At 40.3% G+C, this 45,971-nt stretch carries 33 protein-coding genes and 1 pseudogene; 13 read left to right on the plus strand and 21 right to left on the minus strand.

Annotated elements, in window-relative coordinates:
- Positions 1–81: 81 nt before the first annotated feature.
- On the minus strand, positions 82–897 hold the full coding sequence (kdsA, locus tag B2400_RS11195; RefSeq protein WP_286651116.1) for a 3-deoxy-8-phosphooctulonate synthase: 816 nt from the start codon (positions 895–897) through the stop codon (positions 82–84).
- A 9-nt stretch (positions 898–906) separates the two neighbouring features.
- Positions 907–3,096: a DNA helicase RecQ gene (recQ, locus tag B2400_RS11200; protein ID WP_149525951.1), complete on the minus strand. Its 2,190-nt coding sequence runs from the start codon at positions 3,094–3,096 to the stop codon at positions 907–909.
- 104 nt (positions 3,097–3,200) lie between these two features.
- Between recQ and B2400_RS11205 the strand changes: the two genes are divergently transcribed.
- From B2400_RS11205 to B2400_RS11220, 4 genes are all read left to right on the plus strand, one after another.
- Positions 3,201–4,166, plus strand: coding sequence for a KpsF/GutQ family sugar-phosphate isomerase (locus tag B2400_RS11205; protein WP_293933386.1), 966 nt, complete (start codon positions 3,201–3,203; stop codon positions 4,164–4,166).
- A gap of 177 nt (positions 4,167–4,343) precedes the next feature.
- Positions 4,344–4,661 (plus strand): DUF1573 domain-containing protein, encoded by a 318-nt coding sequence (locus B2400_RS11210; RefSeq protein ID WP_349681683.1) that lies wholly within the window; start codon positions 4,344–4,346, stop codon positions 4,659–4,661.
- Positions 4,662–4,782: 121 nt separating this feature from the next.
- Entirely contained in the window at positions 4,783–5,973 is a 1,191-nt protein-coding gene (locus B2400_RS11215; protein WP_286651118.1) for a pyridoxal phosphate-dependent aminotransferase, read from the plus strand.
- A 518-nt stretch (positions 5,974–6,491) separates the two neighbouring features.
- The gene (locus B2400_RS11220) at positions 6,492–6,785 is read left to right on the plus strand and encodes a hypothetical protein (RefSeq protein ID WP_286651119.1); all 294 of its coding nucleotides are present in this window, start codon (positions 6,492–6,494) and stop codon (positions 6,783–6,785) included.
- A 34-nt stretch (positions 6,786–6,819) separates the two neighbouring features.
- On the opposite strand, the gene cmk is transcribed toward B2400_RS11220, so the two are convergent.
- The 5 genes from cmk to yihA all read right to left on the minus strand — a co-directional run bounded on the left by cmk (position 6,820) and on the right by yihA (position 11,870).
- Positions 6,820–7,503: a (d)CMP kinase gene (gene cmk, locus B2400_RS11225; protein WP_286651120.1), complete on the minus strand. Its 684-nt coding sequence runs from the start codon at positions 7,501–7,503 to the stop codon at positions 6,820–6,822.
- The gene (locus B2400_RS11230) at positions 7,503–7,916 is read right to left on the minus strand and encodes a hypothetical protein (RefSeq protein WP_149525945.1); all 414 of its coding nucleotides are present in this window, start codon (positions 7,914–7,916) and stop codon (positions 7,503–7,505) included. The genes cmk and B2400_RS11230 overlap by 1 nt, the downstream gene beginning before the upstream one ends.
- A gap of 3 nt (positions 7,917–7,919) precedes the next feature.
- Positions 7,920–10,307 carry a type I DNA topoisomerase gene (gene topA / locus B2400_RS11235; protein ID WP_286651121.1) on the minus strand — a complete coding sequence of 796 codons (2,388 nt, stop codon included), beginning with the start codon at positions 10,305–10,307 and terminating at the stop codon, positions 7,920–7,922.
- Positions 10,308–10,403: 96 nt separating this feature from the next.
- Entirely contained in the window at positions 10,404–11,255 is an 852-nt protein-coding gene (locus tag B2400_RS11240; protein ID WP_286651122.1) for a UbiA-like polyprenyltransferase, read from the minus strand.
- A gap of 3 nt (positions 11,256–11,258) precedes the next feature.
- Positions 11,259–11,870, minus strand: coding sequence for a ribosome biogenesis GTP-binding protein YihA/YsxC (gene yihA / locus B2400_RS11245; protein ID WP_293933392.1), 612 nt, complete (start codon positions 11,868–11,870; stop codon positions 11,259–11,261).
- 107 nt (positions 11,871–11,977) lie between these two features.
- Here yihA and B2400_RS11250 point away from each other — a divergent pair, with 107 nt between their 5' ends.
- The 3 genes from B2400_RS11250 to nhaA all read left to right on the plus strand — a co-directional run bounded on the left by B2400_RS11250 (position 11,978) and on the right by nhaA (position 15,591).
- A complete protein-coding gene (locus B2400_RS11250) occupies positions 11,978–12,886 on the plus strand; it encodes an ABC transporter ATP-binding protein (protein WP_286651124.1) in 909 nt (302 codons plus the stop codon).
- A 15-nt stretch (positions 12,887–12,901) separates the two neighbouring features.
- Complete coding sequence (locus B2400_RS11255; RefSeq protein WP_293933394.1) at positions 12,902–14,218, plus strand: ABC transporter permease; 1,317 nt, start codon at positions 12,902–12,904, stop codon at positions 14,216–14,218.
- Positions 14,219–14,418: 200 nt separating this feature from the next.
- Positions 14,419–15,591, plus strand: coding sequence for a Na+/H+ antiporter NhaA (nhaA, locus tag B2400_RS11260; RefSeq protein ID WP_286651126.1), 1,173 nt, complete (start codon positions 14,419–14,421; stop codon positions 15,589–15,591).
- A 488-nt stretch (positions 15,592–16,079) separates the two neighbouring features.
- Here the strand turns inward: nhaA and B2400_RS11265 are convergent, their stop codons facing one another.
- Positions 16,080–16,427 (minus strand): hypothetical protein, encoded by a 348-nt coding sequence (locus tag B2400_RS11265; RefSeq protein WP_293933396.1) that lies wholly within the window; start codon positions 16,425–16,427, stop codon positions 16,080–16,082.
- 624 nt (positions 16,428–17,051) lie between these two features.
- On the opposite strand from B2400_RS11265, the gene B2400_RS11270 reads away from it, so the two are divergent.
- From B2400_RS11270 to B2400_RS11285, 4 genes are all read left to right on the plus strand, one after another.
- Positions 17,052–18,164, plus strand: coding sequence for a helix-turn-helix domain-containing protein (locus B2400_RS11270; protein ID WP_293933399.1), 1,113 nt, complete (start codon positions 17,052–17,054; stop codon positions 18,162–18,164).
- Between the two features lie 147 nt (positions 18,165–18,311).
- A complete protein-coding gene (locus B2400_RS11275) occupies positions 18,312–21,176 on the plus strand; it encodes a TonB-dependent receptor (RefSeq protein WP_293933402.1) in 2,865 nt (954 codons plus the stop codon).
- 10 nt (positions 21,177–21,186) lie between these two features.
- Positions 21,187–22,260, plus strand: coding sequence for a tyrosine-protein phosphatase (locus B2400_RS11280; RefSeq protein ID WP_293933404.1), 1,074 nt, complete (start codon positions 21,187–21,189; stop codon positions 22,258–22,260).
- Between the two features lie 441 nt (positions 22,261–22,701).
- The gene (locus B2400_RS11285; protein WP_293933406.1) at positions 22,702–24,846 is read left to right on the plus strand and encodes a right-handed parallel beta-helix repeat-containing protein; all 2,145 of its coding nucleotides are present in this window, start codon (positions 22,702–22,704) and stop codon (positions 24,844–24,846) included.
- A gap of 21 nt (positions 24,847–24,867) precedes the next feature.
- Here B2400_RS11285 and B2400_RS11290 read toward each other — a convergent pair whose 3' ends face one another.
- Positions 24,868–26,139 (minus strand): acetylxylan esterase, encoded by a 1,272-nt coding sequence (locus B2400_RS11290; RefSeq protein WP_286652285.1) that lies wholly within the window; start codon positions 26,137–26,139, stop codon positions 24,868–24,870.
- Positions 26,140–26,226: 87 nt separating this feature from the next.
- Here B2400_RS11290 and B2400_RS11295 point away from each other — a divergent pair, with 87 nt between their 5' ends.
- On the plus strand, positions 26,227–27,525 hold the full coding sequence (locus B2400_RS11295; protein ID WP_286652284.1) for a DUF389 domain-containing protein: 1,299 nt from the start codon (positions 26,227–26,229) through the stop codon (positions 27,523–27,525).
- Positions 27,526–27,625: 100 nt separating this feature from the next.
- Positions 27,626–28,459 (plus strand): universal stress protein, encoded by an 834-nt coding sequence (locus tag B2400_RS11300; protein ID WP_293933409.1) that lies wholly within the window; start codon positions 27,626–27,628, stop codon positions 28,457–28,459.
- A gap of 52 nt (positions 28,460–28,511) precedes the next feature.
- On the opposite strand, the gene B2400_RS11305 is transcribed toward B2400_RS11300, so the two are convergent.
- From B2400_RS11305 to B2400_RS11360, 12 genes and pseudogenes are all read right to left on the minus strand, one after another.
- Positions 28,512–30,839, minus strand: a complete 2,328-nt coding sequence (locus tag B2400_RS11305; RefSeq protein ID WP_293933412.1) for a hypothetical protein — start codon at positions 30,837–30,839, stop codon at positions 28,512–28,514.
- A 5-nt stretch (positions 30,840–30,844) separates the two neighbouring features.
- Positions 30,845–32,206 (minus strand): acetylxylan esterase, encoded by a 1,362-nt coding sequence (locus tag B2400_RS11310; protein ID WP_293933415.1) that lies wholly within the window; start codon positions 32,204–32,206, stop codon positions 30,845–30,847.
- Entirely contained in the window at positions 32,206–33,150 is a 945-nt protein-coding gene (locus B2400_RS11315; protein WP_286652280.1) for a DUF5017 domain-containing protein, read from the minus strand. Before B2400_RS11315 ends, B2400_RS11310 begins: the two co-directional genes overlap by 1 nt.
- Before the next feature lie 14 nt (positions 33,151–33,164).
- On the minus strand, positions 33,165–34,769 hold the full coding sequence (locus B2400_RS11320) for a RagB/SusD family nutrient uptake outer membrane protein (RefSeq protein WP_293933418.1): 1,605 nt from the start codon (positions 34,767–34,769) through the stop codon (positions 33,165–33,167).
- Between the two features lie 12 nt (positions 34,770–34,781).
- The gene (locus B2400_RS11325; RefSeq protein WP_293933421.1) at positions 34,782–37,934 is read right to left on the minus strand and encodes a SusC/RagA family TonB-linked outer membrane protein; all 3,153 of its coding nucleotides are present in this window, start codon (positions 37,932–37,934) and stop codon (positions 34,782–34,784) included.
- A 296-nt stretch (positions 37,935–38,230) separates the two neighbouring features.
- Positions 38,231–38,575, minus strand: coding sequence for an arsenate reductase (glutaredoxin) (gene arsC / locus B2400_RS11330; protein ID WP_286652277.1), 345 nt, complete (start codon positions 38,573–38,575; stop codon positions 38,231–38,233).
- 134 nt (positions 38,576–38,709) lie between these two features.
- Positions 38,710–40,047 (minus strand): TolC family protein, encoded by a 1,338-nt coding sequence (locus B2400_RS11335; RefSeq protein ID WP_293933423.1) that lies wholly within the window; start codon positions 40,045–40,047, stop codon positions 38,710–38,712.
- A gap of 3 nt (positions 40,048–40,050) precedes the next feature.
- Positions 40,051–41,361 (minus strand): HlyD family efflux transporter periplasmic adaptor subunit, encoded by a 1,311-nt coding sequence (locus tag B2400_RS11340; RefSeq protein ID WP_293933425.1) that lies wholly within the window; start codon positions 41,359–41,361, stop codon positions 40,051–40,053.
- A pseudogene (locus B2400_RS11345) lies at positions 41,351–43,552 on the minus strand (peptidase domain-containing ABC transporter). Before B2400_RS11345 ends, B2400_RS11340 begins: the two are co-directional and overlap by 11 nt.
- Position 43,553: 1 nt before the next feature.
- A complete protein-coding gene (gene gwsS / locus B2400_RS11350; protein ID WP_293933427.1) occupies positions 43,554–44,645 on the minus strand; it encodes a grasp-with-spasm system SPASM domain peptide maturase in 1,092 nt (363 codons plus the stop codon).
- 171 nt (positions 44,646–44,816) lie between these two features.
- Positions 44,817–44,996 carry a hypothetical protein gene (locus B2400_RS11355; protein WP_293933429.1) on the minus strand — a complete coding sequence of 60 codons (180 nt, stop codon included), beginning with the start codon at positions 44,994–44,996 and terminating at the stop codon, positions 44,817–44,819.
- Between the two features lie 21 nt (positions 44,997–45,017).
- Positions 45,018–45,779 (minus strand): hypothetical protein, encoded by a 762-nt coding sequence (locus tag B2400_RS11360; RefSeq protein ID WP_293933430.1) that lies wholly within the window; start codon positions 45,777–45,779, stop codon positions 45,018–45,020.
- Positions 45,780–45,971 lie beyond the last annotated feature (192 nt).

Here is a 45,971-nt window from a genome sequence, read left to right on the forward strand (position 1 = left end):
CAATAACTTTCAGAAAAAAAGAGCGTAGTCAGAATAGCCCGCTACGCTCTAATGTCTAATATCTAAAATCTAATATCTAGATTAAATTATTGCTTGTCTCACGCGGATCAGCTTCTCCATTAATCCTTCTAATAGATCGAGGTGCAACATATTTGCGCCGTCGGATTTCGCGTTTGCAGGATCTGGGTGCGTTTCGATGAATAGTCCATCGGCACCTACAGCGATAGCTGCTTTGGCGATAGTTTCGATTAGTTCCGGTTTGCCGCCGGTTACTCCTGATGACTGATTAGGTTGTTGTAGAGAATGCGTACAATCCATTACCGTTGGGACATTGAAATTGCGCATAGTAGGAATTCCCCGAAAATCGACGATCAAGTCTTGGTATCCGAAGGTATTGCCACGATCGGTTAAGAATACTTTGTCATTTCCGGAATCTTTAACCTTATCTACAGCAAACTTCATAGATTCCGCAGCGAGGAACTGTCCTTTTTTGATGTTCACCACCTTACCGGTTTGTGCCGCTGCAACTAAAAGCTCCGTTTGACGGCATAAGAAAGCTGGAATCTGTAGTACATCTACGTATGCGGCAGCCATTGCGGCTTCGTGGCTTTCATGAATATCTGTGACTGTAGGAACACCGAAGGTCTTTCCTACTTTTTCAAGAATTTTTAAAGCTTTTTCATCGCCGATACCGGTAAATGAGTCCACTCTTGAGCGGTTTGCTTTGCGATATGAGCCTTTGAAGATATAAGGGATATTGAATTTATCTGTAATCGTAACGATACGTTCAGCAATGCGAAGGGCGATATCCTCACCTTCGATTGCACATGGGCCTGCCATTAAAAAGAAAGCATCAGAGTCGCCATTCTTAATATTTGGCAAATAAGTATTGATCATATTGTATTATTAATTTCCTAGTTCTGATATAAATTTGATGCGCATGAGTTGAATATCCTCAAAAGAATAATCCTCCTCTCCTAGTTCATTCAATGCGCTATCGATGCTATCGTTCTCTGCAGATTTGAAGTAATCATAAACCTCATCCTGACGGTCTGGATCGATCATCTCATCGACAAAGTATCCGATATTGAGTTTCGTACCGGAGTTGACAATAGATTCGACCTCTTTCAGCATATCCTCATAGCTAATGCCTTTGGATGATGCAATATCCTCCAAACTGATCTTTCTATCGATATTCTGAATGATAGAAACCTTCAATGCGGACTTATTAGCCGTGCTCTTGATCACCAAGTCCTGAGGTCTGTCGATATCGTTGTCTTCTACATATTTCTTGATCAACTCAACGAAAGGAGCACCAAACTTCATTGCTTTCCCAGATCCTACGCCCTGAATTTTCTTCAGCTCTTCCGTAGAAATAGGATAATGAGTACACATTTCGTCTAACGAAGGGTCTTGAAAGATAACAAAAGGCGGAAGAGACTTCTGCTTCGCAATCTTCTTGCGAAGATCCTTCAGCATCTTCAATAATTCGGCATCCAGCGTGCTAATATGTCCAGCAGCGTCATCCGAGCTATCTCCGCTCGCTTTTTCCATCGGACGATTGATGATGTACTTAATCGGGTAAGGGTTGCTTATATATTTTTTGCCGGCCTCTGTCAATTGAAGGAGTCCGTAGTGATCGATATCTTTTTTGATAAAGCCCGAAAACTCCGCTTGGCGGATTAGCGAATTCCAATAATTCACCCCAAGTTCTTTACCGGATCCGAATAGAGGATGTGTATCATGCTTATAAGAAGAAATAGGCTGATTGTTCTGACCAATCATGACATTGATGATATGCTGATCATCAAATTTGTCGCCTTGCTCTTTAATGAAGTTCAAGACCTGCAATAGAGATGCCTCGGCTTCAAAATAAGTTTTCTGCGAACGGCAGTTATCACACATGTTGTTACATCCTGTTTCGTCGAATTTCTCGCCGAAATAGTGTAAAATCTGCTTTCTGCGACAAACTGCGGATTCCGAATAGTCGATCACTTCCTTTAGGATCTGAGTACCAATCTCCTTTTCAGAGACCGGTTTGTCTTTCATGAACTTCGTCAATTTCTCGACGTCCTTTTCCGAATAGAATGCCAAACAAAAGCCATCGCCTCCATCACGTCCAGCGCGTCCTGTTTCCTGATAATAGCCTTCCATAGACTTTGGAATATCATGGTGGATTACATAACGAACGTCTGGTTTGTCGATTCCCATACCGAAGGCTATCGTTGCTACAATAACCTCGATATCTTCCATCAGGAACTTGTCCTGTGTCTCAGCTCGCGTTTTTGCATCCAGTCCCGCATGGTACGGTAGAGCTTTGATGCCGTTGATATTCAACACCTCAGCAATCTCCTCTACCTTCTTACGACTTAGACAATAGACGATTCCGGCCTTACCGGTATTATTCTTTATGAAGCGAACGATTTCCTTAATGACGTCTTGTTTCGGACGAACCTCATAGTAGAGATTCGTTCTGTTGAACGAAGACTTAAATAAGTGAGCATCATTCATCTGTAAGTTCTTGCGAATATCAGATTGCACCTTAGGTGTTGCAGTGGCTGTCAGCGCGATAATAGGGATGTTGTCTCCTACCTCATTGATGACTTGTCGGATTTTACGATACTCCGGACGGAAATCATGTCCCCACTCCGAAATACAATGCGCTTCATCGACAGCGACGAAGGACACGGTAATACTCCGTAGAAATGCAACATTGTCCTCCTTGGCTAAGGATTCCGGTGCAACATATAACAATTTGGTCTTACCATCTGTTACATCCTGTTTTACACGTAGAATCTCATTCTTAGTTAATGAGGAGTTCAGAAAGTGTGCAATGCTGTCTCGACCACCGAAGGCTCTCAGCTGGTCTACTTGATTTTTCATAAGGGCAATCAATGGGGAGATAACAATAGCTGTTCCCTCGCTCATTAATGCTGGTAGTTGATAGCAGATGGACTTGCCACCGCCTGTCGGCATAATAACAAAGGTATCTTTCTTGTTTAGCACATTTGTGATAATGGCTTCTTGATCTCCTTTGAAATTATCAAACCCAAAAAAATCCTGTAAATTGTCAAATAGTGATTTTTCTATTTCCATTCACCTAGCGATGTTAAATTAGATGACTTTACAACATTAGGAATACGCCCTAAATAGTGTATTTTTGTGATGTAAATTGAAGAATAAAAATAAGTAAATTTTACGTGAAAAACAATACAGATATCAAAAAGGTTGCCGTGAACACCTTTGAGTTAGAGGCGAAAAATATCCTTGCATTATCAGAAAGAATTGATGATGATTTTGTTAAGGTAGTTGAGTCAATTCTTAGTTTAAATGGCCGAGTAATCATTACAGGAATTGGCAAGAGCGCGATTATTGCACAAAAGATTGTCGCAACACTGAATTCGACCGGAACACCGTCTATTTTCATGCATGCTGCCGATGCCATACATGGAGATTTAGGAATAATTCAAAAAGAGGATTTGATCATTGCGATCTCCAAAAGTGGTAATACTCCAGAGATTAAAGTGCTTGTGCCATTCTTGAAACAGACAAATAATAAGCTTGTCGCGATCGTTGGAAATCGGAACTCCTTCCTTGCTGAACAAGCTGATTTTATCTTGGATACAACGATTACGCGTGAGGCTTGCCCGAATAACCTGGCCCCTACTACAAGTACGACGGTTCAGCTTGCCATGGGTGATGCAATCGCTGTAGCTTTGCAAACGGAAAGACAATTCTCTGATCGCGATTTCGCAAAATACCATCCGGGCGGCGCCTTAGGAAAGCAGCTTTACTTACGCGTTGGTGACTTATCCGATCATAATGGCCTGCCAATCGTAGAGCCTACGAAAGACATCCGCAATGTGATCATATCTATCACCAAGTTCCGTTTGGGCGCAACCGTTGTGTTGCATGATGATAAAATATTGGGAATTATTACCGATGGTGATATTCGCCGTATGCTTGAAAAGCATGAGGATATCTCAAAGTTATCGGCTAAAGATATCATGAGCTTAAGCCCCAAGACAATCGATAGGAACGAATTGGCAGTAAACGGTTTACATACCATGCGACAGTTCAGCATCTCTCAATTAGTCGTGACGAACGAAGGAAAATACGCTGGAATTATCCATATTCAGGATATTCTGAAAGAAGGTATCATTTAAACTTTTTGTAATATTATTGTTGATTTAAGCAAATAAGCATGCTATAGACTCGTTTTTTATAAAATTGGTCTTAGATTTGAGTATTACAAGTAAATAAAAACAACTAAACAAATTGAAGCAATGAAAAAAATTACAAGTATATGTGCGGTGGTAATTGCGTTTATTAGTTTAACAGCAATGACATTATTGACAGCTGAATTTAAGTTCGAAAAAGAAACGCATGACTTTGGAAAAATTCCAGCAGGCAAACCTGTTTCTTTCGAATACAAGTTCAATAATGCTGGCGATGAACCAATCATTATTGCTGACGTTCAACCTACTTGTGGATGTTCAGTAGCAGAGTTTACAAAAAGTCCGGTAAAACCTGGAGAAGCAGGAACAATTAAAGTAACGTTCAATGCTGAAACCAAGGGACCATTTACGAAGTCTTTCATAGTGAAATCAAATACAAAGACTCCCGTTAAGACTTTAACGATAAAAGGTATAGTAGAATAAAACAATATCTAGAATATTATTTAGCGAAGCCATTCTTTAAACAGAATGGCTTTGTTATTTATAGCCTTTCCTTCGAAGATTATTCGTAAATTTGACGCAGTCAAAACGAAAACAAATTATAATGCCAACAATCTCTCAAAAGGGCATACAAATGCCTGCATCACCCATTAGAAAGCTTACCCCATTTGCCGATCAGGCTAAAAGAGATGGAAAAAAGATCTATCATCTAAATATCGGTCAGCCAGATATCGAAACTCCTGAAGTGATGTTAAACGCCTTGAAGAACATTGACTTCAAAGTATGGGCGTATACTGCTTCTGAAGGGACTTTATCCTATCGCACGAAGTTGGCTGAATATTATAACAAACTTAATTATAACATCACCCCTAGCGATATCTTGGTTACTAACGGTGGTTCTGAAGCAATCACAATTGCGATGCAAGCTTGCTTAAACCCGGGTGAAGAGGTTATCATCCCAGAACCATTCTATGCAAACTATAATGGTTTTGCGTGCTCTGCAGATATCATCGTAAAGCCGATTATGTCTTATATTGACAATGGATTCGCATTGCCATCTATTGCTGAGTTTGAGAAAGTAATTACCGAAAAAACAAAGGCTATTGCAATCTGTAATCCAAATAACCCAACTGGATACCTTTATTCACGTGAAGAATTGGAAGCATTACGCGAGTTATGTTTGAAATATGACCTTTACCTATTCTCGGATGAGGCATATCGTGAATTCTGTTATGACGGTCGCGAGTTCTTGTCACCAATGCACTTGGAAGGTTTGGAACAGAATGTTGTTGTCTTTGATACCGTTTCTAAACGTTATTCAGCATGCGGTGCTCGTATCGGATGTATCATCACTAAAAACAAAGAGCTGTATCAAACATGTCTAAAGTTTGCTCAGGCACGCTTAAGTCCGTCCTTAGAAGGTCAAATTGCTGGCGAAGCTGCTGTAGATACTCCGGATAGCTATTTCGAAGCAGTATCGAAAGAATATACTGCGAGAAGAGATGTATTAGTAAATGGACTGAACAATATCGACGGTGTATTCTGTCCTAATCCAGGTGGTGCTTTTTACGTTGTTGCTAAACTACCAATCGACAATGCGGATAAGTTCTGCCAATGGATGTTGGAGAAATTCGATTATAACAATGAGACTGTTATGATGGCACCTGCCACCGGTTTCTATTCTACACCTGGCGCCGGCCAGAACGAAGTTCGACTTGCTTACGTATTAAATCAAGATGATCTAAAAAAAGCATTGGTTTGTCTGGAAGAAGGCTTGAAAGCATATAATGCATAAGAATTAGATATAAGATATTAGACATTAGATTTAAGACCCTGAAAGGGGTCTTTTTTTGTGCTATACATAGAGATAATGGTATCTAGTTTTTCCAAGTTAGTAAAGAGATGTAGTAAATAAGAACAGACAAGCAGATCGAGGAATTGTAATGGACTTTGCAAAGATCCTGTTAATCTTATAATCCTTCCTTTCTTGGTTCAAACAACTTCCCTTCCTGTTTAAACAGAAGGCTCAAATCGACTAACGTCTTACATCTTTCGCAACTGCAAAGTGAATATTCTCTTTTTGATCCAATACTTTATTACTGGCTTTTGCATGATCCACATAGGGGAAATCCTTTCTCGCTGCATTACAACTTTCCTTTACCCATCTTTATCTTGCTCTGATTATACATACAGCATAAACATAACCAATCCGATACCGTCACTTTCAATTCTTAAAAAACGTTAAAACGAAAGTTCTTAAAACAAAATCCCTTACGGCACGTTTATATATTATAAACTAATGAAGTAGAATTTATGGATAAATTGAAGAAATTTGACTTAATGGAGAAAATATCCAGGGAATTGGAAGACATTAGAAATAGTCAACAAGCGGTTTTGGAAAAGATTGCGAAAGTAGAGATCGACAATATTGAATTAGGCGATAAGACTATTGAGAAGAAGATCCCTGAAATTTATCAGCGAACTGCTGATAACTCCGAGGCTATCCGAGAGATATTGGAAGCATTTCAAACTAAAACCGAAGATTTTGGTGAGAAAAACAATATTGACAAGCTTCGTGAACAAAACGAAATTGACAATATGAAATAGAAAAAAAGCTGGCTTAATCATAAGCCAGCTTTTTTTATGCTGTTTGCATTCGTTTGTTGACCAAGTCAACAACGAAAGCCAATTGTTCTTCCTGATTTAACTCGCTGTTATCTAATACAACAGCATCATCAGCCTGTCTAAGTGGGCTTTCCTCTCTTGTGCTGTCAATATGATCACGATGGGATAAATTCTCTTTTACTTCTTCCATCGTGATGACCTCTCCCTTTGCTGTCAATTCTGCAAATCTTCGTTCTGCACGAACTTGAGGGCTCGCTGTCATAAAGACTTTCAGATCGGCATTAGGAAATACGGTCGTTCCGATATCGCGTCCGTCCATCACAATATTGCGCTTTGCTCCCAAGGCTTGCTGCTGTTTGACCATCGCATGGCGAACGGCTTTAATTGCGCTAACCTCACTTACATATTCTGAAACCTCCATGGTTCGAATTGCATCCGATACATCTTCACCATTAAGTAGCACTTGCGTTTTATCAACTAAAGGAACTAAATCAATATGGATGTTTTCTATTGCTGTTTGGATAGCGATATCATCGCTAAGGCTAACATTATTGCGTTGGAAATAAAGCGTTACAGCGCGGTACATTGCACCACTATCAACAAACACAAAGTTCAATTTCTTCGCTAAAGCTTTTGCAACGGTACTTTTACCACATGATGAGAATCCATCAATTGCAATCACGAAGTTGCCATTTTTCATTAGTTTGTTCCTCCGATCATTACGCCAGGCTTATTAACCAATGGAATCTTTATCAGATTCTCATCGACAATACTGTCCGGCAGGAAAATATATTTTTTATCATAGATAACACCATCGATATAATAGCTCAGCCAATACTCATTGGTTAATCCAAAAACCTGTATGTCTATAGCTTCAATCTTTTGCGATGAGTGAGCATCCATATCACCGATAAAGTGACGTAAGGTTGTCGTAATCACCTTTCTGCCATCCTTTTCACCATAGCCTTTAGAAGATACCAAAACGTTTTGAATGGCTTTATCCTTCTCATTGATCAGATACACATTCCAAACCTTTGATCCAGGTGCTTCAGACTCTAATACCACAGCAATCGAGATATCTTCAACGATGTTTAAAGGTAAGTCTTTTTTCATGGCTTACTTCTTTTTAGCTTTCGCTGCTGGCTTAGCAGCTTTCGCCGTTTTAGTGGTTTTAGTCGCTCGGGTCGTTTTCTTTGCAGACCCGCCTTTGCTATCTTCTTCAGCCCACTTCAACACATCCTCGTAAGTAATCTTTTCTACTTCTGTTCCTTTCGGAATCTTTAAGTTCTGCTTACCGAAACGCACGAAAGGTCCCCATCTACCGTTCTCAATCTTTGCTTCAGGATTTTCATCGAAAACTCTGATAATCTTGTCTTTATCTTTCTGACGTTTCTCTTTAATAATCTCTACAGCCTGCTCTTCCGTCACGTCTAGCGGATCTACGCCTTTAGGCAAAGAATAGAAGCTACTGTTGTGGCGAATATAAGGTCCAAAACGGCCGATTGCCACCGTCATTTCCTTCTCTTCAAACTCTCCAACCTTCTTAGGAAGATTAAATAAGTCCATCGCTTCTTCGAACGTAATCGTCTCGATCATCTGGCCTTTGCGCAAAGAAGCAAAACGAGGCTTCTCTTCATCATCGGCAGAACCAATCTGCACTAGCGGACCGAATCGGCCGACACGTACTGATACAGGCTTACCAGAAGTAGGATCAACACCAAGCTCACGTTCATGCGTTGCTCTGTCTGCATTTTCAAGCGTATCTTGAACTTCTGTATGGAAAGGACCATAGAAATTTGACAGCATATCTGTCCATTCCTTATATCCTTGAGCAATTTCGTCAAACTCTTTCTCTACCGTAGCAGTGAAATTGTAATCGACAATATCATTAAAATGTTGAACTAAGAAATCATTTACCAGCACACCGATATCGGTTGGAAATAATTTACTGCGCTCAGCACCTGTAATTTCTGTTTTCTTGGTACTCGAAACTTGACCGTTCTCTAAACTAATCACTTCATACACACGCTCCTTACCATCACGGTCTTCTTTGACGACGTATCCTCTATTCTGAATAGTCGAAATAGTTGGCGCGTAGGTAGAAGGACGTCCGATTCCCAGTTCTTCCAGTTTCTTCACCAAAGAAGCCTCGGTGAAGCGAGCGGAAGGACGAGAGAAACGCTCTGTCGCTTGCATATTCTTCAATTGCAAGTCCTGACCAGTTGTTAATGGAGGTAGTAATTTGTTTTCAGAATCGCCATCATCTAATCCATCCTGATCGTCGTCGGTCGATTCCATGTACACTTTCAAGAAGCCATCAAACTTCAATACCTCACCGGTAGCAACGAAGTCTTCTTTACGAGTAGACACATCGATCTTAGCTGTTGTCTTCTCGAACTCTGCTTCGCTCATTTGCGAAGCAATTGATCTTTTCCAGATCAATTCATAAAGACGTCGCTCAGAATTGTCGCCGTCAATCGAGTGTTCATTAAAATATGTAGGACGAATTGCCTCGTGCGCCTCTTGAGCACCCGCGCTCTTCGTACGGTATTGTCGTTGTTTATGGTACTGGTCGCCGTATGCACTTACAATCTCCGCTCTAGCGGCCTGTAATGCCGTATCAGAGAGATTCACAGAGTCGGTACGCATATAGGTAATACGCCCAGCCTCATATAATCGTTGTGCAACCTGCATGGTGCGAGCCACCGAGAAACCAAGCTTTCTACTCGCTTCCTGTTGTAAAGTAGACGTTGTAAAAGGCGCTGCAGGCGTTCTTTTCGAAGGTTTTGTCTCCAAGCTACCTACGGTAAAGCTGGCCTCAACGCAATCTTTTAAAAACTTCTCCGCGTCTGCCGACGTTTGGAAACGCTGTGGTAATTCCGCTTTGAATTGCTCACGGGCTTTCCCTGTATTAAAAATCGCAACTACTTTATAAGATGCTTCTGCTTCAAATCTATTAATCTCGCGCTCGCGCTCAACGATCAATCGAACAGCAACAGATTGAACGCGACCGGCTGACAAGGAAGGTTTCACTTTTCTCCATAATACCGGTGAAAGCTCAAAACCCACTAATCTATCCAATACACGTCGTGCTTGCTGTGCATTTACTAAGTTGAAATCTATTTTTCTAGGCGTCTCTATCGCTTTTAAAATGGCAGGCTTTGTAATCTCATGAAAAACAATACGTTTCGTATTCTCATCCTTAAGACCTAAAGTTTCATATAAGTGCCATGAAATAGCCTCCCCCTCGCGGTCCTCATCGGACGCTAACCATACTGTTTCTGCAGATTTCGCTAACTTTTTCAATTCACTGACAATCGCCTTCTTATCGGCAGGTACTTCGTACTTCTGCTTAAAGTTGTTTTCCGTATCAATTGCATCATCAGTCTTTACCAGATCTCTGATATGACCATAGCTGGACTTCACAAGAAAATCCTTCCCTAAATACCCTTCAATTGTTTTTGCTTTTGCCGGAGACTCGACTATCAATAGATTTTTCGCCATTTAATTTTAATAGATTTCATGCAAAGAAAATGATTTCAAAATGGAATGCAAATTAAATTTTATGTGCATTTCCTAAAAAGTGAGCAATATCATGCCTTATATAAAGGCGATATCCAGTAAGTAAAAGACCATAAAAACCACTGAGGCAATACCATTAGTGGTCATAAAAGCACGGTCTACCCTACTTAAATCTGTCGGGCTCACAATTCGATGTTGGTAGATCAATAAACTACCATAAAAAAGTAATCCTATATAATAGAACCAGCCTGTAGGCATAAAGAATACAGGCAGACTAACGAATATAAAAGACAAAACGTGTAGGACTTCCGAAATGCGCAATGCTTTCGGACCTCCAAAATTTGCCGGAATTGAATTCAGTCCATTCGCGCGATCGAATTCTTCATCTTGTAACGCGTAGATGATATCAAAGCCACTGACCCAAGTCAAAACAGCCAAACCGTAAAAGATAGGAACAATACTGAACGCTCCGGTCACGGCTAAATAGGCCCCGACAGGTGCCAAACCCAATCCTAGCCCCAATACCAAATGGCATAATGGTGATATGCGTTTCATGTATGAATAGAACAACACGACGAACAAAGCCACAGGCGCCAATACCAAACATATAGCATTGATAAAGTAGCAGGCAACCATAAAGACAATACAATTGATAATGGTAAAAGTCAATGCTTGCTTTGGCGAAATTCTTCCCGCAGGAATGTCACGGACAGCTGTACGTGGATTTAAAGCGTCGATATCACGGTCTAAGTATCTATTAAAGGCCATTGCGGCATTTCTTGCAGTGACCATACAGACCAGCATTAAAACAAATAACTTCCAATCGAATTGGAAGCCTGTTGTTTTTATTGCCAAGAAAAATCCGATTATAGCGAAAGGTAGTGCAAAAATACTGTGTGCAAATAGCACCAACGACATATACTTCTTCATGGATTACTCGATCGGCGCTTCAAATTGTTGGTTAATAGCATCAATGTTCTCTAACACTTGTTCGCAGCCTAATTTCGTTTCAGACGATGTCAGGAAATGAATTGGTAGCTCCTCAAACCATTTCTTCAGCGCTCTACGGAACTTCGCTATATTCTGGTCAGACTTAACGCCCGACTGCTTGTCCGCTTTGGTAAAGATCATTTGGAAAGGTATTCCCTGCTCGCCTAACCAACAAACAAAATCTAAGTCAATTTTCTGAGGTTCTAATCTGCTGTCAATCAGAACAAATACACATTGCAAGTTAACGCGATTGATTAGGTAATCGCGAATAAATTTCTCCCAAGTACTTCTATTCTTTTTAGATGTCTGTGCGAAACCATAACCAGGTAAATCCACCAAATACCAAGTTTTGTTAATCAAGAAATGGTTGATTAATTGTGTTTTACCAGGCTTTTGAGAAGTCTTAGCCAAGCCCTTTCTACCCGTCATCGCATTGATTAGCGAGGACTTACCCACATTAGAGCGGCCTATAAAGGCATATTCAGGTAGATTGGCAACAGGCAGCTTGTCAATTTCCGTATTGCTGCAAATAAATTCTGCGTCTTTTACGATCATGGCACAAAGGTACGATTTCTAAAAACTTTTTCCTCTTTTCTCAATTTTTAAGATTTTGTTTCATGTTAACGGCATTTTAATTAATTTAACCACAAAAAACCGAACTTATGCTAGATATTCGTAACATCGTCAAGCAGTATGCAAATCATCGTGCTTTAGACGATGTGTCCATATTTATTCCTAAAGGCAAGATATTTGGGCTGTTAGGCCCAAATGGCGCCGGGAAAACATCCCTAATCCGTATCATCAATCAAATTACTGCTCCCGACGCTGGTGAGATATATTTTGATGGCGAACTGCTATCTCCAAAGCATGTAGAACGTATTGGTTATTTGCCGGAAGAACGTGGCCTTTACAAGAAGATGCAAATTGGAGATCAGATGATCTACCTGGCACAATTAAAAGGTTTATCGAAAAACGAGGCCAAGCAACGCCTAAAGTACTGGTTCGAAAAGCTACAGATAGAATCCTGGTGGGACAAAAAGGTTGAAGACCTCAGTAAAGGGATGCAACAGAAAGTACAGTTTGTAGCAACCGTACTCCACGAACCCGACTTAATCATCTTGGACGAGCCATTCTCCGGATTCGACCCGGTTAATGCACAGATCATTCAAGATGAAATATTAGAATTAAATAAAAAGGGCGCTACAATCATCTATTCTACTCACCGCATGGAGTCTGTAGAAGCTCTATGCGATAATATCGCCCTCATTCACAAGTCGCGTAAAATATTAGATGGCTCTGTTCGGGAAATCAAGAATGAGTATAGAAATCAAACCTATACTATTTCCTACGCTTCCCTCAGCAATGATCCTATTCATCAAGAAGAATTATATCAAGTCCTTAACCACGAACAACAGGACGAAGAACAAAAGTTAACGATACAGATTGCCGATAATCGCAGTCTGAATGATGTATTGACTGTTCTTATTCCTAAAGTCGAGATACGTCAGATCTTCGAAATCATCCCATCGATGAATGATATATTTATTACTCGAGTTAAACAACACAACTAACATAGATCGCTATATATGAACAAGATATTATTAATCGTGCAAAGGGAATATTTAAGTCGAGTAAAAAAGAAATCCTTCTTGCTTACCACTTTCCTTGTTCCCTTATTTTTCATAGGTCTCTATGTTGGAACCTTTTTATTAACGCAAAAGAGCTTTGAAGACTCGAAGGCCCTCGTTTATGTACTGGATCAAACAGACTCTGTACAACAACAGTTAACGACAAACGAGCGCATCACCTATGCGAAATCCAATACCGAACTGCAAGAACAGCTAAAAGAGGTAAAGGAAAAGGGCGATAAAACTAGTTTATTGATTATTCCAGAAGATTTCTTCCAAACACGAAAGATAGAGTTCCTATCCTCAGGAAAGCCTAATATTAAGATTCAATCGGAAATCGAGAATGAGCTAGAGAAGATTTTGTTGGCGCATGCTTACAAAGAACTCAATATTGATGCAGATAAAATTAAGAACATCAATACGCAGGTTTCCACCTCCGCGAAGGAGATCACCGAATCGGGCGATACAAAGGACAGTGATACCCGAATTGCAATGGGTATTGCCATGGGTTTATCCATTTTGATTTATTTATCCCTATTCCTTTATGGAGCACAAGTGATGCGCGGAATTATTGAAGAGAAGTCTAGCCGTATTGTCGAAGTCATCATTTCATCGGTGAAACCATTTCAATTGATGATGGGTAAGATTATCGGCATTGGATTAGTAGGAATCACGCAATTCGTACTATGGATTGTCCTATCCTTTACGCTTTTCACCGTAGCCACCAATACATTGATCAACAAGGAAGATCTGCAAAATCAAATGCTCGAGCAAGCGAATGTAGATAATGCAGAGCTCTCAAGCTCAAGCGCTTTGGCGTTGGATATACAGACGGCATTGGACGGCGTGAATGTCGCGGAACTATTGATCTGCTTCTTCCTGTTTTTCCTTTTAGGCTATATGCTATACAGCGCTCTATTTGCGGCTGTAGGTTCAGCTGTCGATTCTGAGACCGAAGCGAATCAGTTCACTATGCCGATTACGATGCCTTTGCTACTCGCCTACTTATTATCCTTTGGCGTATTGATCAATGATCCGCACGGCAGTATTGCAACCTGGCTGAGTTTTATCCCATTAACTTCTCCGATTGCGATGTTGGTCAGAATTCCTTTTGGCGTTCCAACCTGGCAAATCATCGTCTCCTTCTTACTCTTGGTAGGCGGATTTTTGGTTACCACATGGGCAGCAGCAAGAATCTATCGTGTCGGAATCCTGATGTACGGTAAAAAAGCAAGCTTTAAAGAACTTATCAAATGGTTCAATTATAAAGATTAAGAATTAAATCAAGACATTAAGGCTAGGCCGTTAAATCGCATTAAAATGAGCAGTTTAACGGCCTAGCTTCATTCTGAGCGGTAAATTTAAGACAGGTTTGTTACCCTAATCATGTGGGTTTTTACCAAGCAATCCCTTTCTTTTTTATATATTTACCCCTTTATTTTTCACATTCCATACGAACTATTATTCAAAAAATAATGGCAAATCTGATTAATCTAACGGTTTTCAAAAGGTTCCTTTCGTCGAACTATGCTGGAGGTATCCTCCTATTTTCATGTGTTATCATTTCCTTGATTATTGCGAACTCCCCATTTGCCGAAGGGTTTAATCAATTTTTCCAACAGGTCATTGGCTACGAAAGTGAAAGCATACAATTAAAATACTCGGTCAAACTATGGATCGATGACGGTTTAATGGCGATCTTCTTCCTTTTGGTGGGTCTGGAGATCAAACGCGAGCTTGTCGAAGGCGAGCTTTCATCGCCAAAGAAAGCCGCTTTGCCTATTGTGGCTGCAATCGGCGGTGCCCTGGTACCTGCAGGGATCTACATCGCATTAAACATTAGCGAGCCTACTCATCATGGTTGGGGTATCCCTATGGCTACCGATATTGCCTTCGCATTGGCGATTATCACCCTTCTAGGTAAGAAGGTTCCAGCGAGCTTAAAAATATTCTTAGCTGCCTTAGCGATTGTAGACGATTTATTGGCCATCCTTGTAATCGCCATCTTCTACTCTTCCGACATGCACCTTACCTACCTGATGTATGCCGGCGGAATCATGTTGCTTCTTATTGCCTTTAACCGCTTCGGCGTTAAAAATATTTGGGCCTATTTAATTCCTGGCGTTTTCATCTGGTATTTTGTTCACCATTCCGGAATCCACGCCACAATTGCGGGTGTATTGGTCGCTATGACACTTCCAACAACGCCTGACGCTACGGAATCTCCATTAGAGAAACTGGAACATGCCCTCGTAAATCCAGTAAACTTCTTCATTATCCCTTTATTTGCGTTAGCAAATACCAATATTACGCTACATGAAGAAATGATAAGCGGACTGACCTCTCCACTCGGATTAGGTATTATACTAGGCTTATTCCTTGGAAAAACCATCGGAATCTTCCTGACCTCCTATATCTGCGTAAAGACAAAGCTAGCTAACCTTCCGGAAGAAGCAGGCTGGAAACATATGATCGGTGTAGGGATGCTAGGCGGTATCGGATTTACCATGTCAATCTTCATCTCCATGCTCTCCTTCAAAGATCCGCTATTCATCGAAGAAGCTAAATTTGCAGTCCTTATCGGATCGTTGATCTCTGGACTTTGTGGATATTTCTTCCTAAGCTCCTTGGCGAAGAAGGCTGCTTAGATTTTAGATTTTAGACATAAGATATTAGAGTATGGCGGCTAGAGATGGTCGCCATATTTTTTTTAGATATTAGACATTAGACATAAGATATTAGAGTATAGCGGCTAGAAATGGTCGCCATATTATTTTTAGATATTAGACATTAGACATAAGATTTTAGAGTATAGCGGCTAGAGATGGTCGCCATATTTATTTTTTAGTGAAGTTTGTTTTGAACCAGGAAAAAAAGGATTTAAGGATTGGCAGGATCCTGTATATCCTTGAATCCTTCCTTTCCTGGTTCGAAGACATTACATCCTGCTAATCCTTGCATTCTTCCTTTCCTGGTCCAAGACAAGCCATCCTGATTATCCTTGCATCCTTCCTTTCCTAGTTCAAGACAAACCATCCTGCCAATCCTAAAATCCTTCCTTTCCTGGTTCAAGGACAGAAATCCTTCCCCTCTCGTTCACGCCATACTCTAATATCTCATATCTAATATCTCATATCTAATACGCAAATTTTCTTGTACAGCTATTATATACTTCTTTAATAGCAGTTACTTGCCTATTGAAGTCTTCAATAGCGATTTTTTCTCCTTCACAGGTGTAGCCTTCGGCTGGAGCTACAGTATTGCAGCTTGGGCACATGGTCATAGGAAAATAGATTTCCTTACCCTGATAGAGTCCACGATAAAGATTAACCTCCATTTCCCCTTTTTTGCTACAGCCTAATTGCTTATCGTAGCGCTGCTTCATTTGTTTATAGCATTCTGGGGCATTGGGGTCATCTTGCTGTTTATCGCACGAGGTCAGGAAAATGATACTGCTGAATAGGATCGCGATCAAAATTTTCATGTGGAGTATTATTGGTTGTTAATAGGACGCGCAGCATTCTGAATACGCTACATGTAAAGATAAAATGATCAGGCAGTTTGTCTTGAACCAGGAAAGGAAGGATAAGAGGATAAACAGGATCCTGCCAATCCTTGCATCCTTCCTTTCCTGGTTCAAAGACAGTGCATTTTTTCTTTCAACATGATCTTGCAACCCTTAAATCCTTTCTTTCCTGGTTCAAAACAAATTGCCCTTTCTTAAACCAAAGGTCCAAACAAACCATCCTGCCAATCCTATAAACCTTCCTTCTCTGATTCAGAAAATTGCTTCCGAATCACAATCCGCCCTACTCTTATGTCTAATATCTAATGTCTTATGTCTAGATTACATCCTTCTTTGGGTTTCAGTCCATTCACACCTCTTTCTAACCCCAATCAAACCCAATCTGAATTGGGTTTGATTGGGTTATGTATTGGGTTTGAAAGGGCTTAGTGAGGGTTATAACTTCAACTTGTCCGCACCCGGGCTTGGACCGCTCTATTTTTTAACTGACACCTACGATTTCTTAATATTGAACATCCTTTAGCGCTATTAGATAATAATTTCTTTCCAATAAGTTAATACTGAAAAACTAATATTGCTAGTATGGGGCCATATTTATTACTTGTAACTGCGCAGATTGTCGTTTTTTGCTTTTTCTTTTCGAAGACATTGAAACGAAAGGAGAATAAAGATCAGATACTGTTCATTATTTTATTTTGCTGTAGCTTAGGTCTGATCTCCAAATTGATTATTCAGTTTTCAAATTTACCGGTCAATTTTGAGTATGGCATTTCTTCAACCATCGGCTTTTCTACTTTTGCCTTTCTCTATATCAAACATATTTTCACGGAGAAACCGATCCGACGAATTGAACTAATTGTATTTTCGATTCCTTTTTTTAGTACTGCAATTATTTTTTTGATTGAATTGCTCTTCAATAAAGAAATTGCCAATCATCCAGGATTGGCTAAACTGATCGATATTTATGTGCTCAATTTTCGTAGGTTTACGATTGTAGCATGTTTTCTCGGCGATATCTATTTGCTGGTTAAATATTGGGATAGCGTAAAAAAGCGTGTTCGGTCAAACGAAATTGGCTTGGCATTAAGCTTCATCTGCTATAATTTTCTGCTCTGTTTTCTTATTTCAAGTTCCTTGCTGTTTAAGCCTTTCGATTATCAGGTCATTCTCTATCTAGGATTGGCGAGCTCTTCGATAATCGTCCTACTGATTGTGTATTTTAATTTTATCAATACCTATAAAGATTATTTGGGTTTATCTGTACAGTCTGCAGGCAAACTTAGTCGTGCTCTCGTGAAAACCAATGATGAAAAATATCAGAAGAATAGTGCCAAGATCGAGGGATTAAAACCTCTGGTGGCTCAAATTGATGAGCTGATGAAAAGAGATAAACCTTTTCTGAATCCTGAGTATGCGCTCTCCGATCTTGCAAATAGTTTAGCCATCAGCAATCATGATCTCTCGATTATCCTTAATAATTTAATGAACACTACTTTTTATCAGTATATCAATTCAAGACGAGTATCCTATTTCATTGCTCACTCGCAACGCATTGTTCAAGAAGATCAGAATATTTTAAATCTTGCCTACGAGTCGGGATTCCATTCCCAGAGTACCTTCAATAAATATTTTAAGATGGAGACCGGTCAATCGCCGAGTGAATTTCTTAAAGAAAAGATCAAGCAGATTTCCTAATAATTTGTTAAAGGAAACTTAACAACCATTAACACACTACTTATCAATCTCTTACACGTTCGCGGACCTGTATTAAGTTTCTCCTAATTAGCGCGGTCGATAACATTTCAGATTTCCTATCTCTTTGTGGCATCAAATCAACATGTGATGAAAAGAATTTTTTACTTCTTATTTTTTCTTGTATTCCTAAGCTGGCATACTGCTTTTTCACAACAGCAATACAGCATCACGGGAAGAATTATTGACGGGAAAGCAGCTCTTCCCGGGGTTACTATTAAAACAAAAGACAACAGTATTGCTACACAAAGCAATCTGGATGGAACATTCCGGATCACCGGCATCAAACAGGGTAACTATGAACTGGTTTTTAGCTATCTGGGTTATGAGCCGATTGAGAAAACGGTGAGCGTTTCGGAAAAACCGTTCAACGTCTATTTGGGTGATCTATCCTTTAGCGGAAATGATACTCAAGACATCGACGAGGTTGTGGTACAGGGCATTATGGCTAATACACAGGCCAAAGCTTTAAGCATTCAGAAGAGCAGCCCCGCAATTATGAACGTTATCGCTTCGGATTTAATTGGTAAGTTGCCCGATCGCAATGCTGCAGAAGCTGTTCAACGAATTCAGGGTATTGCCATTGAGCGTGACCATGGCGAGGGTCGCTATGCAAGTGTGCGCGGAACGCCTATGCAATGGAACTCGACCTTGGTGAACGGTAATAGAATGCCAACGTCGGAAGGTACGTCTGACAACACTTCGGGCAGCAGAACTTCGCCTTTGGACATCTTTCCTTCTGAAATGATCGAGTTTGTTCAAGTTTCGAAAGCTATTACGCCAGACATGGAGGGCGATGCGATAGGCGGTTCTATTAACTTCGTCACCCGTACAGCTCCTGTGAGCAAAACCTTAAAGGCTTCTTTAGGGACCGGTTATAACGGACAGGCGCAAAAGGGAATTTACAGTGGTAGTTTTATGTATGGAGACCATTTCTTCAATAAAAAATTAAGTCTAATTATTGGTGGTTCCTATTGGAAAAGAAATTGGGCTACGGATAATACGGAAGCTGTTTATAATCAAGATGATTTTGCTATGGAGAGCTTCGAGCTCCGCGATTATAAAGGTGTCCGCACAACGATGGGATTAAATGCCGGATTAGCATATCATATCAACCCAAGCCATAAAATCTTCTTTCGAGGCATCCTTACAGACTTCCAAGATCAGGAGACAGCTCTCGAACATACCTTCTCTTATACAGGGAAAACCTTGACACAGCGTCGTCGTGAAGGCGTTATCGGTATTGGATTGCTTGGTGCTGAAATTGGCGGTACGCATAATACCTTGGGCGAAAAGCTGAATATACATTGGAAGCTGAGCAACTACGAAACGGATATGGATACTAGGAAGCCATCTCATGCAGACAACCCTAAAAATACCTATAAGCTGAGCATGTTTGCTAGCAAAGTCGACTATGCGAACCTTGCTGCCGACGGCAAGATGTATTTGGATATGGATGCACCGGCCGGATTTCAAAGTTCGAACTATCAATCCTTCGTACCGCAATTAAAGTCGGCAGTAAAGACTTCTGATTTACGATTAACGCAATTGATCGAATTGCAGACGCAGAGCTTTGAACGCGATAGAATCGCAGAATTAGATCTTAAATACCAATTGAACAACAATATCTATTTTAAAGCTGGTGGTAAGTTTAAGGGCAAATACCTGCGTCGTGGTAGTCCGATGGATATTTACGTCAATAGAGGCGCCAATATTACAGTAGAAAGCCTAGCGACAGAAGCCTATGATTATAATGGTGGCTTTATGAAAGAAACAGGAGCTGATTATCATTCGGTATTGCTGGACGGAATTACATTAACGCAGGTAGACCAATTGTTAACGGATAGCTATATCAGTGAAAATAAATTGATGCATATCGCCAGAGGAGAATCAAGCCCCGATGCTGCTTCATCATTCTATACCGGCAACGAAGATGTATATGCAGGTTACGGTATGTTCAACATGAAGTTATCCGACAAACTACAATTGATTGCCGGAGCGCGATATGAGCACACTGCTTTAACCTACTACGGAAATGAAGTAATCCGCAAAAACGTTGATGGGAAACCGACTGCTGATATTAATAAGGTAGAGAACAGCAGCAAGTTTGGTTCTTTATTGCCGATAGCTCACTTGAAATACCAACCCATCGAAGCGATGAATATTCGTTTAGCCTACACAAGAACCTTTGCTAGAGCTAATTTCTCGGATCTTAATCCTACAGAGAATATCAACTTAATCTTCACACCTCCGGTTATCTCTCGTGGTAATATCGCTTTAAAGCCTACTTTCGCCCATAATTTTGATTTCATGTCCGAGTATTACTTTGACGATATCGGAGTTGCCAGTTTCGGTGTATTCTATAAGAAACTGAGCAATGTAATCTACTCCTCGCAATCCTTCCAACAAATCGATGGCACTACCTACCGTATTACGCAGCCAGAGAATTCGGAGAACGGATGGCTAGCAGGATTTGAAGCTGGAGTATCGAAACGTCTTTCTTTCCTTCCGGATTTTTGGAGCGGATTTGGTGTAGAGGCGAACTACACGATGACGACTTCGGAAATGGAGGTGCCGCGCTTCAGTTTGGACGAAAAAGGTCAGGTAACAAAGACTATTGCCAAGGAAGTACTACCAAATCAATCAAAACATCTTTTTAATACGGCAATTTTCTACGAAAAAGGTAAGTTTATGGCACGCATTGCCGGCAATTACAAGGGATCGGCCTTAGCGATTGTCCAAGGCAACCCGGAGAATTATCGTTGGTATGGTGAAAACTTCACCATGGATTTCTCAGCCAACTATAGATTTAACAAGAAGGTTTCTGTTTTTGCCGAGCTGAACAACTTAACGAATGCGCCATTACGCTATTACCATGGTGATTCTCGCCGTTTGGAACAGCTGGAATATTATTCATTAAGAGGAGTAGTTGGAATCAATTATCAAATATTTTAATCAAATTATCATGAATATCAATAAATATATCGCATTTACATCCATTCTTATGCTTGGATCATTAAACATCATGGCACAAACTCCAAAGGTTAGCAGAACATTGGAGGAAGCTTTAAGAGCCGATCGCGTAAATAGTACATCTTATAGAATTTACGCAGGACAAAATATGCAAGGGAATTATTTTATCGGCAAGACCGTAGAGACAATCGACTATAGCAAACCTTTCAGCTTAGCAAAGGATAGCATTGTAGCTGTTGAGGAGAATGAGCGCTTATCTTTTGCTTCCATGCTTGCTGGCGACACCATTCTTATTTCCGAACGCCTGATTCCTCTAGAAGGTCCTAGCAACTTCCGCGATATTGGCGGCGTAAAGACAAAGGATGGCAAACAAGTAAAATGGGGTCAATTTTATCGTGCCGATGCTTTAGGAAGCATTCAGGAAGATGAGTTTCCATATATCGAGAGCTTAAAAATTAGTAAAGTATATGACTTGAGAAGCGATGAGGAAATTGCCACATCAAAAGATAACTTGCCTGCGAGCATCCGTTGGATACACCATCCTATCTTTAATGGTGGTAATTCTGCACAAATGAATGCCGTAATGCAGAAGATTAAAACCGGGGATATGACTCCCGAAGATTCCAGAAACTTGTTGATTACGGCCAATAAGGAATTTATCAATTCGAATTTGGATGCTTTCAAAGTACTAGTTCGCCAACTACTGGATAATGAAGAACCATCTTTGTTCCACTGTACTGCCGGTAAGGATCGAACAGGTTTAACTTCTGCCCTGCTTTTATCGGTATTGGGCGTCGACAAAGAAACGGTAATCAATGAGTATCTGATGACGAATTATTACACTTTACCAAAAATGGCGCAAACGAAAGACCCTAAGATGGCCGCAGCGTTCGCCAACATCGATCCACAGGTATTATTGCCATTAATGTCTGTAGATCGTAGCTACCTCGAAGCAGCATTTACTGAGATTGACAAGCAATATGGTGATATGGATAAATTTATTAGAGAAGGATTGGAAATATCGGATGCGGAAAGAAAGGGGTATCAAATGAAGTATACGTATTAAGCTTTTCGCTAGATTTCGGAATATACATTATTGAGGGCGATATAGTTTAAGCGTGTCTATCTGGAGCCCTTTAGTAAAAGGGCTCTACGCATTGGCGTCATATATAGCGACTATAAATTCCAAATAAACTGTACAGGCATTAACTAGGACGAACTGCGTATTTTCCGATGTCCAGTATCACGGGAGCCCTTTAGTGAAAGGGCTCTACGTATTGGCGTCATATATAGCGCCAATAAATTCCAATCCAACTGTACCGGCATTAACTAGGACGAATTGCGTAGAGCCCTTTCACTAAAGGGCTCAAACTATATAGGCTCATAATTGCTAAATCTTTATAGCACAAAACAAAACAGGTTTTTAATTTGTCAAAAACCAAGAATATTCCTATTTTGTTTACTAATTAAGATCTAACGCGTAAACCTATCAATAACCTGTTTCTTTATGAAAAGATACTTGCTTACTTCGATTCTACTATTTACTCTAATTATTGCGAAAGCCGAAATCGTCCTGTATGTTTCCCCGACTGGGGATGATCAACATCCAGGCACACTGGAGCAGCCACTACAGACCCTGGAAAATGCGCTAGCCAAAGCTAAGGAGATGAAGCAAAGGCAACCGCAGGATGGGATAAAGATTTATTTGCGAGGGGGTGAATATCCTTTTACTAGGGCGGCACGCGTTGACCGAACACTTTCTGGAATAGCTGGCAAACCAACGATTATTGCTGCCTATAAAAACGAGGAAGTGGTGTTTACTGGAGCCATTAAGATTAAAGGCTCGGACTTTACGTCGGTTAGGGATCGAAAGGAACGTAGTTTCTTGCATAAGACTGCTGCAAATAAGATCCTAGTGGCTGATGTGAATGCCTCGGGGCTTTCTGTAGATGAAGGACTTTTCCCGCACGGCTTCGGCTATAGCATCGAGGAATTAGTTCCTTCGAGCAGTATGTTATTTATCGATAATGAAGCTTATGATTTAGGTCGTTGGCCAAATGAAGGCGAACCTATTGTCAAGATTGCAGAAGTGCTCAATAAAGGATCCATCGCTCGGTACGGCAAAGTAGATAATCCGTATGGGGCACAATTTAAATATCTCGGTGATATTAAGAATTGGAAACAAAAAGATAATATTTGGATTTATGGATATTTTGCCTACGGTTATGCGGATGATAATGTAATGATCGAGTCTATAGATACCAAGAAAAAGACAATCAACACGACGCATCCCCATATCTATGGATTTCATTCCAGTGCTGACACCTCAGATTGGGGTTTGAAGCATTCTCATAAGATTCGCGGTTTTCATTTTTATAATGTACTAGAGGAGGTCGATCAGCCCGGCGAGTATTTTTTCGATCGGGATGCAAATCGACTTTTTGTATACCCGAGCAATAGTATTACTGGTGATACGGATGTTCGATTGACTCAGTTTGCTGAGCCTTTCCTGATGCTCGAGGGGGTAAATTACTTAAACATAGAAAATATAGACTTTAAATATGCACGTGGACTGGGTGTTTATTTGGGATATGTTAGTCATGTGAACATTCGGGACTGCCGCTTTGAGAATCTCGGAGGACGCGCGATTTCGATGGGTGACACCTATCCTACTGATCTGAAGACAGAGATCGATAATCAGAATTTGAATAGTTTCGTACGAATCGAGAATTGCTATATCAACAATATGGGATCCGGTGGGATTTATATCAACGGTGGTGACAACAGAACGCTAAATCCGGGAAATAATCTGGTTCAAAACTGTGAGATATCCAACTTCAATCTATTCAATAAGACCTATGCGCCAGCGGTACGGGTAACCGGCGTTGGGCATACGGTAAGACATTGCTATGTGCATTCGGCCCCGCATATGGCAATCGGCTTTCAAGGGAATAACCTGCTTTTTGAGTACAACAAGATTGCCAATGTTTGTCAAAATGCTTCTGATATGGGTGCCATGTACACGGGTAGAAACCAGGCAGAGCAAAACAATACGATCCGCTATAACTATTTTGAGAATGTTTATAAGGATGATGAGAATCGCGTTTGTGCGGTTTATCTGGACGATGGAACGGTTGGCCATTACATTTATGGCAATATTTTCAATCGCTGCGGTAATCCGACGGATAAAGGATCATTCGGCGCAGTGCATGTTAATGGCGGCTATAACAACTATTTCACAAACAATATCTTTATCAACTGCAAGCAAGCTCTAGGCAATAGCCCCTGGACCATCGAAAAGTGGAAAACCGACCTCATGGCGGCGGATCTTCAGAATAAACTGACAGAGCGCGTCGATATTCGTTCGGATGCTTACAAAGATGCTTACCCTCAATTGCATACCATTCTAGATACAGCCATTGTGCCGATGCGGTACAACTTCTCAGATAATAATATCGCTTTCCTATGCGGTAATTTTGCTTCCGGTAACTACGTAAATTCTAATATGCTATTCCTGAAAGATAGCGAGAAAAGCGATCCTTTTGTTGATTACAAAAACAAGAACTTCAACCTTAAAGATAGCATCAGGATAAAAGAGGTGCTGCCGAAGTTTCAGGCAATTCCTTATGATAGGATTGGATTGTTGAAGTAGTAGTTAGTAGTTAGTATTTATTCACTTCCACTTTTTATCCGCAAAGTTCAAATAACAGTACCAATCGTATGAGTTTACGTCGTGGATTCCGGCGCGGATATGGTATCCAATATCATTGTAAATTGGTTGATGTAGTTGGGGTTGGATTTCGCTGGGGAGACCTTTCTTTTTGTATAAGGCGTAGACCGGGCTGGCGTGATATGCCGCGAGGTACTCTCCTTTTGGATCTGCCCAGCGGTCTTGTTCGGCGCTCGCGACATAGACCGCTCGCGGCGCAATCAATGCGATGAGCATATGCTGGTCGAATGGCATCTCATCGATTTTATGGTGATAGGCGTTGAGGTTTTTGGCAAACCAGGCGGGCTTAATGTTGCAGACAATCTGTAAGGTTTCGCCGTAATTTCTGCGGGCGAGTGCTGCGCCACCTTCACCGGAGTTGTTGGAGATAACGATACTGAACCTAGGGTCTTGTGCGCCTGCCCAGAGTGCGGCTTTCCCCTGACGGGAATGTCCAAGTAAGGCAAACTTGTTTTTATCTATTTCGGGAATCGTTTCTAGGTAATCGACGATTCTTGAGGATCCCCACGCCCATCCACCGATGGCTTCCCAATTATCCCCTTGCTCCTTTCGAGATTCATAATCGGAGAATAAAGCCGCAATGCTGTAGTCTTTAAAACCATCTTTATCAGGGAAGATATCATGATAGCACATAGTAGCTACACCGTATCCTCGTTCTATGATTTGCTTATAGTCCCAGCGCTGTGCTTGAACGCCACGTTTCCAATCCAGATGGTCGGGCTCTCGAACGAGCTTAAAGTTGTCGCTGTATAGAATCGTGGAGTCGTTTATCGTGCTGTGGTTGCCTTTAAAGTTATAACCTACAATCATGGGAATCTTCTTTTTGATATGGTTGGGTAGCATCAATAATAACAGGGCATTTACCGTTTTACCGTTCTTGGAGAAGGTCATTTTGACTTGCTGCATGGTTGCTTTTCCATCCAAAGCATGCTTGTTTTCGGTAAGAAGTTGGTAGCTGACAGGAATGTCTTCGGTCGGAGTTCTGCCGTAGACGAGATTGCTGTACATCTCTAATATCTCTGGGCGTCTGATTTGCTCCCATTTTTGTTTATTGTTGATTTTGAGTCCTGAGTTTGAGGTCAGGAGATCAGGGAGTGCGTAGGCTGTGACGAGGGATTCGTCGTAGTTTATATTTCGTTTTATGGAATCCGTCTGACCATTCAGGTGAAATGAAATCCAAATGAAAACGACAGCCAGGTAGATGGTCTTTTGCATATCGCGAAGGCTTAGGAAATGTAGAGGTTTAAATTACATTCTAATTTAACGAAGATTTTCGTATTTTCCCGGCATAAAGCAATATCTATGATCAAATTACTTCGTTCCTTTAACCTCCATTATGGCGAGGAGTCGAGAGAGGTTGTGTTGGAGAATGTGAAATCAAATATTTCCTTCAAGGGGGCTAATCTATGGATTTTAGCATGTGCTATTGTCGTTGCATCGGTTGGGTTGAATGTCAATTCTACGGCGGTAATCATTGGTGCGATGTTAATTTCCCCACTAATGGGGCCTATTGTTGGGGCTGGATTTGCTTTAGGAACTTATGATTTTGATCTGTTGAAGAAATCTGCAAAGAACTTAGGAGTTGCGACGCTGGTAAGTTTATTTGTATCGTTTCTATACTTTTTGCTCAGTCCATTCAAAGAGGCGCAGTCGGAATTGTTAGCCCGGACTTCTCCGAATATCTATGATGTACTGATTGCATTTTTTGGAGGTTTGGTTGGCGGAATTGCGATTACGCGAAAAGAAAAAGGCAATCCGATTCCAGGCGTGGCAATTGCCACAGCATTAATGCCGCCGCTATGTACAGCAGGCTATGGACTGGCAATCGGTAATTTTGCATATTTCTCAGGGGCAATTTATTTGTACACAATCAACTGTTTCTTCATTTGTATTTCTACACTTTTCATCGTGAAGCTACTAAAGTATCCAAAGATCAAATTTGTGGATGCACAACGCGAAAAACGCATTACAAGAACGATTACTGTTCTATTGATCATCATGCTAGTGCCAAGTTTCTATTTGGCGTACAGTTTATTGCAGGAGAGAAAGTTCACACAAAATGTCTCCACCTTTATCCAAAACGAGTTTGCTGCCAAAGGATACACCGTGATTTACGAACGAACGCAATTTAACAGCCGAGAGAAAAGAATTGAATTAGCATTCCTTGCGAAGCGCTTCTCGGATAGTGAGCTTAAAGGTTTAAATGATCGATTAGGAAATTACAATCTGGATAATACGAAATTACTGATCCGTCAAGATAGCGTGGATCTTAAGAAAGATATCCTCGCAGAGATCAACAAGCAATCGCAGCACGTTTCTGAAAAAGATATTACGATACAGAACCTTCGGAATGAGCTTGCAGCTTATACATTCACCGATAAAGCACTCATTGAGGAGATTACAACCTTATTTCCGCAAGTATCCCCGTTTTCTATAGGTAAACAAAACGTTTATATCAATAAGGATAGTTCCCATCTGCAAACGATTTTAATGATCGATGGAAAGAACAAATTAAATGAAGGCGATCTGAATCGATTGGAGAGCTGGCTGAAGGTAAAATTGAAAAGCGACGCGGTTTCCGTAATTACAAGAGACAACTAAGATAAAACTTGGCTTTTGTCGTTCAGAATGCTTATATTATAGGAAAGGAATGCTTCCAAGGCGTTCCGTTAAACCATGCTTATTTTAACTCTTATGTCCTATGAGAAAGTCCATATTAGTACCGATTGATTTTTCAAATAATGCATTTATCGCTGCGCAGTATGCTAGAGCATTTGCAAAGAAATACGGATATGATTTACATTTCGTCCATGTCTTTCAAGCATTTAAATCGGCCTTTCAGAGTCGTTCTACAAATGAAAAAGACAGCGAACAAGCGAATATTAGTTCACAAGCTAAATTGGATGCCTTCGAATCCAGATTAGGTATTACGTCCGCAGAAGCATCATTTCGCTGTGTACAAGGCGGAGTTATCAGCAGTATCCAGAATTACATTGAAGAGCATCAAATATCTTTAGTGATTATGGGAACTCACGGAGAAACTGGCGCTAGGAAAAATGTATTGGGTAGTAATACCTACGACGTGGCAAAGGATATTAATTGTTCTTTATTGATCGTCCCAGAGCGGTCTCATGATTTTCATCTGTCGCACGCAGTGTTGTTTACAGATTATCAAAAAGGAGATGAGAATACTCTGAAATCATTTATAGAAGTTGTTTCGGACAATAAAATGAAATACAGCATAGTACATATGCATCCTGAAGTTAAGGACCCCACCGTTTATGAAGAATTGGAACTGGAAGAGCATCGTTATCACCTACAAAATAATTTGGGAATAGACCAACTTCAAATGCAATTGATCCACAGTAAGGAGAGTTCAAGTTTGGTTAGGGAAGTTGTTGAGGAAATGCAGGCTGACGTACTCCTGCTTACTTGGAATAGTGATAAGAATTTCTTCGAAAAACTCTTTCACAAAAGTTTAGCAAAAGCAATTATCATGAACCCAATGGTTCCTGTATTTCTAAGTGGTAGATAGCAAAATTATTTAACGCTAAATAAGCTGCGCTAGGGATAGCGCAGCTTATTTTTTATTTCTCTCCCCTACTGATCAATAACTGATTTAGGAACGCAGGACTTAACTTGATTTGCTTACTAGCAAGATATTCTACATATTCCTTGCCTAATCGTGTATTGATATGTGTGCCTAAGAGTTGCTTATTGATTGCTATAAATTTGTAAAGTTCAAAGGCATCAAATTGGTATTTATCTTGAATTCGAGGACTGTGTATAGTTGTGTTACTAAAAATATTTCCTAAAGATGCTTTATAGTCACAACGAACTTGTTCTAACTTGTTCACATTGGGCGCAAATTTGGAGTGATCTAGATAAAGTTCCCCTTGAAGCTCCCTCTGTTCCCCAAACTCGAAACGTGAGATACTTGAGTCTCTCACGGTAATTTGCATAGGAATGGCGTCGGCTTTGAGTTGCAAGTCACGCGATTTAATAAATTCAATTTCGATAAATGCCGAGTGTTCATCGACATCAATATCATCGCTTCCTACAAAAGAGAAGTGGTAGGGATTAGCGTAATTGTTTAAGCTCTTTCCATCCAGTAATTCTACTCGATCGATTCTCACCTGTACATTCGGTTGGAAAAAATAGCTATCATAACTACCTTTCTTGTCCACATAAAATCCTTGTGGCTTCAGTAGTTGAAATCCTTTAACTCCGGATACTGCTCCCCGACAAAACACATTGCTGAACTCAATATAGCTTGGAAAGATAACGCGTTCTCCATGGTCCATTTTCGCGAATTTCGGAAAGTTGATGAGCTGAATTTCTGCCCTAGGATTCATCGAAGTGCTATCTATTTGAATATTCTGAACAATAATAGTTCTTCCCAATACGATTGGATAGTGATAATTGAAATTGGAGGGGCTCATTTCTAACAAATTGGCGGATGATGGAACTGACGGTTTAAAATGAACGTTTTCAATGCGAATATCCCCATCCCACTTCGAGCCAAAGTCTTGTCGGAAATTAATAATGTTTCTTCCTTCAACGAAGCAATCTCTAACTGTTAAATCGCCACCGCCCGTAACAGATATCCCTCGATGACCAATATGGGTATTGTGGATACGAACGTTCCAACAGTGAAAATGAACATCCACACGGTTTAATCGGCATAGTTCAATCGTGAAATTCTTGTTCATATTCGTGCCGAAAACGCCCCAATGTACCTTTCCCCCTTCTGCAGTAACATTTCGAAAGGTACCATTTAAGATGCGATCTCCCGAAATTCCGTAGGTTCCTGCCGGAACATCATGTTCTGTCCCTTCTCGATCTTGTTCGTAAGGGATTAGTTTGATATCTTCTAATCGTACCTCGTAGACTTTATGAAAATTATAGAAACCTGTGCGTGCGTTTGGCGCCGTGTCAACTGCTCCGTGGGCCAACCGAACAACCTGTTTCGAGATAATCGTTCTACTACGACGTATTGCAATGCCGTTTTTGGTGTATCCTTTTCCTGAACTATTGCCAGACAAGACAAAACATCCACCACTCATCGTAAGGTAAGTATCATCAACTGGTATAACTTCGAAGCTAGTGAAATCTTTGAAACGATAAGCGATATCGCCGATCACCTTTCCATGGTCTTCTACGAAAAAGAGTTCCTGCTTCGCCCAAGATTGCCCATCGAAACGCGCTCCTGCACGATATCCAATGCGATCATTCTTATCCTCCACATAAATAAGATTACCACGGAATTTATTTAACGCTGCAATTTCAGTAACCCCCGGCACGAGATGCTCGACTAAGCTGGACTTGTCATTCGCATCCAACTGATGATCTTTAATTGCTGTTGTTGAGGTAATATTAAACTTGAACGCTTTTGGAGTATTAAATTGCTCATCAATATGAAATATTGTAGCGCCCCACTCGACAGAAGTTTGAATGTTGATGTCATTGGTTGCCTTTATCCAGAACTCGCCATGCCTATTGATTACCGGGATGTTATATATGTTTGCATATTCATGTGCTGATTTTATGGCCATACCATCATCAAAATCTCCATCGGATTTCGTGCCGAACATTTGATAATTTACCGAATTGCTTTCCAAGAGTTCTGCGACCAACCCATTCTTTAAAATTATTGCACCAGGTGATTCTTGACCTTTCTTTGTGATTAGGTAGAGAGCTCCCCCTGCATCATGCTCTTGAAAATAGCCCAATGTTTTAAATATCTCTCCTTCAATAGCTTCCTTTAATAAGATTAACTCCTGCGTGTTGGCAATAATCTTGATTGAACGCGCTACTGATCGCTTACCCTTTTCCTCGGCATTTGCGATTCCATGTATCCCAGCTACAAGAACGCCCGCTCCTAAGCTCTTTAATAGATTTCTTCTAGAATTCATAAGAATTAATGAGGTTGATTTTTAGCAATCTGTGCTTTTAACCAAGTGTATGTTTTATCCACTTGTTCGGGATAAATTTTATGCACTCCTTCTGGTATAATAAAAAGCTTTTTCTCTCCCTTGATCATATTGTATGCGGAATAAAACGATGTGGGTGGCGTAGTGACATCATTGAAGCCCCAAGAGAAATACATAGGCACCTTTATATTTCTTGCGAAATTGACAACATCGTAATACGGAAGTGTTTCTACCATTTTAGTTCTAGTATCCTCATCCAATGCATCGTTTAAGAAATAATGGGGCCAACCGCCCGCTCGTCCATGCAGATAGCCGGTATAATCGCTCATCGCAGGGCATAATGCCACGGCATATTTAATTCGCGGCTCTAACGAAGTCGTTATGATTGACAGCGCTCCTCCCTGACTAGAACCCCAGGCAACTACATTTTTCCCATCAAATTGAGGAAGAGAATACACAAGATCCAACGAACGAACACAACCTAGTATCACATTTTTATAGTAAGAGGAATCTCTATTGGTTGTTCCCTTGAATTGGTAATCTTTCAATTCATTTTCTTGAAGATCCTTATAATAGGCTAAGTCTTTATTTACTGGTTTTCCATGGATATAAAGGCTCAAACTGATGTATCCTTGCTCAGCAGTCTTAATGTCTCCATTTAATGGTACCCAGCCAGCTCCAGGAAACCTAATGATTGCAGGGTACTTACCTGCCTTCTTCGGAATGCATATTACACCATAGAATTTTCTATCGCCTTTATTATTGAATTGATACTCAACCTGAAAAACATCAACAACTTCGGATCCTTGGTAATCCATCGGTGTGAACTTAGTATTTAAAGCAGTTTTCTTAGAATCCTTTATAGCCTCTTCCCAAAAGCTGTTGAAGTCTTCCGGTTTAACTATTGTTGGCAGAATCTTCTCTGAGGCTATGGCAGCCGTCGCAGTGGCGGTAAGTTGTTTTCCATCCTCATCAATGTTTACTGTACAGCGAATAAATCCAGGTTCACTGAAGCTTCCCGCAGGAATGCGTAGTTTTCCGTTGCTGATTTTAAGTTTTCCCGATTTCATTGGCCTCATGCGTTCTAAACCATAAGCGTAGGATACTTCAATGGGGTCCTTTTGAGTTCCATTGTATTGCACTTCAAAGACTACGTCTTCTCCAGTGTTGTACATCCAATTTTTATGGTCTAAGCCAATGGTTAAAATCTGCTGTTCCTTACTGAGCGTTGTTCCTGGGTCTTGAACATCGATCCCCATGATGCTGATCTGCGCATTGTTGGATTCTAGAAAGCCACATTGTAGGCACGCGAGCAGTACGAGGATTTTTCCTAAGCGGTTTATTATCATTACTCTTCTATCGTTAGGTTAATTTCTTTGATGAGTTTCTTCTCGCCATTTACCGAAGTGTTCATTGCTTCGAATACCACTTTGTAAGTGCCTGCTTTGTCGAAAACATATTGGAAATCGCCGATTCTTGCGTCGGAATAGGCTTTGATTGTAATTGGCTTATCTGGCCCATTATCAACCGATAGCCCTGCTGGATAACCTTTACTTACAAAGTATTCCTCGGTATATGTCGTGTTTGTATAGGTAATTCCCTCAACAGTTGAATTTGCATTGTTCCACATCACTAAGTTTGTAGAGCGATTATCAGACCGATAAGGATTTTTGTCCTTGCTGACTGCTGCATACAATGGAAAATCATTCAATAAGGATGAACTTAATGTTTGTTTTCCATTCTCTGTGGTACTAGTAACTAGTACGGTATTAATCCACATGACCGAACCGGCACTACCTTTTTTTGGATCGAATATATATTTAAAAGCAAAGTGCAGAGGTTTGCCTTCGACGACTAGGTCAGATACATTTACAATACCTGAACTAATATAGGCATCCTCTCGTTTTATGATGCAACGATCGGTAATATCTGTCCAAGTCGCTGCATTTACGTCAGCCAATGAAGTTCTTTCTCCTTCAAAATCGGAAGAGACTAGCACAGCAAACTCGCTAGCTGTTCTAGTTGGATAATTATACCTAAGATTAAAAGAGAACTCTATGTCGCCAGGCGACACAATGCGACCTGAGATGGAATCGTAATCATTTCCAAACTGTCCCGAATAAAAGTTAATGAGTTTTGGATTGCCTGTTATTGTAAATGAGATTTGTTCTCCAACCTTAAATACACTTTTTGTTGTTGATACGGAGAAATTCTCGACTTCTTCTGCATCCAAAACGTCTTTACAGGAGCTTAAGCAAATCATTATACTGAAAAGATAAATTAAGTTTTTCATAACGTCTAATTAGTTTACCAACCTGGATTTTGTACCATTGCTTTGTTCATCGTCATCTCTATAGAAGGGATCGGCCATAACAGATGTTTTTCATCTTGGGCATTAACAAACCGTTCCTTTGCATAAAGATTTGCTGCATTTGGGTTAACCACGTTCATTCGATCGACCACCGAACGCATTTCAAGAAGGAATGTTCCCCATCGGATTAAATCAAACTTTCTAAGTTGCTCAAATGCAAACTCGCGCATGCGTTCGTCTCTCAAAGTGGTTTCAAACTCAGAAGCGTCTATTTGCAGACTAATATCATGTTCTGTTACATTTTCCGCTTCAGGTTTGAGCTTTCCGTGCGCTCTTCTTCGAACTTGGTTTAAGTATTCAATCGCTGTTGCTGTTACGGTTTTATTTGAAGCATAGAAGTCTGCTTCCGCATACATAAGGAGTATATCCGAAAAACGTAACAGAGGGAAATTTTGCGGTGTTTGCCCAGTTGCTTTGGGTTTCAATGTTTCAAATTCTCGACGCCATTTTGCGGCCTCACGATTGTATATTGCTCCCTCAGCAGTTGATGTTAGCATATTCTTATTCCCTTCCGGTCCAGAGTTAACATAGGTAAAATTGGCAATAGTCCAATCACGACGTTCATCGTCTGGAAGGTATTTGAAGTAGAGTTTTGCAGTAACTTTAACACCACCAAAACCGTTGCCAGTCAATGCATTGCTGGTGATTGGTCCATTCGCAAATCCTACAAACCCTGTCTCCGTATAAGTATCTGTTCTATTTCCCCAAAATTCTACTTCCCAAATACTTTCACCAATATCATATTGGTCTCTCGCATAGTTTTTAAATACTTCTGTAAAATCAGGGTTCAATTTATGTGCTGCAGACACGTCGTCTATCACTTTTGCAGCCCATTCTTTTGCTTCAGCATATTTGGCAACATCCTTTAAAGGTTCACCAGCCATATATAGACAAACCCGAGCCAGCATTCCCCTTACAGCTGATTTGGTGATGCGCCCTCCATGTTTGACACTACTTATATCAGCCACCAAGCTTTCTGCAGCCTTGAAATCTATAAGAACTTGGTCATAAATCTCTTTTGCAGAAGTGCGAGGAATGTCCATATTTTCATTTGAGTCCTTGGTTGCCTGTAGAATTAGAGGAACTCCACCGAACTGTTGCACAAGCATAAAGTAGAAGTGAGCTCGCAAGGCATAAGCTTCTCCCCTTATTCTATTTCTAAAATCTTCATTGATGCTTGTGTTCTTATCAATATTCTCTAAAAGAAAATTAGCACGGAAGATCCCTTCGTAGAGCGTTCTCCAAATTACAGCTACATCATTATGAGAAGCTGAAAAATTAAAGTTTTGGGGGCCTTGAGGTAAATTATTACGTGCATAATAACCTTCATCAGCCTCTAGTCCTAAACGGTAGAGCCATACCGATCCGTATATGCCTGCAAGACGATCATATACGCCTGCTATTCCTGCCGTAAGTTCTTTTTCTGTTTCATAGTAGCCAACTGGAGAAAGGTCATAAGGTGTTTTCTCCAGAAACTTTTTACATGATAGCGCACTTGTACAAATCAATGCTGCCAGTATATATTTTATTGATTTTCTCATGATGATCTGGAATTAAAAAGTTGCTTTCAATGTTCCAACAATAGTCCGCGCCATAGGATAAGCTGAATAGTCAAAGCCTGGCATCAATGTAGTATTACGTGTGGAAACTTCAGGATCCATACCACTGTATTTTGTCCATGTGACTAAATTTTGTCCCGCAACACCTATTGCCAGTCCTTTAAGTTTAACGGCTTTGATGTATCTAGCTGGGATGTTATAATCAATCGCTACAGTTTTTAAACGCAGATAAGATCCGTCTTCGAGGACTCTAGAGGAATGCCATCCAATAACTCCCTGCCCGTTAGCTCTGAATATATCTGAATCAGGATTTTCTGCCGACCAACGATTTTCATACGATGCGTATTGATTCAAGTTGGTTCGAACATTCCCGTTTCCTTCATAATGAAGTCTGTTAGCATTGTAGATATCATTTCCGAAAGACCACTGAAAGAATACCGCCAATGACAAACCTTTATAAGTAAATTGGTTGTTCAGACCTCCAATATGAATTGGAAGTCCCCGTCCGATAATGGTTAAGTCCTTGCCATCGATTGTCAAATCACCGTTGATATCTTTATATTTGATATCACCCGGTGCTACATTGGCATTTCCGTTATTCGGTATATTATTCTTAAGCGTGTAAACTCCTTCGGAAGGATTGTTAAAATCATCGTACTTATAGGTGCCTTCCCACACTAAGCCGTAAATCATTCCGACAGGTCGCCCAACTTCAGATATATATAATGGATTCGTGCCATACTGTGAAATGAAGCTTGGGAAACTTAAAATCTTATCCTGATCACCATTAAGAGCAAGGATTTTACTTCGGTTAAAACTAATATTAAAGTCTGTGGTCCATGAAAAATCTTTTTTATCGATATTTTTCGAACTAATTGTAAACTCTAATCCATCATTCCTTACTGAGCCGACATTCTTCATCGCGAACGAAAACCCTTGGCTAGTCGGTATTTGGGTATTCATAAGTAAGTCACGGGTATTTTTACGATATAAGTCGACAATTAATTCCAACCTTCCTTTTAAAAAACTGAGATCCATTCCGACATCGATGTTTTCGGTCGTTTCCCACTTAATCTCTTGTGATGGCAAAGCGGTCATAATTGCACCGAGCGTCGGAGATTCATTACCCCATGAATATGCACCGCCAATTGGCAATGATAACATTGGGAATCGCGTGTATTCACCAATTCTATTATTGCCATTCATACCGTAGCTTACGCGTAACTTAGCAGTATTAAAAACCTTTTGCTGCTTAAACCACTCTTCATTGGTTGCATTCCAGGCCAAAGCACCTGCAGGGAAATAACCCCAACGGTTTGCCGGAGAAAATTTTGATGAACCATCTGCACGCAGGGTTCCTGTAAGAATGTATTTGGACTTATAGCTGTAGTCTAGACGCCCGAAGAACGAGAATAACGAATAGTCGGCCCAAGTTGAGCGAATATCAAGTGGAATTCCTTGTTTTACCCCTGCCATACCTAATCGCTCATTCGGCAACTGTTGTACGGAGAATCCATATGATTTGACATTCGATGTTTGGATTTCCAATCCAGCTAGCGCATATAATTTGTGATGTTTATTGTATGTTTTTGTGAAGTTTAGCGTGTTGTTCGTAGAAAACGTGTTACGACCACCTGTATTAACGCTCGCATTTACACCTTTACTATTGAAATAGCTAATCAAAGTTCCTTGAGGGGTTTTTGAATTATAGAAATCGTCGAACTGATATTGATTACTACTGTAAATCAGGGTACTCTTAAATTTCAATTCCGGTAGGATTTGATAATCAATATAGCCGTTTGTAATAAGATCGGTGTAGTATTTCATGTTGTAGGAGTTTTCCTGTGTAACAACGGGGTTGAATCGAGCATCGTATTGATTCTCTGCATCAGCATCCATATCTTCTTCTAATAGATTGGATCCAGAACCAGTTACTGGACGATATGCCCAAACACGGCTCAACAGGTGAGAGGTAATTGTGACACCTTCTCCTTCCCGAATGACACCTCCAAATGTCTTTCTCTTCGTGTAATTTGCCGTAAGGCCAACTTTTAGCTTCTTGCCGATATTCTGATCTATTGCCATGCGACCTTGATATCGTTGATATCCGGTATAAATAATAATACCGTTCTGATCATTTACCGAGCCTGAAATCGAAAACTTAGTCTGCGAATTTCCCCCACGAATCCCTAAATTATGTATCCTATTTAATGAGGTTCTAAAGATTTGATCTTGCCAATCGACACCTGCTATGTCGCGATAATCTTCAACTGTTCGATTCATAGAATCTAAATACATCGAATTTGCATTTCCTAAGTGTAATTCTTTTTGATATTTAACAAATTCATACGGGTCCATCATATCGATAGTTTTTTGAACTTGCTGCACTCCAATTGAATTATTAAATGTAATCACAGGTGTACCCGCACGCCCTTTTTTAGTTTCTATTAATACCACTCCATTGGCTCCTCTTGCACCATAAATACTGGTTGACGAGGCGTCTTTCAATATGCTAATTGAAGCAATGTCATCTGGGTTAATACTTGAACTTGCAAAGTCCTCCATTGGAAATCCATCAACGACATATAATGGGGAATTGTCTTGAGTCAGCGAATTACCTCCTCGTATGACAATATTCAATCCTTCCCCCGGTTGACCATCTGTTCCGGACACTTGAACGCCCGCGACGCGTCCTTGAAGTGCCTGATCGATATTAGGAACAGGAGCCTTTTCAATATCTTTCATTTTTACTTGGGCCACCGCTCCTGTAAGGTCTTGTTTACTAATATGTTGCCCATATCCCATAACAACCACCTCTTCCATCTTCTCTTCCACTGGTTGCAAGGAAATGTTGTATTGCCTTGCAGCAGAAATGGTGATAGTTTTACGGACATAGCCGATAAAACTTATTTCAAGCACATCTCCAGATTTAGCTTGAATTTGAAATTTCCCCAATTCGGCTGTACTGCTGCTTTTGTTGGTTGATCGCACTTTTACGAGTGCTCCAACTAACGGTCGTTTCGTTGTTTCGTCGATAATTGTCCCGTTGATAGTTCGCTCAGCCTGTGCAAAAAGTAGGAAGGGAAAGAAACTACACAGAATAATAATTAACAACGATTTCGATAAAGAATACTTAGTCGATTTCATAATTTTTCATTGGTTTAACGATTTTGGGAGGTATTTGAGAATCCTCCTTTTGATTGATTGGCATGTCACAATACTCAACTGTGTACGTACACGAATGTAAAGTAAAAAAATATACTATGGCGATTTCTTCATAATTTGACTTCTTTTGGTAATGCGTAAGAATTGGTTAATTGACATGAAGATAAAATTAATCCTCCCTTAACCCAAATATTTTTTCATAAAAATACTGACAAGTAATTTCCTAACTAATAGATAATTCAGAAAATCCTACTGTACCATCGAACAAAAATCAGGCTCTATTTCAACAATTCCATAACTTTCTCAATTAGTCTACCAATTGTTGCGATTCCATCTCTCACGACGATTGGGCGTTCCATCAAAATAGGATTTTGTATCATAATATCAATCCATTGCTCATCATCTAATTCCATATCTGCATAATTCTGCTTAAATACTTCTTCATTCTTACGAATGAGATCGATTGGTCTTATACCTAGCATTTTTACTATCCCTTCTAACTCTTCTTTTAAAGGAACTTGGTTAAGGTATTCTTTAACCACAAACTCCTCTCCTCTTTCTTCTAATAAGGTCAACGCAGCGCGGCTTTTGCTGCACATTTGATTATGATATATTTTGATCATGTTTATTAAGGTATTAGCTAAGTTATACGAAAATACAAAATTGCAATTCTATCCATCCCCTTAAGCATGAATAAACCACATTAGCGGCTTTAGAGCATTATTGATTGAAGAAAGTAACGATAGTAACAGCGCACCTAAAACCTTATATCGCGGGTTGCCATCAATTGGATGAGCAGTTTTGCGAATGCCATGTTATAGCGCACTTGTATGGTTTCACTTTCAGCATTCAAAAGATTTGCTCGGGAAGTATTCAGATCGTATATACTTATTTTTCCGGCGTCAAAGCTCTTCTGGCTGATATCAAATGCCAATCGAGTATTATCTAGCGCCTCATTACTTAAGGCAAGTTGGTTCTCGTAGTTTTTATAATCCAAAAGATAACCCTGCATCTCTTGATTAAATTGCTGCTTGTCGAGTGCTAGTTGTTCGGCATTTTGCTGAATGACAATCTTATTTTTCTGAAGATTATGCTTCGCAATATTCCGATTGTAAATTGGAACATTTAGTGAAAGGGTTACTTGCTGAGAAAAGTTATTTTGAATCTGTTCCATGTAAGGAAGCTTTCCGAACCCCTGAGTCAGATTGTTGAAGTAAAAACTCCCGACATTTACACTCAGGTCAATACTCGGATAAAGAGTGGAGCGAATGATTTTATTTTCAGCCATGACAGATTCATTCAAATACTGATACTTCTTGATCAGCGGATGTTCATTCCAGATCATTTTTGAAAATAAATCAACTTGTACATCGTTCCGGGAGAGCTCCTCGATAAAGGAAATATTTTCATCAATACGGGCCTCTTGATCTTCCTGCATGTTCATCGCATACTTAAGTGCCAACATCGCTTTATCGATTTGTTGTACTGCAGCAGCCTTCTTCTGTACATCGCGACTGTAATTCGCTTTTGCTTCATATAAGACAGATAAGGCAGTAACACCTAAGTCCGTCGATCGTTGGATCTTCTGCAACTGCAAGCTGGAGAAAATAGCGCTAGAATCGATCAATCGAGCCATCTCTTTCTGTAGAAGCAATTGTAAGTAAGCTTGCGCGACCTGCATGCGCGTGTTGCGCCTTGCGAGCTCAACATCCTCTTTCGAAGCGTTGACCAAGGCTTCAGTTTTGATTACACTGTTCTTGATACTTCCGAAGTTAAGGAGAGAAACAGAACTTGATAGCCCAATGCTATTACTAAAATTGTCGTTCCTAGCATTGTTTCCAAAGATATCTTGTGACTGTCCGAAATTACTTGAGATATTACTGAACGCATTTAAGGTAGGAAGCTTTTCGCGCTTCGCAATCTGGATATCAATTGATTTGTTTTCAACGTCCAACTGGGATAGCGCCACGTTCCCATTTTGTTGTACCGCATAGTCCATACATTCTTGCAGAGACCACCCTTCCTGCGCAAAAACACGGTTCGCTAACGATAGGATAAATAACGCGCAGAAAACAGATAATAATTTTTGTCGCATATGCTAATCGTTATTCTGGTACTTTAATACACTTCGCAATTGGTCAAGAATCCTTTGTGCAAGCGTTAGTTCTTCCGTGACGATGTCTGCATTGCCGGTAAGTTCCTGATCAAAGCTCAACTGCTTGTCGTATGAGGTTTTAAGGCCATTCGGCAGTGCCACCTCAACATAGTACTTCCCGTCTTTGTCTGGTGTCAGTGAGAGCGATTGAATACGTCCCGTAACGATGCCAAATTCCTGGTATTTGTAGTTATCAAGCTTAATTAATACGCGTTGGTCTTTCTGTATCTCCCCCTGATTCTGTGCAGCAATCAGCATTTGACCAATAATGATGTCGCGATTGGCAGGTAGAATACTCAGCAAATTAGAGCCAGCTTTGACAAATTGATTTTCTCCCAAAAACTGTGAATAGCTAACTTTTCCATCGATGGATGCCCGAATAAGAAAGCTTCTCTCCCACTGTATAATCGATTTTCGAAGCCGCTCTAACATTAATATACTGCCGCTAGCATAATTCGATTCATCCTTAGTCTTATTAATCTGAACCCCCGCTTGTATCTTCCTAAAATTTAGCACACTTTCCTCTAACTGAGCAAGGGATAATTGCGTATTCTTAAAGTTCTTACGTTGCTCTAGCAATCTTATTTTTTCGTTTTCCAAATCTAAAGCCGAGATCACCCCCTGTTGCTGCAGCTGTTCCGAACGTTGGTAGTTCTTTTCGGTGAGCTCCATTTTAGCCTCTTCGATCGTGTATTGCTGCTTCATGTTGGCAATTCGATTCTCGTAGTCATTGATGTTTTTGCCCGCTGTTAATCCTTCAGTATCATAAGGTTTTAGCTTGGCAAAGAGCAACTCGTCCTGTACAGCTTTGGCAAATGCCGTATAATCTTCCTGTACTTCGCCCAATCTAAAAGTGGATGTGAATGCGACCGGAAATTGAGCTAGGGAATTTGATTTGACGCTATCCAGCAACTGCTTTAAGCGAAGAATATCCTCGTGATTTGCATTAGACTGTAGGACTAAAATTGGCTCCCCTTTCTTCACCGTTTTCTGATCGGCAACAAATATTTTTTCAATCCTGGAATTTACTGTCGCTTCAATCTTTTCCGGCGGATTCTGCGAACTGATGACGATTGATCCTTGAATAAACTCAGGGTATTTGATGATACAGGCAAGCGTAAAAAACAAAACAATCAGCAAACAAATCACCGTACTTCCCCAACGAATCAGCCAATGCGGTGGATTCTCCAACACGTCATTCACCTGCTCTGAACGAAGGTGGATATTATCTAATGTATTTCTATTAGTTTCCAAGTTCCAACTGATTTTTAACTAAACGATAGTATTCTCCACTCCTAGCAACTAACTCAGCATGGCTGCCTTCCTCCACGATTCTGCCACGATCCAACACCACAATCTTATCTGCATTTTTTACGGTAGATAAGCGGTGAGCTATGATCACCGCCGTTTTACCTTTCAAAAAGTGGTTCAAGTTGTCTGTATTAATCTTTTCAGTATTCGCATCCAAAGCACTCGTTGCCTCATCGAAAAACACAAAGCTAGGTTCCTTATAAACTGCCCTCGCGATGAGCATTCTTTGTGTTTGTCCGCCACTAAGGCCTAAGCCTTAATACCCTATTTTTGTATTATAGCTTAAAGGCAAGCTTTCGATAAATTCTTTAATATTCGCCACTTCCACTGCTTGACCCAATTTCATTTTATCTACACTATCATCCCCTAAAGCAATATTATGAGCAATACTTTCATTAAAGATGTATCCATCTTGCATAACAATGCCACAGTTCGCCCTCCAAGTATGAACAGAAATATTCTTCAACTCTGTAGGGCCGATCTTCACTGTTCCCTGATCTGCATCATAAAACTTCGCTAATATCTTCATCAAGGTTGTTTTGCCACTTCCGCTCGCACCTACAATTGCAGTTGTCTTTTCGAAAGGAATGGTTAAGTTGAGCCCTTCGAATACCGATGTTACTGAGCCGGTATAACGGAAAGAGACATTATTAAGTTGAATATCGCCTTCCGGTAGGTCTGTAAGTTTTGCTTGATCAAGCTGTTCTTCATCGTCTTTCTCATGGATCTCATTCAGACGCTCCAAAGCAATTTTCGCATCTTGAAATTGACGAATAAAGCTAACGAGCTGAATTAAGGGCGTATTCAATTGCCCGATAATGTATTGTACGGACAACATCATCCCCAGCGTCAATTTCCCTTCAACAACCAAACTAGCAGCAATAAAGCTGATCAATACATCTTTAAGTTGACTAATGATATTACCACCAATCGTTTGCACTTGCTCTAATTTCAAAGCCTTGATCTTAATGCGAAACACTTTGATCTGAGTGCCCTCCCATTGCCAGCGTTTGTAGTTTTCGGCATTGTTCATCTTGATCTCCTGCATACCATTGATCAGTTCCATTACCTGGCCTTGTTCTTCGGATAGCTGGGAAAACTGCTTATAGTCCAATTCTCGACGCTTCTTTAAGAAAAAGGTTATCCATAACACATAGGCAATAGCACCGAAAAAGAAAACGAGGAAAAGCTTATAGTTATAAATCAACAGCACCATCCCGAAAATGATGAAATTGATAAGCGAGAACAGCGTCTGCAATGAGCTATTGGTCAACAATTGCTCGATTCTGGAATGGTCTCCAATTCGCTGCATAATATCAGCTGCTACGCGCGTATCGAAGAATTTTATTGGCAAGCGCATTAGCTTGATAAAGAAGTTCGAGACAATGGAAATGTTAATTCTTGAGGATAAGTGCAGCAGTATCCACGCCCGAATCATCTCAATGCTCATCTGCCCCAAATACAACATAATTTGTGCGAACAGCACTAAGTAGATAAAATTGAGATCCTGATTTTGAATACCGATATCAACGATACTCTGCGTCAGAAACGGGAGTACTAAGGCGAGCAAGCTTCCACCGATAAGACCGATTGCTAGCTGAACAATATATTTCCTATATTTTGAGAGATAGTGTTTAAGGTATTTATAGATAGAAAATTTCTTATCCGTGTTCTCCTCCACTTCATCAAAACGCGGCGTAGTCTCCAGCACCAAAACGATCCCCTCTTCGGTTGTTTCATTGGCGCCTTTGCCAATCCAAGCTTCCAGAAACTCTTCTTTCCCGTAGATTATCAATCCATAGCTCGGATCAGAAATATAGATTTTAAAATCACCGCCAGACTTCTCGACTTTATAAACAACCACAAAGTGCTGCTTTCTCCAAAAAACAACACAAGGCATAGGCACATCTTCAAAAAGCGTATTAAAGTCAATCTTTACCGCTAATGTTTTGAATCCAATGGCCTCCGCTGCGCGGCTAAGTCCCATAAGGCTGGAACCCTCTCTCGTCGTCTCTGAAAGATCGCGCAACATCTGTAGCGAAAGCGACTTTCCATAATGCTTGCTAATAATTCGCAAACAAGTCGGTCCACAGTCCTTGGCATCAGGTTGCTTATAAAACGGAAACTTTGCCATCCTAGGCTTTATCAATTAAATCTTCCATTTGATAGAAAGAAATGGCGTCTTGTTTCAATGGATTCTGCGACCAATCTTCCCATGAATTATGGTAGGGATTATAACCACATTTCAATGGTTTTGATCTATCGCGACCATCTTGGTCGATATGTGTTCGTTCTCTGAAAGCTCTACAATCCGTGCAAACATGACGGAATTCGCAATCTTTGCAGACCTCAATGCTGTCTTTATTCATAAACCAATCCTTCCTAAAGCCGGGATCTGCAAGGATGTCTGCTAAAGATGTATCCAAGAAATGACCATAGTTTTCTTTCATCGATGGGCAGTTCTTTATGAAGCCATCCTTGTCTATTGACAATTTTCTATTTAGACAAGTATTGTGAAGTTGGCTTTCAGAAAACAACTCTATGCTCGTGCTGAAATAAGAAGGCTGGATAACCCCACATTGCAGGTTTGAGTACAGACTACCTTCACTGAAGACAATCGACGCCGAATCTCTGAACAATTTTATTTGCTTTGTTTTCGGTGCTCCATGAAGTACAACCGTATTGAGCCTGTAATCTGTCTCCATTAAATCTTTTATCCGCTTTTCTGAATATTCCTTTGACCAAGCGGTAATCAATTTGATAGACAAGACCTTGCTATATTTAAATAGGGAAAGTAGCTCAATCGTTTCGGAAAAAGGTATCGGCTCGTAGCTTCTTAATTCAACCGCCGATAAGTTCAGCGAAAGTAAATCCTGAATAAAAGCGACATCATAACTCGTTCCTTGCTTAAACTCGAGGATAACATTGGTAATTTCAGAGAAAGCATCCCACTCTAACGACAAAGGCACCAGCTCTTTGATAATGTTGTCATCCAGAAAACCCATGTCCATTTTCAACACAAAATTGATATAGGACTGTACTGTACCTTTGTTTTCAACTCCAAAAGTCTCTATTGTTTCTTCCACCGAATGGTCTGCTAGAAATACCAGCACTTCAGCCATGTCGTTTGGAACTTGATAGTATTTTCTAAGCTGTAAATCGCAAAGCAGAGACATACTTGCCCCTTTGACAAGCTTACAATTTGCGAAGATATTCAGATAACGCATAACTAAAGTTTTGAAACCGGTTTGTAATAACTAATCACCCGATAGCCTTTGGAATTAATGTCTTTGGCTTCTTCTAATTTATAGGGGGTCTTATCCAAATCCATCTGATCTCTCTCTAGAAAATAGATTGAAAGAGGAAGACCCTCCATCTTTTTGAGTTTTTTGATAAACCTATGCTTCATTGGAAATCTTCTTTTTAAATATTATTGCCATTTCTCGTTCTAAAAAGTAATTACAAGGATGAGGAACCATACCAAATTGACCTTCTGGATTAATTTCTAAGAAAACGTAATCACCATCCGGCGTAAGAATAAGGTCGATCGAGCCTGTATTGAATCCTAAGCCTTTCATCAGGGAATCCAGCTTGCGCTCTTACCCTTGCGGTAATTTATAAGGAACAGTTCTATTTGGGCGTTGATGATCGTAGTTACGGAAATCGGTTTTGGTGTTTTTATTATTTTGCGAATAGATTGCCATCGAATAGAATCGACCATAAAGGTAGAATGCCCTGATCTCCATCTTCTTTTCAATCGCTTGCTGTACTAAAGATGGAAAGAATTGCTGAGGAACATATTTCAACGTCTTCTCATCAATAACCTTGGACAGCATATTGTAGTGCATATCACCCTCACCCTGCAAGTAGATTACTTCGCTGAGTGGTTTAAGAATAAGCTTCTTGTAGGTAGCAAGAAACCCCACGAGAGCAGTCTTGCTGGTCATCACCTCCGTCTTTGGAATCAGAATACCCTGATCTTCTGCAGCCTGCAATACATGTAGCTTATTAATCCTATTGAATACAAAGGGATTGTTCACCCATTTATTCAGGTCGATCTTCTCAAGAATATAGAAGAATAAGGCTCTAAATTCCGTGTTTAGGAAGTCACGAAGCGTTCTATCGTTCTCAAAATGCTCTTCTCTGAAACTATATCCGACATTCGGGAACTTATGGATACGACGTCTATACCATACCACGGCATAGTCATCATTTTGCGGCAATTCGGATAAACTGTTTATCATAAACAGATCCTCTCCATTTAAGCGTTTATACGGAGTAGCATAATACCCCAACCATTTACAGAGGTAGTCTGTAGAGGTTTCAAAACTAGCCTGGCTTAAGATTAATACTTTGCTCATTCTTCCTTCATTAGTATGATCACCTTCAGCTGTTTCTGCAGGAATCGCTTTACTGTGTGAAAATAGAATATTAGCAATTCAAAAAAACCGGGGTTAAATAAGCCGCTAACTGTCAATCAATATTCGTAGGCTTTGAAAGCATATTCATTACGGTGGTCTAGTATTTAGTAGTTAGTATTTCCTCTATAAATA

Source organism: Sphingobacterium sp. UBA6645 (genome assembly GCF_002455685.1).
Classification (GTDB): Bacteria; Bacteroidota; Bacteroidia; order Sphingobacteriales; family Sphingobacteriaceae; genus Sphingobacterium; species Sphingobacterium hotanense.

Coding starts and splice junctions, on each gene's coding strand:
- B2400_RS11320 (WP_293933418.1), bottom strand. CDS start 34,769: ATGAGAAAATCAATAAAATATATACTGGCAGCATTGATTTGTACAAGT.
- B2400_RS11255 (WP_293933394.1), top strand. CDS start 12,902: ATGAACAAGATATTATTAATCGTGCAAAGGGAATATTTAAGTCGAGTA.
- B2400_RS11230 (WP_149525945.1), bottom strand. CDS start 7,916: ATGAAAAAAGACTTACCTTTAAACATCGTTGAAGATATCTCGATTGCT.
- B2400_RS11355 (WP_293933429.1), bottom strand. CDS start 44,996: ATGAAAGGCTTAGGATTCAATACAGGCTCGATCGACCTTATTCTTACG.
- B2400_RS11290 (WP_286652285.1), bottom strand. CDS start 26,139: ATGCAAAAGACCATCTACCTGGCTGTCGTTTTCATTTGGATTTCATTT.
- B2400_RS11280 (WP_293933404.1), top strand. CDS start 21,187: ATGAATATCAATAAATATATCGCATTTACATCCATTCTTATGCTTGGA.
- B2400_RS11285 (WP_293933406.1), top strand. CDS start 22,702: ATGAAAAGATACTTGCTTACTTCGATTCTACTATTTACTCTAATTATT.
- B2400_RS11250 (WP_286651124.1), top strand. CDS start 11,978: ATGCTAGATATTCGTAACATCGTCAAGCAGTATGCAAATCATCGTGCT.
- yihA (WP_293933392.1), bottom strand. CDS start 11,870: ATGATCGTAAAAGACGCAGAATTTATTTGCAGCAATACGGAAATTGAC.
- B2400_RS11210 (WP_349681683.1), top strand. CDS start 4,344: ATGACATTATTGACAGCTGAATTTAAGTTCGAAAAAGAAACGCATGAC.
- recQ (WP_149525951.1), bottom strand. CDS start 3,096: ATGGAAATAGAAAAATCACTATTTGACAATTTACAGGATTTTTTTGGG.
- B2400_RS11360 (WP_293933430.1), bottom strand. CDS start 45,779: ATGAGCAAAGTATTAATCTTAAGCCAGGCTAGTTTTGAAACCTCTACA.
- topA (WP_286651121.1), bottom strand. CDS start 10,307: ATGGCGAAAAATCTATTGATAGTCGAGTCTCCGGCAAAAGCAAAAACA.
- cmk (WP_286651120.1), bottom strand. CDS start 7,503: ATGAAAAATGGCAACTTCGTGATTGCAATTGATGGATTCTCATCATGT.
- B2400_RS11270 (WP_293933399.1), top strand. CDS start 17,052: ATGGGGCCATATTTATTACTTGTAACTGCGCAGATTGTCGTTTTTTGC.
- B2400_RS11310 (WP_293933415.1), bottom strand. CDS start 32,206: ATGATAATAAACCGCTTAGGAAAAATCCTCGTACTGCTCGCGTGCCTA.
- B2400_RS11315 (WP_286652280.1), bottom strand. CDS start 33,150: ATGAAAAACTTAATTTATCTTTTCAGTATAATGATTTGCTTAAGCTCC.
- B2400_RS11215 (WP_286651118.1), top strand. CDS start 4,783: ATGCCAACAATCTCTCAAAAGGGCATACAAATGCCTGCATCACCCATT.
- gwsS (WP_293933427.1), bottom strand. CDS start 44,645: ATGCGTTATCTGAATATCTTCGCAAATTGTAAGCTTGTCAAAGGGGCA.
- B2400_RS11300 (WP_293933409.1), top strand. CDS start 27,626: ATGAGAAAGTCCATATTAGTACCGATTGATTTTTCAAATAATGCATTT.
- B2400_RS11325 (WP_293933421.1), bottom strand. CDS start 37,934: ATGAAATCGACTAAGTATTCTTTATCGAAATCGTTGTTAATTATTATT.
- B2400_RS11240 (WP_286651122.1), bottom strand. CDS start 11,255: ATGAAGAAGTATATGTCGTTGGTGCTATTTGCACACAGTATTTTTGCA.
- B2400_RS11275 (WP_293933402.1), top strand. CDS start 18,312: ATGAAAAGAATTTTTTACTTCTTATTTTTTCTTGTATTCCTAAGCTGG.
- B2400_RS11295 (WP_286652284.1), top strand. CDS start 26,227: ATGATCAAATTACTTCGTTCCTTTAACCTCCATTATGGCGAGGAGTCG.
- kdsA (WP_286651116.1), bottom strand. CDS start 897: ATGATCAATACTTATTTGCCAAATATTAAGAATGGCGACTCTGATGCT.
- nhaA (WP_286651126.1), top strand. CDS start 14,419: ATGGCAAATCTGATTAATCTAACGGTTTTCAAAAGGTTCCTTTCGTCG.
- B2400_RS11335 (WP_293933423.1), bottom strand. CDS start 40,047: ATGCGACAAAAATTATTATCTGTTTTCTGCGCGTTATTTATCCTATCG.
- B2400_RS11265 (WP_293933396.1), bottom strand. CDS start 16,427: ATGAAAATTTTGATCGCGATCCTATTCAGCAGTATCATTTTCCTGACC.
- arsC (WP_286652277.1), bottom strand. CDS start 38,575: ATGATCAAAATATATCATAATCAAATGTGCAGCAAAAGCCGCGCTGCG.
- B2400_RS11220 (WP_286651119.1), top strand. CDS start 6,492: ATGGATAAATTGAAGAAATTTGACTTAATGGAGAAAATATCCAGGGAA.
- B2400_RS11305 (WP_293933412.1), bottom strand. CDS start 30,839: ATGAATTCTAGAAGAAATCTATTAAAGAGCTTAGGAGCGGGCGTTCTT.